This is a genomic window from Lysobacter sp. ISL-50 (assembly GCF_018612875.1).
Classification (GTDB): Bacteria; Pseudomonadota; Gammaproteobacteria; order Xanthomonadales; family Xanthomonadaceae; genus Lysobacter.
In genome coordinates, this window is the sequence record NZ_JAGGRI010000030.1 from 1 (window position 1) to 52550 (window position 52550).

Here is a 52550-nt window from a genome sequence, read left to right on the forward strand (position 1 = left end):
TCTCGCGAGTTACTAGCGGCGCCTAGCAACGACAACAACAAAAGCAAAACCGAAGCCGAAGCCGAAGCCGAGGCACGACACAGCAAAGCGAAGCCGAGGCAAAGCAAAATCTCGGCAACGGCAACGGCAACGGCAACGGCAACGGCAACGGCAACGGCAACGGCAACGGCAACGGCAACGGCAACGGCAGTGCGAGGGCGCGGCGCCCGCAAAACAGGCAAACGCACACGCAGAAGCAGCGGCAAGATCGCCGCTGCTTCTGCAAATTCAAGTGTTATTTCCCGCCGAAGCCAATCGAAATGTGGCGCCTGCCCAGCCAGCAACCCTCAGCCGAACAACGACACGCCCGGCACCAGCCACAACGAAAATCCGGCCAAGGTAGAGCCGATCACCGTAGCCGCCACGACATCGCTCGGGTAATGCAAGCCAAGCACCACCCGCGACGCCGCGATGCTCGCGGTGAACGGAATCAACAGCCACGCCAGCACCGGGTAATGCGCCATCGCCACCAGACTGAAAGCCACCGCGTGCAAGGTGTGCCCCGAGGGAAAACTGAACTCGTCCAGCGGCGCGACCCAGGCGTGGATGCGTTGATCGGAGGCGAACGGACGCGGGCGCCGCGTCCAGCGCTTGAGCAGCTTGTACAACGCCAACGCGATCACCCCGGTCGCCGCCAGATGCGCGGAGGCGCGCAGGCCGTCGTAACCGTCCACGAGGATCAACGCCGCCATCAGCGCATACCAGAACACGCCGTCGCCCAAGCGGCTGACCGCGGCGAAGTAAGCGCGCGAGCTGCTGCGTTCGCCAAGACGATTGGCGCGCAGGCACCAACCCGATTCGCCGGCGATCAGACGTTTGCGCAAAGGCAACCGGTTCATAAGACCTCCTGCTTGGGTTTGGTTTCGTCGTTCAATCGTCGCAACGCGCCGCGGCCAGTCGCATTGCGCTCGGCCAGACCGTGGAGCAGGGCATCGAAATCGGCCGCGACCTGTTGCGGGCGCAGGCCGCTGATCGCTTCGCGGCCTGCGCGGGACATTCCCGCGCGCAAGGCGTCCTGGCTGCCGATGCGCGCCGCCGCGCGGATGAAACCGGCGTCGTCGCCGTCGGCGATCGCCGCGCCGTGCAGGCCGTCGCGCAGGTGCTCGTGCGCGGCGCCGTAGTCGAAGGCCACCGTCGGCACGCCGCTGGCCATCGCTTCCAGGGTCACGTTGCCGAAGGTTTCGCTGTGGCTGGGAAACAGGAACATATCGCCGCTGGCGAAATGCTCGGCCAGCACTTCGCCGCGTTTGAGTCCGCAGAAAATGAAGTCGGGATTGTCGCGCTGCAGTTTTTCCCGCGCCGGGCCGTCGCCGACCCAGACGAAGCGTGCCTGCGGGCGCTGCTGCTGCAAGGCGCGGAACGCGCGCACGGCCAGGTCGAGATTTTTTTCCGGCGCGATCCGGCCGACATAGATCGCGGCGAAACCATCGTCGTCCAGGCCCCATTCGCGGCGCAGCGCGGCGTTGCGGCGGCGCGGGTCGAACAGTTCGGTATCGACCGCGCGCGGCAGCCGCACCACGTCTTCGAAGCCGCGCGCGCGCAGGAACTCGGCCAGCTCGCGAGTCGGCACCAGGGTCGCGTCGGCGCCGTTGTGGAAGCGGCGCATCCACGCCAGCGCGGTGCCGACCAGGAACGGCGCGCCGTAGTCGCGCATGTATTCGTCGAAGCGGGTGTGGAAGCCGGTCGCGGCGGGAATGCCCAGGCGCCGCGCCGCTTTCAAGGCCGAGCCGCCCAGCGGGCCTTCGGTGGCGACGTAGATGGCGTCGGGGGTGTCGCGCGTCCAGGCCTGGATCAGGCGGCCGGCGCAGGGCAGGCCGAAGCGCAGGCCGGGGTAGCGCGGCAGCGGCAGGCCGCGCACCAGCAATTCGTGAGCCTCGCCGTCGCCGCCGCCGTCGGCGTCCTGGCGCGGACGGACCAGATCGACCTGATGACCGCGGGCGCGCAGACCCCGCTCCAGACCTTGCACGGTCAGGGCGACGCCGTTGATTTCCGGCGGGTAGGTCTCGGTGACGATCGCGTAGCGCATTGCGCGGCTCCGGGTTTGAGCAATCCTGGGCGCGCGCCATGTCCTGGCGGTTGCGGCGGGATGACGCGCGGATGACCGCGGCCTGGGTAACCGTTTTCATTCGATCCGGTCACGCAATCGCGGCGAAAACCGCCTGATCGGCGCCGAGTCAATAGCGCCGCGGGCAGCGCATATTCCGGAGTGTTAACAAGCCGATCCCTACAATCGCCCGGTTTATCCAATCCGAAGGTGCGCGCTTGCAGCGACGCGAAGTACTCAAGGCGGGGCTCAGCCTGCCGTTGGCCGGTCTGGCCGGCGGCGGTCTGGGATCGGTCTGGGCGGCGACCGGACCGGGGCAGGCGTTCGCCGCCGACACCGTGCCGGCGCTGGCGCGCGCGCTGGCGGCCAGGCCTTATCGGCCAGCCGACGCGGATCTGCCGCAGGCGCTGGCGCGGATCAAGTACGACACCTGGCGCGATATCCGCTTCGACCCGGCGCAGGCGCTGTGGAAGTCGGAGCGGCTGCCGTTCCAGCTGCAGTTCTTCCACCGCGCGTTCTTGTTCAAGCAGCGCGTGGACATGCACGTGGTGCGCGGCGGCGTCGCCGTGCCGGTGGTGTATACGCCGAAGATGTTCAGCTTCGGCCAGGCGCCCAGGCCGGCGCAGGACGATCTGGGCTTCGCCGGTTTCCGCGTGCATGCGCCGATCAATCGCGCGGATTATTTCGACGAAATCTGCGCGTTCCTGGGCGCGAGCTATTTCCGCGCGGTTGCCAAGAACCTGCTGTACGGCCTGTCCGCGCGCGCGCTGGCGCTGAACACCGGCGCCGGCGACAACGAAGAGTTTCCGGCCTTCACCGGGTTCTGGATCGAACAGCCGGCGTCGAGCGCGAAGCAGATCGTCGTGCACGCGCTGCTGGACAGCCCGAGCGTGGCCGGCGCGCTGCGCTTCGTCATCACGCCCGGCGTCGAAACCGTGTTCGATACGCAACTGCGTCTGTATCCGCGCGTGGCCTTGAGCCGCGTGGGCATCGCGCCGCTGACCAGCATGTATCACTTCGATGCGACCGATCGCGTCGGCATCGACGACTTCCGCCCGGCCGTGCACGATTCCGACGGCCTGGCGATGCACAACGGCGCCGGCGAACAGATCTGGCGGCCGCTGCACAACCCGCCCAGCCTGCAGGAAAGCGCGTTCCAGGATCGCCGCCCGCGCGCGTTCGGACTGATGCAGCGCAAGCGCGCGTTCGCCGATTACGCCGACAGCGAGGCGCATTACGAGCGCCGTCCGAGCGCCTGGGTGGAGCCGGTAGGCGACTGGGGCGAAGGCGCGGTGCACCTGATCGAGATCCCGACCAAGGACGAATACCAGGACAACATCGTCGCTTTCTGGCGCCCGCGCGCGCCGCTCGCGGGCGGGCGCGAGCATCGCTACGACTATCGTCTGCACTGGTGCGCCAAACATGCCTGGACGCCGTCGCTGGCGACGGTCGCGCGCACCCGCATCGGCGCCGGCGGCAACGGCGCGCGGTTGGTGGTGATCGACCTGGAAGGCGGCGGCCTGTCCAAACTGGCCGCCGACGCCGCGCCGCGCGCGGTGGTGTGGGCGTCGGCGGGCCGAATCGCCAACGCCGTCGCGCATGCCAACCCCGGCACCGGCGGATGGCGCGTATCGTTCGAACTGCAACCCGGGGATGCGCGCACGATCGAATTGCGCGCGGTGCTGGAAGACGGCGCCGGTCCCCTTTCCGAAACCTGGCTTTATCGTTGGACTGCATGAACGCAACTGTCACTCCCCCGAAACGACCGGCCTCCGTACCCTACGAGGCGCTGCCCCCGGAATCGCCGATGACGATGCCGGTGCAATCGCTGCGCGTGGGCGAGCGTCCGAAAGGCCGCCTGCCCAGCGCGCCCAACGCCATGGCCTGGCGCCGCCTGTACGTGATCGGCGGCGCCGCGGTGCTGACCCTGGTCGCGGCGTACCACATCCTGCGCGTGCTCTACGTCGGCGGCCTGAGCCTGCTCGAAGCGTTGCTGCTGATGTTGTTCGTGCCCTTGTTCGCCTGGATCGCGCTGGCCTTCGCCAGTTCCTTCGCCGGCTTCATCCTGATCCTGTCGCGGCGGCGCTGGCGCTTCGGCCTCAGGCAGGGCGGCGAATTGCCGGAACTGCACGAGCGCACCGCGCTGCTGATGCCGACCTACAACGAAGATCCCGAGCGCTTGATGGCGGGCTTGCAGGCGATCTACGAATCCGTCGCCGCCACCGGCCAGCTCGACCGTTTCGATTTCTTCATCCTCAGCGACACCACCAAGGAACCGGTGCGCCAGGCCGAAATCCGCGCGTTCAACGCCTTGCGCGAGCGCACCGGCGGCCACGACCGCATCTTCTACCGGCGCCGCAAGAACAACGCCGAACGCAAGGCCGGCAATATTTCCGAATGGGTGCGCCGCTTCGGTTCGGCCTATCCGCACATGCTGATCCTGGACGCCGACAGCCTGATGACCGGCGAGGTCATCGTGAAGCTGTCCGGCGCGATGGAGCGCAACGCCGATGTCGGCCTGATCCAGACCCTGCCGATGATCGTCAACGGCCAGACCTTGTTCGCGCGCATGCAGCAGTTCGCCGGGCGCGTGTACGGCCCGGTGATCGCCTACGGCATCGCCTGGTGGCACGGGGCGGAGAGCAACTACTGGGGCCACAACGCGATCATCCGCACCCAGGCCTTCGCCGATCACGCCGGCCTGCCGGAACTGCGCGGCTACAAGCCCTTCGGCGGCACCGTGCTGAGCCACGATTTCGTCGAGGCCGCGTTCATGCGCCGCGGCGGCTGGGCCCTGCACATGGTGCCGGGACTGGTCGGCAGCTTCGAGGAAGGCCCGCCGTCGCTGACCGACATGCTGGTGCGCGACCGTCGCTGGTGCCAGGGCAATCTGCAGCACGGCGCGGTGGTTTCGGCCAAGGGCCTGCACTGGATCAGCCGCATGCACATGGCCATGGGCATCGGCCATTACTTCACCGCGCCGATGTGGGCGATGCTGATGCTGGTCGGCCTGATCATTCCGCTGGACCGGGTCGATTACTTCAAGTGGCAGAGCATCCGCCTGCCGGGTTTCTCGCCCAGCGCGTACTGGCGCGACCAGGACCCCGACCGCGTGCTGTGGGTGTTCGTGGCGACCATGGCGGTGCTGCTGGCGCCGAAATTCATGGCCTTCCTGGCGATGCTGACCGACCGCGAGACCCGTCGCGGCTGCGGCGGCGCGATCCGCGCCTTCGTCAGCATGATCTTCGAAACCCTGTTGGCGGCGTTGATGGCGCCGATCACCATGTACGTGCAATCGCGCGGCGTGGCCGAAGTGCTGGCCGGCAGGGACTCGGGCTGGGAATCGCAGCGCCGCGACGACGGCAGCCTGCCGCTGTCGGGCCTGATCCGCAGTTACGGTGGCCTGACCTTGTTCGGATTGATGATCGGCGCGATGGCCTACGTGATCTCGCCGCCGCTGGCGGCGTGGATGTCGCCGGTGATCATCGGCCTGGTCATCTCGATCCCCGTGGTCGCCTTCACCTCGGCCAAGGCCCCGGGCCAATGGCTGCGCAGGATCGGCATCTTCCGCATTCCGGAAGAAATCACCCCGCCGCCGGTGCTGGTGCGGGCGAAGCAGTTGCGGATCGAGGCGGCGCAGCGGTCTTCGAGTTGAGGCAGTGGCGTCGCCGTATGGGCGGCGTCGAATTACGAATGCCGGCGAGTCGGGCGGATACGCTTTCGCCAGGACCATGCTCGAATTGTTGCGTGACCGTGTGTTGCGCCGCGCATTGCCGCGCGAGTCTGATCCGGAAAGTTTTGCTTGGCATGCCGAAAATACCGGCCTCATCTGCTTGAGACACGATGTGCTTTCAGTGCTTGGAATTCGCGTCATCGATATTGACGCTTGAACAAAGCGGCTAACGGTAAGTGATTTGCAAGCATCTTTTCTCATGAAGAAATCGGCATCTTCCTGATCGAAGCTGTCGTCGCCACTTGACGATGCGACTCGCGACGCAGAATCATCGGGCAACGGTTGGCCGTTGATGGGTCCAACTCGCACGGGTGTGATACGCGGTGGAATCAGCGAGACAGGGAGCGTCGATGAGCAATGCCGACCGAACGCGCTGGCCGAGCGAAGGCCGTATCGAATGGGCTCGCGATGCTGCGTTGTTGCGGGATCTCGCGATCAGCAACGAGCGGATCAGACGTGAACTTGGGCCGCCGTCGCCGGACGATTTACAGGTGCAGGCAAAGCGCAGGCCGGCAAGAGCGCGTTCGACTTCGAGCTTGGATCACGGATTAAAGGAGAACGACACCATGAGGCTGCGCGATGTTGCCGCCATAGCCGTGATGACGACCGGACTGAGCGGCTGCGAAGCCTCTCCACCGGCGGCCCAACCTCAACCGGCCGCGTCCGCGTCGGAGCGAGTGGAAAAGATCGGATCGCTCGGGTCGCAATACAAGCAGGGCATGGCCTATGGGCCTTTCCGGAAATTGCTGGTGGCCGACGGCTGGAAGCCAGACGCGAATCTGGACGAGTGCCTGCTGTTGACGGTTGGAGACGACTACAAAAAAACTTGCGAAACCCCGGCTACATCCGGCGCCTGCGACACCTGCAAGGAGTTCAGGGAAATCGAAGCCTGCACCGATGATGGCTATTGCTATATGACCTTCTCCGGTCATGGCGCCAAATTGAACATCAAAGCCTACGGAGACATCCTGAGATTGAGCAAGGACGGGTCCGAGCCGATTGTCCAAGAGTGGAAACTGACAGCCGAATAGTTTTCGCGGTGGCCACAAGGAGGTGCGTTAATGACGAATGTATTGGGCGATCTGATCAGCAAGGGAGAGGGCGACTACAACTCCTACAACAAGGGCACGGCGAGAGGGCGGATCGTCGGCGCGGATCAGCCGATCGATCTGGGACAGATGACGATAGCGGAGATCATGCGCAGGCAATCGCTTGCGCCCGGGGATCCGGACAGGTTGTTCGCGGTCGGGAAGTATCAGGTCATCCCCGATACCATGCGCACGACGATCAGAGAGTTGGGCGTGGACCCCGCGGAAAAATACACGCCGGAAAATCAAGAAAAAATGTTCGCGGATCACCTGATCAAGGTCAAGCGCCCGAACATCTACAAGTACATAGCCGGCGAGCAGGGCGCTACGCTGCGCGGGGCGCAAAAGGCGGCCTGCCTGGAATGGGCGAGCGTGGAAGACCCCGACAATCCGGGGCATGCATACGCGCTCTATGAAAGGCATGGCAATGCGATGCACACAACCGCTGCCCAAGTCGCTGTGGCATTGGATGCGATGCGGGAGCAATACAAAGCCAGCATCGAAAAGGGCATGTCGCCTGATGCGGCCTGGCAGCACGTTGCAGTCGGCGAAGCCTCCGCGACGCAATGGAAGGGGATTCCCTATGCGATTTCCGATCCTCGCCCTCTCGGTCTGGGCGATCGCAACAACGATGTTCGTGCGTTGCAAGAACATCTGAATCGGCTGGGCGTCACCGATGCGCAGGGGCGCGTCATTGACGCCGATGCCCAGTACGGTCGAAACACCCATGACGCGGTCGCCGCCTTTCAGCGTCAACACGGGATATTGCCTTCGGGTATCGCCGATGCGGCAACTCTCATTGCCGTACAGGTTAGCGTTAACGTCGCCGGCCCGTTTCATGAGATGCAAACATTCCAACCGCCTGGCGCGCGCAACGATTGGATGCAGACCGACGATCACGGTCTTCCGAACTATCTGCGTGGGGCTGGGGTTCCTCTGCATGAGCGCCACACACGGGAAGCGAGCGCAGACGGCGTACTGAAAATAGGCGAGCGCGGTCCCGAGGTGGCGAAGCTTCAAGAGAGCCTGATCCAGCTGGGCATCAACGACCACGTCAAGATCCCAATCAAGCCGGACGGCGTATTCGGACCCGATACGCAGCGTGCGGTGCAGGCATTTCAGCTGTGGCATGGAACAGAGCAAGTCGATGGCATCGCCGATCGGCAGACCTTGATAGCGATCAATACGCAGGCCGGGCTGGCGTTGATCCAGCGCGCGACGGATCAGCTCCAGGACCTTCCGACGCGGGACTTCGCCGCCAACGTCAATCTCGGTGCGAAGATCGATCCTCAGGCTGGGGCTGATGCTCGTGGACCGGATGGGATATCGAATGCGGCAACGCCTGCGCTTTCCGAGCCGGCTCCGGTGACTGAGCCGGCGCAACGTGAATCCGCTTCGGACGTGTCGCAATTATCGAGCGAAGACCTGGCGATGTTCGCGAAGATCCGAGCGGGCGCAGCGGGGGCCGTGTCCGATGAGACCGTGGCGTGGGCGATGCTGGCCGCCAAGCGCAACGGTATTCCCGACGCGGATCGTGTGGGACCGATCGGGGTCGCCGACGGGATGTTGTGGGTCGGCGGTACCGTTCCGGGCTATCACACCGGCGTGTCGGCTACCCAGCCGCCTCCGGCGATGCAGGACACCTTGCGGGAAACGCAGGCGTTCAACCGACAGCGCGATCAGCAAGCGACACAGCGTTCACCGGACGATCCCAGCCAAGGGCCACGCATGTAACGATTGCTGGGTGTAGTTCAGGTGATCCGCTTGCGCCTTTGGCACAGCGGTTCTTGAGCTGAGTCACGAATCCGAAGACGCAACGACGATGGGCACGGATATCCTTGCGCTATGAGCCATGACCTCCCCACCGCACCCGACCCCGCACTAAGCCATGTCGTCGGCGCCACCGCGCCGCCGCTGTTGGAGGAAACCATCGGCGCGATGCTCGCGCGGGTGGCGGCGACCTGGCCCGAGCGCGAGGCGCTGGTGGTGCCGCCGCAGGGCGTGCGCCTGAGTTGGAGTGCGTTCGATGCGGCGGTCAGCCGGTTGGCCGCGGGGTTGCTCAAGCTCGGGCTGGCGCCGGGCGATCGTATCGGCGTGTGGTCGCTCAACCGCGCGGAGTGGGTGTTGCTGCAGTTCGCCAGCGCGCGTGTCGGCTTGATCCTGGTCAATATCAATCCGGCCTATCGCACCCATGAGCTGGAATACGCCTTGAATCTGGTCGCGTGCCGGGCGCTGGCGATCGTGCCTTCGTTCAAGACCTCGCACTATCTGCAGATGCTGCGCGAACTGGCGCCGGAGTTGGACGCGCATCCGCCCGGTCTGTTGCGGTCGCGGCGGTTGCCGGACCTGCGCCACGTGCTGTCGATGGGGCCGGGCGAGCCGCCCGCGGGCACGCATGCGTTCGATGCGGTCGCGGCTTGCGACGATGCCGATGCGCATGCGCGGCTGCGCGAAGTGGCGGCGCTGTTGTCGCCGGACGACGCGGTCAATATCCAGTTCACCTCCGGCACCACCGGCGCGCCGAAGGGCGCGACGCTGACGCATCGCAACATCGTCAACAACGGTTTCTTCGTCGGCGAGGCAATGCGTTTGAGCGAGCACGACCGGCTGTGCATTCCGGTGCCGTTCTATCACTGCTTCGGCATGGTCCTGGGCAACATGGCCTGCGTCACCCACGGTGCGTGCATGGTGATTCCCGGCGAAGGTTTCGACCCGCTGGTCGCCTTGCGCACCGTCGCCGAAGAGCGCTGCACCGGTCTGCACGGCGTGCCGACGATGTTCATCGGCGAGCTGGAGCATCCGCGATTCGGCGAGTTCGATCTGTCGAGCCTGCGTACCGGGATCATGGCCGGTTCGAACTGCCCGATCGAGGTGATGAAGCAGGTGGTCGAGCGTATGCACATGCAGCAGGTCACCATCGCCTACGGCATGACCGAGACCAGTCCGGTCAGTTTCCAGACCGTGCCCGCCGATCCGCTGGCGCGGCGCGTGGATTCGGTCGGGCGCGTGCATCCGCATGTCGAAGTGCGCATCGTCGACGAACACGGCGCCACCGTGCCGCGCGGCGAAATCGGCGAACTGCTCACGCGCGGCTATTCGGTGATGCAAGGCTATTGGGGCGATCCCAAGCGCAGCGCCGAAGCCATCGACGCCGAGGGCTGGATGCACACCGGCGACCAGGCCGTCATCGACGCGGACGGTTATGCCCACATCGTCGGGCGCCTGAAAGACATGCTGATCCGCGGCGGCGAGAACGTGTATCCGCGTGAGATCGAGGAATTCCTCTACGCCCATCCGGCGATCGCCGACGTGCAGGTGTTCGGCGTGCCCGACGCGAAGTTCGGCGAGGAAGTGTGCGCATGGATACGTCTGGCCGAAGGCGCGAGTTTGGATGCCGAGGCCGTGCGCGCGTTCTGCCAGGGCCGCATCGCCCAGTACAAGATTCCGCGCTATATCGAGTTCGTCGATAGCCTGCCGATGACGATCAGCGGCAAGCCGCAGAAGTTCCTGATGCGCGAGCGGATGGCCGAGCGCCTGGCGGCGGCCGCGGGCGACGGCTGAGCGCCGCCGCGTCCTCGCGGCCTCAAGCCGCCAGCAGCCTCAATACGATGCCCAGCCCCGCCATATCCTGCGGCTCGCCTTCCAGGTCGGCGCGCACCAGCGGCCGCGATTCCAGCCAGCGCTTGGACACGGTCAGGGTCAGCGTGTTGCCGTCGGCATGCGCGTCGAGCTGCGGGATCGGATCGGATTCGTGCGCGCGGTGCAGCAGTACCGCCAGGCGCAGCAGGGCCGAACTGCGCCGCACCGCGGCGAGCAGTCGGTCGGGCAGGGCGTCGAAGGCGTTCTTCGGAATGCCTCGGCGGTGCGTGCGCACCAGCGCGGCCAGGAACTGCTGTTGCTGGCGCGAGAAGCCGGAGATGTCCGAGTTCTCGATCACGTAGGAGCTGTGCACGTGGTACTGGCTGTGGGCGATCACCAGCCCCAGCTCGTGCAGGCGCGCGGCGCGGATCAGCATCAGGCGGTCGTCGGCGTCCAGGTTCCAGGCCTTGGCGACCTGGTCGAACAGACGCAGCATGGTCGCTTCCACGCGCGCGGATTGTTGTTCGTCGATGCCGTAGCGCTTGACCAGCGCCTTGACCGCCGCGTCGCGCGGATCGTCGGCGCCGCCGCGACCGAGCATGTCGTACAGCACGCCCTCGCGCATCGCCGCCTTGCTGATGGCCATGCGCTGCAGGCCCAGCACGTTGAAGGCGGCTTCCAGGATCAGGATGCCGCCGGCGATCACCGGCCGGCGGTCGGCGGACAGGCCGGGCAGGTCGATGGCCTCGATGCGGTCGGCCTGCAGCAGGCGGTCGCGCAGCAGCGGCAGGGCTTCGGCGGTGACCGCGCCCTTGGTCAGCTTCATCGCCGCGCAGATTTCGCCGATGGCCTTGTTGGTGCCCGACGATCCCAGCGCCTCCTGCCAGCCCAGCGCGCGGTAGGTGCCGGCGAATTGCTGGAACTCGGCCGAGACCTCGGTCAGCGCGTCGCGCCATTTCTTCTTGCTGAGCTTGCCGTTCTCGAAGAAGCGGCGGGTGGTGGCGATGCAGCCGACCTGCAGGCTTTCGCGCTCGATCGCCTCGAAGCCGCTGCCGATGATGCATTCGGTGGAACCGCCGCCGATGTCGATGACCATGCGCCGCTCGCCCGGCTTGGACGGCTGGGCGTGGGCGATGCCCAGGTAGATCAGGCGCGCTTCTTCGCGGCCGGACACGACTTCGATGGCATGGCCCAGCGCCGATTCGGCCGGCATCAGGAAGGCTTGCGGCGCGGCCAGGCGGCGCACGGTGTTGGTGGCGATCGCCCGCACGTGCTGCGGCGGTACGTCGCGGATGCGCTGGCCGAAGCGCGACAGGCAGTCCAGCGCGCGCTGGCGCACTTCCGGCGCCAGGCCGCCCTTGCGGTCCAGGCCTTCGGCCATGCGCACGGTCTCACGCAGGCGATCGACCGTGCGCAGCTGGCCCAGCACGTACCGCGCGACCACCATGTGGAAACTGTTCGAGCCCAGATCGACGGCGGCGAGCAGGTCGCCGTCCTGGAGCGGCAGGCGGGTGGTCGGGAAAATATTATTCATGCGCGGAAGTTTGGGTCATCCGCACAATTTGGCCAACAGCGTGGACTGTGCCGAGTGCGGCATCGCGCCTTCGGCCGGGGTCAGGCGCTGATAGTCGCCGTCGGCCCGCAGTTCCCAGGAATTGAGGTTGTCGGCCAGGTAGTTGGCCAGCGCTTCCTCGTAGACGCGCCCGCGCAGATCCGAATCCAGGATCGGAAAGCCGGTTTCCACGCGCCGCAGCAGGTTGCGTTCGAGCCAGTCGGCGCTGGAGCAGAACAGGTCCGGCGCGCCGTCGTTGGCGAACCAGTAGACGCGGTGGTGTTCGAGGAAGCGGCCGACGATCGAGCGCACCCGGATGTTCTCCGACACGCCTTCCACGCCCGGGCGCAGGGTGCAGGCGCCGCGCACGATCAGGTCGATGTGCACGCCGGCCTGCGAGGCCTGGTACAGCGCGCGGATCACCTGCGGCTCGTTGAGGGCGTTCATCTTGGCGACGATGCGCGCCGGCTTGCCGGCCCGCGCGTGCCTGGTTTCGCGGTCGATGCGCTTGAGCACGCCGGCATGCAGGGTGAACGGCGATTGCAGCAGGCACTTGAGCTTGAGCGACGGCGCCAGCCCGGACAGCTGCTGGAAGATCATGTGCACGTCGTTGCCGATATCCGGATCGGCGGTGATCAGGCCGAAGTCGGTGTAGGCGCGCGCGGTGCCGCTGTGGTAATTGCCGGTGCCCAGGTGAGTGTAGCGCTTGAGCTTGCGGCCTTCGCGCCGCACGATCAGCAGCATCTTGGCGTGGGTCTTGTAGCCCACCACGCCGTACACGACCTGCACGCCGGCTTCCTGCAGGCGGTCGGCGAGGCCCAGGTTGGCTTCCTCGTCGAAGCGCGCGCGCAGCTCGACCACCACGGTCACGTCCTTGCCGTTGCGCGCGGCCTGGACCAGTTGTTCGACGATCGGCGAATCCTTGCCGGCGCGATACAGGGTCTGCTTGATCGCGAGCACGTTCGGATCTTCGGCGGCCTGGCGGATCAGTTCCAGCACCGGCGCGAACGAATCGAAGGGGTGGTGCAGCAGCACGTCGCCGTCGGCGACGGTGTCGAACAGCGTCTCCACCCCGGGCAGCACGCGCTGCTGGTAGGGCGGGAATTTCAGCTCCGGGCGCTGCACCAGATCGTAAACCTGGATCACGCGATTGAGATTGACCGGGCCGTTGATGCGGTACACCGCGTTTTCGGGCAGGTCGAAATTCTCCAGCAGGGTGCGCACGATCGGCTTGGGGCACTGCTCGGCGATTTCCAGCCGCACCGCGCGCAGGTAGCCGCGGCCGATCAGCTCGTCGCGCAGCGCCAGGGCGATGTTGTCGACTTCTTCCTCGTCCACCAGCAATTCGGAATTGCGCGTGACGCGGAACTGGTACGCGCCCTTGACCTCCATGCCCGGGAACAGCTCATCGACGAACGCCGACAGCACCGAGGACAGGAACACGAAGTCGTGCTTGCCCCCGGAGACGTTCTCCGGCAACTGGATGATGCGCGGCAGCGAGCGCGGCGCGCGCACGATGGCCAGGTTGCCGGCGCGGCCGAACGCGTCCTTGCCCTTGAGCACGACGACGATGTTGAGCGATTTGTTGAGGATCTTCGGGAACGGATGCGCCGGGTCCAGGCCCAGCGGCGACAGCACCGGCATGATCTCGTCGCGGAAATACGCGCGCAGCCAGCGGGTCTGGCGCGCGTTCCAGGAGTTGCGGCCCAGCACGCGCACGCCCGAATCCTGCAGCGCCGGGCGCAGCACGTCGTTCCAGCATTCGTACTGCGCCTTGACCAGTTCGGCGGCGCGGTCGTGGATGCGCGAGAGCACCGTCTGCGGCGCCAGCCCGTCCGGGCCCGGCGCCAGGCCCAGGTCCTGCGCGTGGCGCAGGGTGCCGGCGCGGATTTCGAAGAATTCGTCCAGGTTGGTGCAGGAGATGCACAGGTACTTGAGCCGCTCCAACAGCGGCACCTGCGGGTCCTGGGCTTGCGCCAGCACGCGGAAATTGAAGTCCAGCTGCGACAGTTCGCGGTTGAAGTACAGCGAGCTGTCGCGCAGCGGATCGGTGTCGAGCGTGGTTTCCGTCATCGCATTCATGGCGCGGCTGCTTCGATCCTGTGCGGTCTGTTCAACGGGTCAATCGGAGGGATGCTGCAAGGTTTGCTGTAAATCCGCGTGATGCGCGGCGTCGGGGCCGGTATCGGCGAAGCCTTCGTTGTAGGCATCGCGGCGGCGGATGCGGTCCACGCCGAAGTGGCAGGCGAAGGTGCTGCCGCGGCCGACTTCGCTGGCGATCTCCAGCCGCGCGCCGTGCAGGTGCAGCACGTGCTTGACGATCGACAGGCCCAGGCCGGTGCCGCCGCTTTCGCGCGAACGGCTGGTGGAGACGCGATAGAAGCGCTCGGTGATGCGCGGCAGGTGCGCGGCCGGAATGCCGTAGCCGCTGTCCACCACTTCCAGCACCGCGCCGCGCGCGATGCCGGCGCTTTCCGGGCGGAAGCGGATGCGGATGGTGCCGCCGGCCGGGGTGTAGCGGATGGCGTTGCCGACCAGATTGGAGAACGCGCTGTGCAGTTCCTTGTTGGAACCGAACAGGTCCACGCCGGCCAGATCGTCCATGGCGATCTCGTGCCGGCCCTGGCTCAGCGCATTGGCTTCGCGCTTGAGCGTGGACAGCATCGAGGACATCGACACGGTTTCTTCCGCCGGCAGGCTGTCCTGCGATTCCAGGCGCGACAGCGTCAGCAGGTCTTCGACCAGTTGGGTCATGCGCTGCGACTGGCGCTGCATCTCGGCCAGCATCGGCGCCCAGTCCGGGTGTTCTTCCGGATCGAGCATGTCCAGGTAGCCGTGGACCACGGTCAGCGGCGTGCGCAGTTCGTGCGAGACGTTGGCGACGAAGTCGCGGCGCATCTGTTCGAGCTGCAGCAGGCGGCTGACGTCGCGCGCGACCAGCAGCCACAGGTTTTCCGAGTAGGGGATCAGGCGCAGGCTCAGGGTGATCGCCGGATTCCACGGCGACGCGGCTTCCAGCGGCTCGGCGTTGCGGCCCGAGGCCAGCCAGTGCGCCAACTGCAGTGGTTGCAGGCGATTGACCACCGGCGCGCCGATGTCGCGCGGGTAGCGCAGGCCCATCAATCCGGTCGCGGCTTCGTTGAACCACTGGATGCGCTGGCTGTTGCGTTCGACCACCACGATCGCGTCGGGCATGGCCGCGGCGGCGGCGCGGTAGGCGCGCAGCATTTCGATCAGGCGGCGCTTGCGCCCGCGCATTTCCGCCTGGCTGCGGTGCAGCAGGCGGTCGAGTTCGTTCCAGATGCCTTCGCCCAGCGGCGGGGTCAGGCGCTGGCGCGCGGTCAGCCGGATCAGCACCCGGCGCAGGCGCCAGTAATGCCACGCGACCACGCCGAGCGCGGCGGCGGTGACGATCGGCCACGGATAGCCGACCAGAACCCCGAGCACGGCCGCGCCGACCAGGATCAGGGCCAGCTGACCGAGGGTGCGGAACCAGGCGGAGCGTGCGCGGGGCGGCATACCCCCAGCTTACGCGGCGAGTGAGGCAGAAAAGCGATAGCCCGCGCCGCGCACGGTCTGGACCATGCCGTCGAGACGATGCGGCTCCAGCGTCTTGCGCAGGCGGCGGATGTGCACGTCCACGGTGCGCTCTTCGACATAGACGCTGCCGCCCCAGACGTGATCGAGCAACTGGGTGCGCGAGTACACGCGTTCGGGGTGGGTCATGAAGAAATGCAGCAGGCGGTATTCGGTCGGGCCGATCTGCACCGGCTGGTCGCCGCCTTCGCCCTGGGCGAACACGCGGTGGGCGGCGCCGTCGATGCGCAGCGGGCCGACGCCGACGCTGCCGTCTTCGTCGTCTTCGCGCGAGCGGCGCAGCACGGCGCGGATGCGCGCCAGCAGTTCGCGCGCCGAGAACGGCTTGACGACGTAGTCGTCGACGCCGGCTTCCAGGCCGCCGACGCGGTCGTTCTCTTCGCCGCGCGCGGTCAGCATGATGATCGGGATCTCGCGGGTCAGCGATTCCTTGCGCCAGCGTCGGGCCAGTTCCAGGCCGCTGGTGCCCGGGAGCATCCAGTCGAGCAGGATCAGGTCGGGGACGCGGTCGGCGATGGCGGCCTGGGCCTCGCGGGCATCGCCGGCGTGCACCGGATCGTATTCGCCCTTGCGCAGGGCGAAGGACACCATGTCGCGGATGGCGGGTTCGTCTTCGACTATCAGGATGCGCTTCTGCACACGGTCACCGGGGGAGGAGGCGGAAAGGGTTCGTCCTTGAAGCCGCGCCAGTACACTACCGTTTTGTGACTACTCCATGACATAGGGTGGGCGGCATTGTCGTTATTGCGATGTGGCGCCACTGTGCAAAGGTGTCCGTACGCCGCCAATGCTGACGGGCTTCCGCAGGGGTTGGGGGCGCTTTCGCCGTCGTTGGCTGCGTTATCGGCTCCGCGGGAGTTTGGCGGTCTGATGACATCGCGATGGCAGGGGTGGGCGCTCGGCGCTGGTGAGCGGGGCGTTGCCGGTTACTCGGGACTGAAATTTTGCCCGTTTTGAAAAAAGGGGCGGTGGTTGCGCGGGTTGAGGGCGGATTGGTGACAGTTGGGGGGCAAAGCAAATCCCCCCGCCCCCCTTTTTCAAAGGGGGAACCCGGTTAGGAGGGGGCGACGGCATGCGTAAATGCCTGCCCCCTTTGAAAAAGGGGGCTCGCGCCTTGCGATGCGTGGAGGTCCGGCCGACCCGGCGGCGCGGGGGATTTGCCCGAGGGCCTACTGCCGCTTGAGGTCTTCGTCCCGCACACCCTGCCGCTTGAGCTCAAGCACGGTCGGGGTGATCGCGGCGATGCGCGCCTCGATCCGGGCGCGGGCGTAGTAGTCCAGGTCGGGCTTGCGCTTGAGCGTATTCAGCTGGACCAGGGCCTGCTCCGGACGGCCGCGCAGGTAGGCGGCTTCGGCATAGGCCTCGCCGGCGCGGATCGAGTCGCCGGCGATCTCGCAGGCGCGGGCGAAGGTCTGCTGCAGCAGCGGATCGTCGCTGTACGGCCCGAACAGCGGCCGCAGGATCGCCTGGGCGCGCTGGCCCGCGGCCGGGGTGGCGCGATCGGTCAGCACCTTGGCGTAGGTCAGGGCGATGGCGCGGTTGTTGGGGGTCTGGCGCAGCAGGGCCTCGAAGCGCGCATCGGCGGCCGCGATCTTGCCGGCCTGGGCCTCGGCTTCGCCCAGGGCCAGGCTTAGCCACAGCTGGTCGGGGTGTTTCTGCAGCAGCTCGCTCAGGCTGGCGATCGCCGCGGCGGTCTGGTTGGAGCGCATCCGCGCCAGCGCCAGCCCGTAGCGCTTGGCGTCGCTGTCGCCGCCGAGTTTTTCGTACTCGCGCACCGCTTCGCGCGGCGAGTTGGCGCTCATCACCCGGACCCGCTCGCGGGCGTAGTCGAACACGCCGGTGCCGCCGGAGTTCAGCGCCTGATCGTTGAACTTCAGGCCGTTGGGCAACAGCGGGTTGTCGGTGCCGGCGGCGTTGGGCGGCAGGGTGAAGGGCGCCTTGGGAATGCGCTCGACCCGCACCGCGTTGGGCGTGGAGGTCACCGCGGTGACGCTGTTCTTGTTCGCCAGCTGCTCGGCGCGTTCCTTGGCCTCGCTGATGCGGGTGGTGGTGACCGGGTGGGTCATCAGGTAGTCCGGCGTTTCGCCGTACCAGTTGGCCGCGTTGCTGCGCGAGACCACCTGCATGCGCTGGAAGAAATCGGCCATGGCCGTGGTGTCGTAATTGCTGCGCGACAGGGTCTGGATGCCGATGCGGTCGGCTTCGGACTCGTTGGAGCGGGTGTAGTTGATCTGGCGCTGCTGCATCAGGCCCAGGCCGGAAGTGATCGCGGCCATGGTGGCGTCGTCGTTGGAATTGCTGCCGGCCGACTGGGCGGCGACGATCGCGCCCAGCATCGCCAGCAGGATCGGCAACTGATCGCGCTGCGCGCGCTCGACCCCGCGCAGCACGTGCTGCTGGGTGACGTGGGCGATTTCGTGCGAGATCACCGCGGCGACTTCGTCTTCCTTCTCCGCGGTGAGCACCAGCCCGGAGTTGACGCCGATGTAGCCGCCCAGGGTGGCGAAGGCGTTGATCTGGCGCTCGCGCAGCATGAAGAAGGTGAAAGGCTGGCGCGGCTTGTCGCTGTTGGCGGCCAGGCGCGTGCCCAGGGTGTCGAGCCAGCTGTCGATCAGCGGGTCTTCGAGCAGGTAATCGTAGTGGCGCAGCTGCGCCAGCATCATCGAGCCGTACTCGCGCTGCTTGGCCGGCGTCAGCAGTTCCGCGGCCGAGGACCCGATGTCCGGCAGTTTGTTTTCCTGCGCGCTCGCGCAGACGCTGGCGAGGGCGAAGGTGACAGCGGCGGTGAGCAGGGCGATGCGGCGCAAGCGGAATTCCTTGGGGCGAGCGAGCGGTGCGGAGCCGGCGGTGTCGCGGCCGGCTGCTTGAATCGAGGATCTGTACTAACGCATGAAACGGCGAAACGGGTGAACTGGACGCAGGCGACGGTGAACACGGGCGTGCGGCGCAGGCGTTGGCAGGATGCAGGCCGGCGCGGTCGATGGCGTGAACATGCCGTTAATCCCGCCCCCAGGTCTGCCCCGGGCCGCCTGCCGGCCCTGTTCCGCGCACCCGACGCCGGCGTATTGCGCGGCAACGGACTGCGTTCCACCCACGCGCTTTAAACTGCCCGGCCGCGCGCCCATATTCGACCGCGAATCCACCCGTAAGTTTCCGGCAGGAGAACCGTTTTGAGCGACACCGCCCCCCAACCGCCGTCGATCGTGATCTATACCACCGCGATCTGCCCGTATTGCGTCGCCGCGAAGAATTTCCTCAAGAGCAAGGGCCAGACCTGGAGCGAGGTGCGCATCGATCTGGACCCGGCCGAGCGCGAGAAAATGGTCGCCACGACCAAGCGCACCAGCGTCCCGCAGATCTTCATCGGCGATACCCATGTCGGCGGCTATGACGACATGATGGCGCTGCATCGCGCGGGCGGATTGGAACCCTTGCTGGCAGGCACGGCATGAGCGGCGCCGAGGACAGCGGCGAAAAAGACCGCGTCGCCGAGTTCACCGCGTTCCGCAAGCGCATGAACGAACGCATCCTGGCCGAGCCGAACCAGGTCGTGCGCCGCTTCTTCGCGCTCGACACGCAGACTTACCAGGCCGGCGCGCTGGACGTGAAGACCAAGGAGTTGCTCGGCCTGGTCGCCTCGATGGTGCTGCGCTGCGACGACTGCATCAGCTACCACGTCGCCCAGTGCAAGGAGGCCGGGGTCAATCGCGACGAAATGTTCGAAGCGTTTTCGGTGGGATTGGTGGTCGGTGGTTCGATCGTGATCCCGCACATGCGCCGCGCGGTGGACTTCCTCGACAAGCTGGAACAGGGCGAGGCGGCCGCGCCGGCCGGACACGATCACGGCTGAACGGCTTTCCGCGGTCGCGGCGCAAGCCGCGACCGCGCACCTCACGGCCGACCTGGGCGGCAGGCAGCGTCTGCCGGGCTGATGGCCGCCCGAACCTGTCCGGATCGCACCCGCGGCTGCGCCGAATCGGGCCGATCGGGCGCCGGTGAGGCTGGTTCAGTACGTCTGCGCATGCAGGGGGGAGCCGCTTCCGGCATAATTAGGGGGCTAACGCTCACATTTTTGCGCGCCGCGCCCTCGGCGCGCGCCGCCCTAACGCTGGAAGAATTCCCTCATGACGCAAACCATTACGGTCATCCGTGGCGACGGTATCGGCCCCGAGATCATGGACGCCACCCTGCACGTGCTCGACGCGATGAATCTCGGCCTGAGCTACGAGTTCGCCGATGCCGGTCTGGTCGCGCTGGAAAAGCACGGCGAGCTGCTGCCGGCGGCGACGATGGATTCGATCCGCAAGACCCGCGTCGCGCTCAAGAGCCCGCTGACCACGCCGGTCGGCGAAGGCTTCAGCTCGATCAACGTCGAACTGCGCAAGCGCTTCGACCTGTACGCCAACGTGCGTCCGGCCAAGTCGTTCCCGAACACCAAGTCGCGCTTCCCGAGCGGCGTGGACCTGATCACCGTGCGCGAGAACACCGAAGGCGCCTACATCGGTGAAGGCCAGTCGCTGTCGGAAGACGGCGAGACCGCGCTGCTGACCCAGAAGATCACCCGCCGCGGTTCCGAGCGCATCGTGCGCTACGCCTTCGATCTGGCCCGCAAGACCGGCCGCAAGAAGGTCACCGTGGTGCACAAGGCCAACATCCTGAAGTCGACCTCGGGCCTGTTCCTGAAGACCGCGCGCGAAGTGGCGCAGCAGTATCCGGACATCCAGTGCAACGAGATGATCGTGGACAACACCTGCATGCAACTGGTGATGCGTCCGGAGCAGTTCGACATCATCGTCACCACCAACCTGTTCGGCGACATCATCTCAGACCTGTGCGCCGGCCTCGTCGGCGGCCTGGGCCTGGCGCCGGGCGCGAACATCGGCACCGATGCGGCGATCTTCGAGGCCGTGCACGGCTCGGCGCCGGACATCGCCGGCAAGGGCATCGCCAACCCCTGCGCCTTGCTGCTGGGCGCGGCGCAGATGCTCGACCACCTCGGCCAGCCGGAGAAGGCGACCAAGCTGCGCGAAGCGATCATCGCCACGCTGGAAGCCAAGGATTCGCTGACCCCGGACCTGGGCGGCGAGGGCAACACGCTGTCGTTTGCCAAGGCGATCGCGAGCCGCGCCGCGGCGTAAGCGGCGCCCGGCAGGGCTCGATGAGCCCGATTCGATTCACGACGGGGCGCCTTCGGGCGCCCTGTTTCGTTTGTGGGGCTTCGATCGCGCGCGGTCGCGAGGCCTCTGTAGGAGGGAGCTTTAGCCCCGATGCCTTCCGGTCCGAACACCGATAACTGCAAGAGAAGCGTCGGGGCTAAAGCTCCCTCCCACAAAAAAACTCGCGGCTTCCCTCGCACAGCATTCCCCCCGGCACGCTCGGGATGACGGGCCCAGCGGGAAGGCCGGCTCGTTCAGTTTTCAATGGTTTGGCGCTGTCGCGAGGTCCCTGTGGGAGGGAGCTTCAGCCCCGATGCTTTCCGGTCCGGATGCCGATAGCTGCAAGAAAAGCGTCGGGGCTAAAGCTCCCTCCCACAAAAAACTCGCGGCTTCGCTCGCACAGCATTCCACCCCGGCACTCTCGGGATGACGGGCCCAGCGGGAAGGCCGGCTCGTTCAGTTTTCAATGGCTTGGCGCTGTCGCGAGGTCCCTGTGGGAGGGAGCTTTAGCCCCGATGCTTTCCGGTCCGACGCCGATACCTGTAAGAAAAGCGTCGGGGCTGAAGCCCCTCCCACAAGAAACCCGCAGCTTCCGCCCACACAGCATTCCACCCCCGGCACTCGACACGCGCCATGCTGCACTGCAAAATCGCACGGTTTTCGAATCCATTCGGATGAAGCGATGAATCAACCGTCCCAGTCCGGCGCGCCCCTGTCCCCGAGCGGGCTCGCGCTGACGCCGCTGCTGCTGTTCCTGGCGCTGTTCTTCGGCGCCGGGCTGTATTTCACCGCGCAGGGCGACGCGATGGGGTTCTACCAACTGCATGCGCCGGTGGCGATCCTGCCGGCGCTGGCATTGGCGGCGTTCATCGCCTGGCGGCGCGGGATCAAGCCGCTGGAGACGTTGCTCAACGGCATGGGCGATCACAACGTCGTGCTGATGTGCCTGATCTTTCTGCTGGCCGGCGGTTTCGTCGAAGTGTCCAAGGCGATCGGCGCGGTCGATGCGATCGTCGCCCTCGGCGTCGGCAACGTGCATCCGGCCTTGTTGCTGCCGGCGTTGTTCCTGGTCGCCGGTTTCATCTCGATGTCGCTGGGCACGTCCATGGGCACCATCGCCGCGGTCGCTCCGATCGCGCTGGGCGTGTCGGACGCGTCGGGCCTTGATCGCGCGCTGGTGCTCGGCGCGGTGATCGGCGGCGCGACTTTCGGCGACAACCTGTCGGTGATCTCCGACACCGCCATCGTCGCCAGCCGCACCCAGGGCTGCACGATGCGGGAGAAATTCCGCGAGAACCTCAAGCTGGCGCTGCCGGCGGCGCTGGGCACGCTGATCTTGCTGGGTTTCCTCGGCGAAACCGCGCCGGTGCAGACGCCCGACCCGGTGTCGCCGTGGCTGATCCTGCCTTATCTGATCGTGCTGGGCCTGGCCATCGCCGGCATCGACGTGATCATCGTGCTCAGCATCGGCCTGATCATCGCCGGACTGTTCGGCGTGTTCTTCGCGGAGGACTTCGGTTTCGCCGCCTACACCACGCATATCTGGGACGGTTTCGAGAGCATGGTCGAGATCACCTTGCTGTCGCTGCTGGTCGGCGGCCTGGGCGCGCTGATGAAAGCCGCCGGCGGACTGGCGTGGCTGGCGCGGGTGATCGGCAAGTTCGCGCGTGGTCATCGCAGTCGGCGCGCGGGCGAAATCAGCATCGCCGCGTTGTCGGCGACCACCGATGTGTTCACCGCGAACAACACCGTGGCGATCCTGATCAGCGGCGGCCTGGCGCGCGATGTGGCGCAACAGCACGACGTGCCGCCGGCGCGCGCAGCCAGCGTGCTCGACATCTTCGCCTGCGTGACGCAGGGCGTGCTGCCGTACGGCGCGCAGATTCTGTTGGCGGCGTCGCTGAGCAAGGTCTCGCCGCTGGAGTTGATCGGCAACGTGCACTACAGCTGGTTGCTCGGCGGGGTGACGATCGTGACGATGCTTTGGCCTTCGCGCAAGCGCAAGCAGGCCGAGGCGGTTGCTGCGGTGAATTGAACCTTCGCGGCGCGCAAGGTCGGATGCTCCCCGCACGGTAGCGCAAGAACAAAAAAGCCCGGTATCGCCGGGCTTTTTCTATCAGGGGAAACGCGCTACTTCCGCCCCGACTTAGGCCCATCGATCAACAACGCCTGTCCCGGCTTCAGCACCGTCTTCGCATTCAATCCATTGAGCTTGAGCAGATCCGCCGCGCGCATGCCGTAGCGCTTGGCGATGGTCCACGCGTTCTCGCCGCGGCCGACGGTGTGGCGTCGCGGCGCCGCGGCAACACTCTTGCCGGCTTTGGTTTTCTTGCCGTCGCTGTCGGCGGTATCGGACGCTTCGGCCGAACCGGAAGTGAAAGCCGCTTCGTTCGCCGCCGATGCAGTGGAGAACACCTTCGCCCCGGCATTCGCATCGCTGCCCGCATCGGCGCTGGGAAGCAATTCGCCGCCCGCGAGCGCGAGCGCGGACGCGCTCGATCCGGGCGTGCCGATCGCGCTGGCGGCCACCGCCAGCAGCGGCGCGCGCTGGCCGCCGGGGCGAACGATGCGGCCGTTGTCGAACATCGGATTCAGGCGCAGCAACTGCGCCGAGTCCTGATCGGTGCGCGCGGCCCATTCGCCGATGCTGTCGATCTCCGCCGGCACCGTCACCGCGGCCAGCCGCGGCACCGGCCGGTCCAGCGCGCTGAGCCATTCGGCGCGGTCGTCGGCCTGCTCCATCAGGCACGACAGGGCGTGCAGCTTGCGCACGTAGGCGGTGGTGATGTCAGACAGGCCGGTGAGGTCGTCGTGGCGGGTGGCGGCGATGCTCTGGCCGCCGCGCTTGACCGCGTTGAGCACGCGGTATTCGCCGGCGTTGTAAGCCATCACCGTCAGCCGCCAGTCGCCGCCGAACATGCCGTGCAGGGTTTTCAGGTAACGCACCGCGGCCTGGGTGGACTCCACCGGCGACAGGCGGCCGTCGTAGCCCTCGCGCATCGGCACGCGGTGGTTGCGCGCGGTCATCGCGATCATCTGCCACAGTCCGGCCGGGCCGCTGGCGCTGCGCGCGCCGGGGCGGTAGCCGCTTTCGACGAACGGGATCAGCGCGTATTCGGTCGGCAGGCTGGCTTCGCGCAGCGCATCGACCACGTAGCCGAACAGCGGCAGCAGGTCGTCGTCCTTGGCCGCCAGGCGCTTGGGCGCGGTGGCGAAGTGCTGGCGCCAGCGGCTGCTGACCCCGGGTTCGCAGGTCTTGTCGGCCAGGCCGTCGCGGAAGCGCTGGTAGATGTCGCGGCCGTTGCGGGTCGGGCCGGTGTCGTTGGCCGGGTCGGCGGCCGGCGGCGGCGCCAGCTGGGCGGCGTCGGCCGCCAACGCCGGCGCCGCGGACAGGGCCGCGCTCAGGCACAGGCAGGCGGCCAGGGCCGCGTGCAACGGCCGGCGCGAAGCCGCCCGGGCCAGGGCGCGCGCCGGTCTCACGCGCGGAACCCGTCCTTCCAGCGCCGCAGTTCGGCGAAGGTCTCGACCTCGTCGGCCGGCTCGCGACCCAGGCGGTGGGCGATCGCGCGGATCACCCCCGGCTGGCGCGTGCGCAGGAACGGGTTGGTCTGGCGTTCTTCCGCGATCGAGCTGGGCAGGGTGGGGCGTCCGGCGTTGCGCATGGCCTGGGCCTGTTCGGTACGGCGTTGCAGCGCCGGGTTGTCGGGTTCGACCACGCGCGCGAAGGCGGCGTTGGACAGGGTGTATTCGTGGCCGCAGCAGACCCGGGTGTCGTCCGGCAGGGCCGCCAGACGGGTCAGCGAGGCCAGCATCTGGGCGGGCGTACCTTCGAACAGGCGGCCACAGCCCAGGCTGAACAAGGTGTCGCCGCTGAACACGATGCGGTCGGTCGCGCGGCCGCCGCGCTCCAGGTAATAGGCGATATGGCTGCGGGTGTGGCCGGGCACGGCCAGCACGTCCAGGGTCCAGCCATCGACGTGGATCTTGACCCTGTCGCCGACCTGGGCGGTGGCGCTGGCGATGCGGCCGTCGTCGGGGGCGAACACCGGGATGTTCGGCCAGCGCTCGCGCAGCGCCGGGGTGGCGCCGATGTGGTCGTCGTGGTGGTGGGTCAGCAGGATTCCGACCGGGCGCAGGCCGTGCGCGGCCGCGGCCAGGACCGGGGCGGCGTCGCCCGGATCGACGATCACCGCGGCTTCGTCGTCGCCGGACAAGGCCCAGATGTAGTTGTCGCTGAGGGCGGGCAGGGCGAGCAACCGCATTGTGAGGACTCCTGGCTGTCGCCCCGCGGGCAGGGCCGCTTGGCAGTAGGCTGGTTGCTCTGGCGCGCGCTGGAATCGATCCGGTCGCGACAGGACTATGCTCTAGCTCTGCCGATTCCCGATTCCCGATTCCCGATTCCCGAATCCCGAATCCCGATTCCCGATTCCCGATTCCCGAATCCCGGCCCCACACACCGAGACGCGACCATGCCCGCCCTGTCCCACGGCCGTCAACCCGATCACGATTCCAGCCCGGCCCTGCGCTGGTTCGGCGAGGTGCCCGGGCATGGCCTGCTGGACGTGGAAGCCGCGGCGATGGCGCCGGTGCTGGCGGCCAGCCCGAGCCTGCCCTGGGCCTGGTTCGGGGTCGCCGCGGCCTCGCCGCCGCCGGGCCGGGGCGTGGCCCTGCGCCGCAGCCGCGACGGCTTCGACGGCCCGCTGCGCTGCCGCCTGCCGCTGCCGCTGGCCAGCGAAGGCTTCGGCGCGGTGCTGCTGCAGCACGTCTTCGACGACGGCGCCGATCCGCAGCCGCTGCTCAGCGAGTGCGCGCGCATCCTCGCTCCGGGCGGGCGCCTGTGGCTGGCCACGCTCAATCCCTGGAGCCCGTACCGCCTGCGCTGGGCGCGCAGCGGCCTGATCGCCCGCGACGCCGGCCACTGGCAGGCGATGCTGCGCGCCTCGGGCTTCGCCTCCGATCCGGTCAGCCTGCAATGGCTGGGCCCGCGCTGGCGGGTCGCTCATGGCGAAGCTGGGATCGGCGCGGCCGACGTGGTCCGCGCCGGCGTCGCCCTGAGCCTGACCAAGCGCGTGCACGCCGCGATTCCGCCCTCGCGCCTGCAGCAACTGCGTTGGCAGACCGGATTGATCCCGCGCGACGCCGCCGCGCATCGCGGCGCCAGCGCCGCGCGCCGCGACGATAAGCAGCGATAATGCCCGGCCGTTTTACTGAGTAGTCGTTGCGTGAGCCCAACCAACCAAGGCGCGGACAAAACCGTAGACATCCACACCGACGGCGCCTGCCTCGGCAATCCAGGCCCCGGCGGCTGGGCGGCGCTGCTGCGCTACAAGAGCCATGAGCGCGAGCTATCGGGCGGCGAGCCGGACACCACCAACAACCGCATGGAGCTGATGGGCGCGATCATGGGCCTGGAAGCGCTCAGCGAGTCGTGCCAGGTGGTGCTGACCACCGACTCGCAGTACGTGCGCAAGGGCATCACCGAATGGATCGGCAACTGGGCGCGGCGCGGCTGGAAAACCGCCGGCGGCGACCCGGTCAAGAACCGCGACCTGTGGGAACGCCTGCACGCGGCCAGCCAGCGTCATCAGATCGAATGGAAATGGGTCAAGGGCCACTCCGGCAATCCGGAGAACGAGCGCGTGGATACCTTGGCTCGGGTGCAGGCGGAGCGGCTCAGGCCATACAGGCCGTAGTTCCGCAATCGAGCGACGACACAGAGCAACGAGGAGGAAACTCGGCCTCGTCGCTCCTTCCTAATGCCTCGCTTTGTACGCCACTCGTTCCTGGCTTCTGAGACAATCCCTGCATGCGTCAAATCATCCTAGACACCGAAACCACCGGCCTGAGCTGGGAGCGCGGCAACCGGGTGGTCGAAATCGGCTGCGTCGAGTTCATCGAGCGCCGCCCGACCGGCCGCCACTTCCACAAATACGTCAAGCCCGATTGCGACTTCGAAGCCGGCGCGCAGGAAGTCACTGGCCTGTCGCTGGAGCGGCTGGCCAACGAGCCGCGCATGGAAGAGGTGGTCGAGGAGTTCCTGGAGTTCATCCGGGGCGCCGAGCTGATCATCCACAACGCGGCCTTCGACGTCGGCTTCCTCAACAACGAGCTGTCGATCTGCGGCGCGCAGTACGGCAAGCTGGCCGATCACGTTCCCAACATCGAAGACTCGCTGCAGTTGGCGCGCCAGCGCTATCCGGGGCAGCGCAATTCGCTGGACGCCTTGTGCAAACGCCTGGGCGTGGACAATTCGCATCGCCAGTTGCACGGCGCGCTGCTCGACGCCCAGTTGCTGGGCGAGGTCTATATCGGCCTGACCTCGGGCCAGGAAGAAATCGGCTTCGGCGATCCGTCCGCCGCCGCGCAGCACAAGAAGCTCGACGTCCAGGTCGATCTGAGCGCGCCGCGTCCGCGCGTGATCGTGCTGGCCGATGAAATGGCCGCGCACCAGGCGCGGCTGGAGAAGCTGCGCAAGAAGGCCGGCAAGTGCGTGTGGGATCTGTCCGAGCCGCTGGAAACCGCGCAGGCCGTCGAGGCCTGAGTCCGCGCGCCGGCGCTCGCGCCGGCCGATGCGGTGGCGTGGTCGCGGCGTGCGCCGCTCCGGGCCAGCGTAGCGAGAGGCTCAGCGCCTCAGTGGCTGCGCACCAGCACCACGGTGACGTTGTCCGAGCCGCCGCCGTCCAGCGCCGCGGCGACCAGCGAGTCCACGCATTCCTGCGCGCTGCAGTCGTTGTGCGCCAGCACGCGGGCGATGCTGCGATCGTCCACTTCCTCGGTCAGCCCGTCGCTGCACAGCAGCAACTGCATGCCCGGACGCAGTTCGCCGGTCATGGTCTCGACGTTGAGGTTGCGCGGGTCGGTCACGCCCAGCGCCTGGGTGACGACGTTGCGGTGCGGATGGCTGCGCGCCTGTTCGTGGGTGATCGCGCCGTTGGCGATCAGCTCCTGCACGTAGCTGTGGTCCTGCGACAACTGGGCCAGATGGCCGTCGCGCCACAGGTACACGCGGCTGTCGCCGACCCAGGCCACTTCGAAGCGATTGCCGTTGATGCGCGCGGCGACCACGGTGGTGCCCATCGGCAGCGCGTCGTTGCGGCGGCGCGAGGTGCGGATGATCTCCTCGTCGGCGATCCGGATCGCCTGCGCCAGCGCGGTGCCGTTGCGGACCTCGCGGACGATCGCCTCGCGCGCCAGCGCGCTGGCGACCTCGCCGTATTCGTGACCGCCCATGCCGTCGGCGACCAGCCACAGGCCGAGTTCGCTGTCACCGTAATAGGTGTCTTCGTTGAGTTCGCGGCGCAGGCCGACGTGCGTGAGGTGTCCGAATTCGATCATCTGCCGGTCATGCCATTCGCGTCGTCGGGTGTGCCATTGCTGAAAACGGAATCATCGCGACCGAGCGGCCGTGTGGCAAGAAAGCGTGATCCCTGCACGGCTTCATGCATGAGCGCCGATGAAGACCGCGTGTGCGCCAGATTGCTTGCGCGCCGGTCGCGGTCCATCGATATCGATAAAGTCCTCGCCCTTGTGCGGATCGGTGCCGCCGTGGATCGAGACTCGCCCAACGCGCCCAAACCGTCGATGAAGGGCCGTGCGCGAGGCTTGTCCGGATTGCTCAGTCGAAAACGAAGCGCGGCCGCATGGCGCGATGCGCTCCGCTCCCGGCCGGCGTCCGGCCCGGGCGCGATCGGGCGCGATCGGGCGCGCCGCGGCAAAACGCGAAAAACACAACGGGCCCACGAGGGGCCCGTTGTGCGTATCTGGCGGAGAGGGGGGCCGCCATCACCATTCCGCATCGGTCCATATCGGTCCGCTTTTCGGTTGTAAGTCGTTGTTGTTAAAGAAAAGACGTTCCGCATAAGTCCGTTTCGTTCCGCTATGATCCGCCGCCCAAACATGGGTACAGGCATGGGTAGGAGAGAGCATGGCGAAAGGAGTACATCGGTCGAGGTCTGCGACGCGTACATCACTAAGGTGTCTGAGGAATGGAAGAACGACGCTCAGGCCGCCCAATGGCGGCAATCGTTGAAGGATTACGGACCTAAAGCCGACTTGCCGCTGGAGCATGTGACCGACGCGGTTGTGTTGGCGTGCCTGCGCAAGATTTGGATGGAGAAGACGGAAACGGCTACGCGGTTGCGCGGGCGCATTGAGCGTATATGGGGGCACGCTCACTATGAAAAGCTGGTCACCGGGGAAAACCCAGCGCGGATGAAAGGCCACTTGGAACACGCTCTCCCCAAAGCGTCCAAGATTAAGAAGGTCAAACACCACGCGGCGATGCCCTACGCAGAAGTACCGGCGCTAATGGCGAAGCTGCGTAAACGCACCGGCCGCTCGGCCAAGGCGTTGCGCTTTACGATTCTGACGGCGGTGCGGACTGAGGAAACCACCGGCTCGGACTGGCGGGAGTTCGATCTAGACAAGGCGAAATGGGTTATCCCGCCGGAGCGGATGAAAGGCGGCAAGGAGCATGTAGTGCCGTTGGGCGAGGAGGCGTTGGAAATCCTCAAGTCCTTGCCCAAGAACAAACCACCATTCCAGATGTCCGAAAACACGGTGCTCTATCTGCTGCAAAAGCCGAACAAGCTCAGCTTCCCGCAGTACACGGTGCATGGATTCCGTTCTTCCTTTCGCGATTGGGCGGCCGAGGAGACCGAGACCGAGAATTTCATTGTTGAAATGGCGTTGGCGCACGTCATCAAGGACAAGACCGAGAAGGCGTATCGGCGCGGGCAACTGATCGCAAAGCGCACGGTGTTAATGACGGCCTGGAAATTACTTAAGTGCCGAGCACAAACCCAAGCCGGAATAACCTCAAAGGCCGCCCATCGGGCGGCCTTCTCTTATGAGGCGACAGGGCGCGTGCGCCACTTTACGGAGCGGCGACCGGTCGGCGACTGCCGATGCCGGGTGTAACAGTCCCCGGTATTACGCCCCGCTAATAGGTTGCAATAAAAGGTGCAACATCGTTGGCGACCTCAACGGAGCAGACGGCTTTAACGGGGGTGACCACGCCCGGGGGCACCTATCTATCCCCCTTGTAATGGGTGTAACTTTGTAACAAACGTCAGCTGAGTATTACGGGTTCGACCTGTTGCAGGAGATATAGGGGATGGACGAGTGAGCAAGAGTACGGACGCCTTGACGGCGTTCCTGAGCAATTGGGAGCAGTTGAAGGAGCGGCGACCGGCGGAAGGGGACTTTGGCACCTATGGCTATCCGCTTTCCTACGCGTCTATGGATGAACTTTTCGGCAGGTGGAAGCAGACGCTTGCCACGTTGGATGACAGGGGATACTGGACCACCTCACCAGAAGTTGGAATTGCGGACGCGCCACTTGCCGCTCAGTTAAACAACCTCTCGTCCCTTGTTTCATCGGCGGCGTCGAACGGTGTGAGCTGGCTGCTAAGTGCGCAGTTCCTTGACGTTTCCCACAACGTTCAGTCTCAGCTATCGGCGCTGACACGTCGTCAAGCGAGCCTCAATAAAGAAGTTGCAAAGCTGCTGGCCGATAGAAGCGCTGAAAGCATGGAGAGTGTCGTTGCGGCTGCGACTGCGGCAAAGAGAATTCTGGACCTTAGTGTTCAGGTTGAGGGCAACGCAAAGCAGATCGCTGAAGCGACGACCACGATTGAATCAGCGAATGCGTTGGCAGAGTCGACAAATACACGCCTTGCCACATTGGCGAAGGAAGCGGATGACAATACGATCATTGTCAACGAAAGCAAGAGTTCAATAGATAAGTCTAATGTCGAGGTTGCGGAACTCAAAAAGCAGGCCGTTAAGCGAGAAGGTGAACTTGCGAAGCGCGTAGAGGAAATTGACAAGTTCTTGGCGGATACGGATGAGTCGGCCAAGAAGGCTTATAAGTCGGTCGAAGATGCATTGCGCAAGGTTCGTGACCAGGGATTGGCAAAGTCCTTTCCCCCTGCTGCTGACAGTGGGCGAGGGGTGAGAACTAGGGCTTGAGTGCGTCGAAATGCGTCGTGGCCGAGGGGTGGGTTCAGCGGCGCGGCGAACTGGCGGGCCAGGGGTGGAACGGGCTTCGGCATTTGAGTCGAAAGGCGCACAACTAGCGGGAAGGTGTGGCGGGGTCTCGACCGCGCGCCAGCGACCTCAATGCCGACGCAACCCGACCTACGCGTTCATCTCGTCTACCTGATTTGCGACTCGACTCATGGCCCGCCGGCCGACCACAGCGTCGCTACAGCTGAGACAGCGGCGCCTCAGCATTGCTCGGGTCGCCTGCTCCCCCAGACCTGCCGACCATGATCGTCGTGGATACCCGTAAAATGCTAAGCGAACCAGACAGTGCGCCCTACCGATGAAATGCATACATTTCTTGCGTTGCTGAGAATCAGGCCCCGTACTATTGCCAACAGAGATCAGAGCCACACCGATGCTAGTCAATTCCGAATCTCCGTGACTGTTCAGTCCATGGAATGCGTTAACTGTTATGCCATCTAGAGGTTTGTCATGCGCAAATGGATGTTGCTTTTAGCTCTGGCCCTGGGTTTTTCGAATACTGTCCAGGCCGCTGGGAACTGCACCCCCGCAACAGACGACTGCCTGCCAATAAAATTCACAGCATGGTGTTTCGCCGCAGGCGCAAACTGCCAGGGGGGTAAGCCCGCAAAAAGCTGTCCCGAGCAGTCGGGGAGCGGGGAAGGATATCGAACCGGAGATGAGGCCATAGGGTGGGCGCTCAATACATATAAAATGTGCGAAGGATTTACCGGTGGTACTGCCGCCCGGTCAGGGGCGGAGAGCTTTAGTGATCAGGGTATTTGGCCGGAGCCAACCGGCCGCCAACAAAATTGGGCCCTGACGTTGAGCAGCGGAAGTGGAAACCCAATCACGTACCTCGTTGGAAACGGTGGAAGTCGCTATTTTTTTGTCCTCCCGGTTTCAATCTGGACTATGGTTTCGACGGAAAAGTAAGCATATGTCTCCGCAGAAAGCCCGCTGTTAATCCAAAGAACTTGGGCTGTTGTTCAACTGATGATTTGGGGCGAATGCAAGGAAACCCGATCAATGTCGGGGCCGGAAACAAAGTTCAGATCGAAGAGGATTACTTAGGGTCGGGCACCTTCCCCCTAGAGTTCAAACGAACCTACAACAGCCTTTACATTCCTAACGTCTCAAGTTTCGGCAATCGCTGGAGCGGAACCTATGATCGGCAGATCTTTTTCCGACCAGGGTTGAGTGCTGCAACGGCAGTCCGATCAGACGGCCGGGTATTCAAATTCACGCAGAACGGCAGCGCCTTTATAGGCGATCCCGATGTTCCCGACCGACTTCAACAGACGCTGGACGCCGCCGGCAATTTAGTTGGCTGGGAGTACGACAGAGCGGACAATACGCGCGAGCAGTACGACGCCGGAGGGAAGCTCATCGCCGAGACTGATATCAACGGGCAGTCGCACTACCTTATTTATAGCGATACGGCTACCCATTATTCGATTGCCCCCTATCCGGGAATGCTGATTGCCGTAAGGGACTCGCGAGGACGAGAAATCAGGTTCAGCTACGACGGAAAAGTTCGTCTAGCATCCATGACCGACCCAAGCGGTAAAACAATCGAATACGGCTACGATGTGAATGGCAACCTAGTCACCCGGAAGGCTCAGGACGGAAGCGTTCGCGAGTACAAGTACAACGAGCCCGACAACCGCGGCACTCAAAGTCTCCCGTACGCGCTTACCAGCATTATCGGAGAAGACGGGGCGCGTTTCGCAACATTCAAATACGACAACGATGGCCGCGCGAGTTCCACCGAGCACATGGCGAACGCCGACAAGGTGTCTGTGTCTTATGGAGCAAACAACACTGCGATTGTTACCGACGCCCTAGGCGCAAGCCGCACGTTCACGTTCACAAAAACCTACGATGTGTTTCGTCTGACTTCGGTTCAAGAGCCGTGCCCGGCCTGTGTCGGCGGCACCGGCTCGAGAATACTAACGCTGGATGTCAACGGCTACAAAGATAAGTCCATTGATCTGGCGGGAGTAATCACCGATTTCGACTACGACGCAAATGGCCTAGAGATTAAACGGGTCGATGCAGTGAACGACGCGAGCGCAAAACGAACGATCGAAACTACGTGGCATACGACGGCACGTGTTCCTACGCAGAAGCTGGTCAAGAATGCTGCCGGCGCGGTGGTCAGCAAGAGCACCTGGAGCTATAACTCGCGCGGCCAAGTATTGGTCTATTCGGAAGTAGACCCCGACACGAGCGCTATCCGCTTTACAACCACGACCTACTGCGAACAAGCCGATATCGACGCAGGCGAGTGCCCGCTACTAGGTCTCGTCACTTCCGTCGATGGCCCGCGTTCCGACGTAGTAGACAAGACTATTTATAGTTACTACCAGAGCGATGCGGTCGGCTGCACAGCGAGCCCGGCGAACTGCGCTTATCGCAAAGGTGATCTATGGAAGATTACTAACGCGTTGTCCCAGGTCATAACCGAGAACACACGGTACGACGGCGCCGGGCGCATCGCTTCCGCCAAAGACATTAACGGGGTGATGACCGATTTCGAATACGGTGATCGAGGTTGGTTGTCCGCGCGCAAAGTACGTGGCGCTGACGACAGTTCCGAGGCCGATGACGCGGTCACTCGTTACGATTATTTCCCAACGGGCTTTGTCAAGAAGATTACCCAGGCGGACGGTTCATTTATTGTGTACGGTTACGATGCAGCACACCGGCTCACGAGCATTAACGACAGTCTGGGCAACAGCATCACGTACACGCTTAACGGTATTGGCCGCCGCATCAAGGAAGAGACAAAAGATGCGGGCGGCGCACTTCGTCGTTTGCTGTCGCGTGGGTATAACATCGCGGGACAGTTAGAGTCAGTCACGTCGGCCTACGGCCGCACGACCATTTACGCACCCGATCAAAACGGCCGGGACGATGTCACCGTTGATGCGCTTGGTCGAAAAACTGATACCGATTACGATCCGCTCTCGCGAATTAGCAAGATCGTTCAAGACGTTGGCGGGGTTGGCGCGAAATCTGAGTTTAAATTTGATGCGCTCGACCGGGCGATCTCGGTCACTGACCCGAAGAGTTTGGTTACAACGTACACCTACAATGGACTCGGCGATCGCGTGAAGATTAAGAGCCCGGACACCGGAGAAAGCTTCTTCACGTTCGACTCGGCAGGAAATCGCAAAACCGAAACAGATGCGCGTGGCATCACACGAACCTATCTATATGATGCACTGAATCGGCCAGTAGCTATATCGTTTCCGACCGCCAGCTTAAATATCGCTTACGAGTACGATACGGGTCAACAAGGTTGCGACCTGGATGAGCGCTTCAGTCGGGGCCGTCTCACGAAGATAACTGACAGCAGCGGAGTAACCGGCTATTGCTACGACCAGTTCGGCCGCGTTACTCAAAAGCGTCAATTGATCAATGGGAATAATTTTGCCGTTCGATACGGCTATACCCTTTCCGGGCGCCTCAAGTCGATCACCTACCCGGACGGCTCTGTTGTGGACTATGTGCGAGACGGTCAATCGCGCATTACGCAGATCAGCGTGCGGCGTGGGGGTAGCGCTCAGTCCGAAATCGTAGTCAACCAAGCCGCCTATTATCCGTTTGGGCAAAGTGCGGGGTGGATCTACGGCAACAGTCGCCAGATGACCCGCGTTGTGGATCTCGACTACCGAGTTGCCCAGGTAAAAGACGCTGCGGCTGGCGGTCTATCGGCTAGCCTTGATTTTGACTGGGTCGGCAACGTGACCAAGTTAAATCAGAACGACTCCGTGACTCCAACTGTTACCTTCGATTATGACGGGCTTAACCGACTGACGGCACTGAGGGATGGGCCGAGTCAGGCGCCCATCGAGGCTTATGGCTATGACGCCACAGGTAATCGTCTCAACATGACGACTGCCGCAGGCACGCAAAATTACACTTATCCCGCTACGAGTCATTTGCTGACACAAATCGGAAGTACCAGCGCTCGCGCCTACGACGCCAACGGCAACACGACCCAGATCGACGTTAATAGTTTCGTCTACAACGACTTGGGACGCCGTAGTGAAGTTAAGCAAGTCGGAGTGTCTAAGGCGCGCTACACATACAATGCAAAGGGCGAGCAGGTTGCGCGCACCGCTGGAGCGACTACGCGCTACAAAGTATTTGGCGAGAACGGCTTGTGGCTCGGCATGTACGACGAGACTGGTAAAGCGATGCAACAAGTCATTTGGCTCGATGATCTGCCTGTGGGGCTTTTGGCTGAAGGAAGAGAAGGTGGGCTACAGCTTAGTTACATCGAGCCCGATCATCTCGGGACTCCACGCGTCGTTGTTGATTCCGCTCGAAATGTTCCTGTCTGGACCTGGGATTTGAAGAGCGAAGCGTTCGGCAGCACTGCGCCGAATCAAGATCCCGATCAAGACGGAACTACGCTCGTCCTAGATATGCGGTTCCCGGGACAGCAGTATGACTCCATAAGTGACCTAAATTACAACTATTTCCGCGACTATGATCCAAGCGTCGGAAGATACGTGCAAAGCGATCCAATCGGGCTGATTGGGGGCGTTTCTACTTATGCTTATGTTCTAAGCAATCCCTCGATCTGGACCGATCCCAAGGGGTTGTTTGTTGTAACAAATGGAAATGGCAGTTCATGCGAGGGCGCCATCGGTATCACGACCTGTGATGGCAACGGAAATCTCGAAGTTAGAAACTGCAATGGAACCTGTACAAGTGCCTGCACCGCGATGCATGAAAATAATCATGCACGATTTTTGGGGACAAGATTCCCTGGCGGCTGCAAAGACAAGCCTAAAGGCGCATCGCCATGGCCAGAAGAATTGGCTTATGACCAGTACGTACTGTTAAGTGCGGAAACAGAATGCAAAGCGTGGGCCGAAACAATGAGTTGCCTGAAATTGTTGGAAAGCGCGTTGGCGACCGGTTGCGATACAAAATGCAGAAGCGATATCGAGTCCATGAAGAACGGCTACAAATATTGGAGAAAATACTACAAATGCGCAGCCTACTCATATTAATGCTTGCCGCACTTTCATCTACCTCCTGCGCCAAGGAGGTGGGCGAATGCAAACAGAGCCATGGTGAAGATAAAATAATTCCGGCTCAAGTGGTAAAGCGACTGCAATCTGACCTTAAAGACCAAAAGTTAATAGACCGGAAGGAGTGTCAAGACGAGGTGGTTTGGCTAGCGATTCCTGCAAGTCAACCGGTTGATAAACCGCGTCCAGTAGGAATCGGGCGACTTGTTGTCTTCAATAAGAAAACGAAAGAGGTTCTTGTCGTGCAAGGCCAGTGAGAGCTTGGAGTCTAGACGCACTTCCCAAGTCACGCCTATTGCAGTAAGGCCCGCGTTGCGGGCCTTACTGCGTAAGGTGAAGGCTAAATACGATACGCATCTAACCAAATGCCGTTTCTGGTTGAATTTTCGTGAGACAACTGCAATGGCAAAAGTGATTGATGAATTTACTGATGTCTCGCTTGAGGTCGGCCATATCTACTACGTCGTGGCCTATTCGGATCGCGACCTGAGATATCCCCTGGTCGAGACGGTGCGCTACATCGAGAGGAAACACCTAGACAGCGGTGAACTGGTCGCCTTCTTTGAGAATCTGACCGTTACAGAGGATCGAGTGTTTTTTATCGTTGACGGCGGCCTTCAAAATTTATTGCACGATGAAGAAACGTTGATCGCGGAACTTCGCCGTAGCTTTGTCGGCGCGGAGGGAGTTGCCTCCTTCACGGGTGCTCGCAAGTGCACAAGTAACTAACCCAACTCGTACCGGAGAAATCGCACGACTTCCTCGCCCAGCCAATCATTAAGGCGCCGGAAGCGGGCTTGCAGCGGCATCAGCTCATTGCGGGCGAACACACGAGCGCCCTTTTCCGCGTCGCCGAATCCGCCAGTATTGTTCGGCGGCATGCCCAGCAACTGCGGCGGCACGCGGTGCGCGGCCAGAATGTCATCCCGCGTCGCGCCCTTGATGCCCCCAGGAACTCATCCTTCGCCGCAACTTCGCTGGTGCCGGCTCTGCGCCTTCCTTATTTGGCTGCGGCGGTACAACGCCGTTCGCACCGATCCCCGGCGGCGCCGAACGCTGGCTGCTTCCTGGCGGGAGGCATGATTGCGGTCGCACAACGGCGCATGCCGGCAAATGAACGGCTGCTGCGGCGGCAAGAGGTAGAACACCGAGTGGGCCTGAAGAAGTCGGCCATTTACCAGCGCATCGCAAAAGGGGCCTTTCCGGTCCCAGTTCCCGACGAAGACGGCACGAATGTGCGTTGGCTGGAGTCGGAAATTCGGGCCTACATTGCGGCTAGAAAACGCGCTCGAGATGCTGGGTAAAGTAATGGGTACGGAAGTCTAGAAAAGAAAAAAGCCCCTGAAAAACAGGGGCTTTTTCTTTGGTCTGGCGGAGAGGGGGGGATTCGAACCCCCGGTACGCTATAAACGTACGCCTGATTTCGAGTCAGGTACATTCAACCACTCTGCCACCTCTCCGGGTGCAGTGAGCCGCGAATGATACGGGGTGGCGCGGCCGACCACAAGCGGCCGCCGCCGGGTTTCCGCCGCGTCCGCCCGCCGATCCGCCCGGCCGCGGCCAAGCCCGCGCGCGCGGCTCGGGGCTACACTAATCGCCCCCTTCGCAAACCACGGTCGCGCCCCATGTCCGAAATCCTGGTCCCGGTGTCCTTCGGCGAACTGCTGGACAAGATCTCGATCCTGCAGATCAAGTCCGAGCGCATGAGCGACGAAGCCAAGCTGGCCAACGTGCGCAACGAGCTGACCGCGCTGGAGCGGACCTGGATGGCGCACCCGGCCGCCGGCAGCGACATCGTCCGCCTGCGCGCCGAGCTCAAGGCCGTCAACGAGCGCCTGTGGGTGATCGAGGACGACATCCGCATCAAGGAAAAGGCGCAGGAGTTCGACGCCGAGTTCATCCGCCTGGCGCGTTCGGTCTATGTCGAGAACGACGTGCGCGCCCGGGTCAAGAAAGAGATCAACCTGGCGCTGGGCTCGACCTACGTGGAAGAGAAGTCCTACCAGGACTACGGCACCGGCGCGTTCTGACCAACCCCGCCGACGTAGCCTCCAGCCGTATGGCCGATTCCAAACCGCGCCCCGCCGGCGCTGGCTGTACGACGATCTGCTCGCCTGGCTGTGCCCGGGCGGGCTGTTGCTGACGGCGCTGGCCCTGCGATGACCCCGACACCTTTCCATCAACAGCGCCGTCAACCGCTGTTGAGCGAAGACTATTACCTGTTCTGCAACGACCATGTCCGTACCCACACGATGGCGGACATCGAGCACGCGCTGCGCCACGGCGGGTTGTCGGACGAGATGCGCTGGCTCGAATACCGCCGCAAGGCGGACGGGCTGTACGAAATGATGGTGCGCGACTACACCGCGGGCGAGCCGATCGAGGAGTTGCGCGAGCGGCTCGGCGCCGTCGTCGCGGCTTTCCAGAGCGCGGCTCATTTCAACCGCATTTTCGAAAACGAACCGGCGATTCCGCTGTTCGACTTCAGCTACAAGGACGACTACGTGCGCATGGTGGATCTGGTGTCGCTGCCGATTCTTTTGCATCGCGAAGACCTGATCCCCGCGGTGCATTCCTTGTTTAAGGGCGGCGGCCCGGACGAAAACGATGCCTTGATCGAGGACCTGCTGGGCAAGTACCTGCCCGATCGGCCGTATCTGGATGACAGCTATCAGCCGGTGCCCTACGGCATCTTGCTGGATGCGACCGCGCAAACGCCGATGGAGGAAAAGCAGGAAGACCTCGGACGGTTTCTGGAAGCGTGGTATCCGGCCATGCAGGGCGTGGGCTGGTACGACAGCCACAAGCACCAGTCGCCGCGCGGCGCCGGCGGCTATTTCGGCTACTGGGCGTTCGGCGCGGCGGCGGTGGCGTATCTGTACGAAGTGGACGACGCGCCGTTCCGCGAGCATCCGCACTACCCGAAGGATCTGGCCGATTTCGCGCGCTCGATGCCGCGCGCGACAGTCTGAGGACGTTGGCCCGCGTTACATCGTGTCAGTCTGGCGTCAGCCCGTTGCGCGCAAGCGTTCGCGCACGTCCATCAGCGCGAAGCCGAGCAGATTGAGCCCGCGCCAGTGCTCCGGCCGTGTCGCATCCGGATCGTCCGCGGCCAAGCCGATGCCCCAGATCGGATCGACCGGGCTGGCCTCGACCAAGACCCGCTCGCCGGTCGCGAGCAGGAACGCGCCCAGCGCCGGGTTCTGCCCGAACTTGGCCTGATTGCCGGCGACCACGATCGCGTACCGGTGCTGGACCCAGCGCGCTTCGTCGAATCCGGCGATCTTGCGGCCCAGCGCCTTGACCTGGGCCGGGTCGTCGCTGGCGGCGATCTGCGCGTGCATCGCTTCGTCGCCGAACAGGCGCGCTTTGCCGGCCATCATCCAATGTTCGGCGGTGGCGTAGCGGCGGCCTTCGATTTCGAACGGCGCCGGGTACCACTGGCTGAAGCAGCTTTTACCGACCTGGCCGGGGGCGACGCGATGACCCCAGAAGCACAGATAGTCGAACGCGGCGCCGTCATCGAGCGCGGCGGTGAGTTGGCCCTGAGAGCGGGGCGACATCGGTGCGGTTCCTTGCAAGTCGGTTCTCAAACGGCCGGATGATCGGCCACGTAGCGCTCGAACGCGGCGATGCCGTCGTCGACCGCGATCAGGTCCATGACCCCGTCGTGTTCGATCTTGGTGCCCCAGGCGATCTCGCTCGCGGACTTGCCCAGGTACTTGCGCGCGGCGTCGTCGTAGCGGTCGGCGCAGTAGCGCAGATCGCTGTAAGGGCCGCTGCGCACCGGGTTGCTGGCCGCGTGCAGGCCCAGCACCTTGGTGCCCATGGCGTTGGCGATGTGCATCGGGCCCGAATCGGGCGTCATCAGCAACTGGCCGCGCTCCAGCAGCGCCGGCAGTTGCTTAAGCGTGTCCTTGCCGACCAGATCCAGGGCCGGGTGCTTCATCGCGGCGAGGATCGCATCGGTGGTGTCGCGTTCGAGCTGGCTGCGCCCGCCGCACATCACCACGCGCCAGCCGCGCTGGGCGGCGTGGTCGGCGACCGCGGCGTAGCGCTCGGGCCGCCAGTTGCGCAGGGTGTGGCTGGAACACGGCGAAATCAGCAAGGTCGGCACAGTGTCGAGCGGCCATTGCGCGCGCGCCCATTCGCGCGCCTCCTCCGGTACCGGCAGGTCCCAGATCACTTCGGTCTGGCGCAGGCCCAGCGGCTCGCAGAAGCTGCCGATCGCATCGAGCACGTGGATGCCCGGGCGGTCGGGAATGCGTTCGTTGACGAACAGGCCGTGCAGATCCTTCGAGCGCGAGCGGTCGTAGCCGACCCGGCGCTCGGCCGGAATGAACGCCGACAGCAAGTTGGCGCGCGCCGCCACCTGCATTTGCAGCAGCACGTCGAAGCGCCCGCCCGGCAGCGGCCGCTCGTGCAGGGCGCGGCGCAGGGCGCGCATGCCGGCCAGGCCGCTTTTCTTGTCGTATTCGAGGAAATCCACGCCTTCCAGGCCTTCCAGCAGGCGCCGCTCACCCTTGCCGATCACCCAGGTGATCGAGGCCTGCGGCCGCGCCGCGCGCAAGGTGCGCACCAGCGGCACGACGTGGGTGACATCGCCCAGCGCCGACAGGCGCAGCAGGCAGATCGCGGGGGAGGCGCTGAGGGACGATTGGGCCACGTGACTTGTTAGACTCCGGCGGATGACGGGTTATGACGCCGCCGAGGGACTGACGCCGTACCGCGACGATAGCGGTTACGGTGCGATTTTGTTCGACCGCGAGCGGGTGCAGCAAGCCGTGCCGGAGTGGTTCTCGCCCGCGCACTGGGGCGAGCAGGCGCGTCCGGTGGACAGCGGCGGCCGCGGCGGCGCCTGGTTCGTCGATGCGCCGTTCGGCCAGGCGGTGCTGCGGCGCTATCTGCGCGGCGGGCTGGTGGCGCGCTTCAACCGCGACCGCTACTGGTGGCGCGGCGCCAATCTCACCCGCAGCTTCGCCGAGTTCCGCCTGACCCGCCAGGTCGCGCGCAAGGGCCTGCCGGTGCCGATGCCGATCGCCGCCTGGTACCGCCGCGACGGCCTGCATTACTACGCCGCGATCCTGATCGAGCGCCTCAACGACGTGCGCTCGCTGGCCGACCGCGCCGCGGTCGCCGGCGACGGCGCGCCGTGGGAGGAGACCGGCCGGCTGATCGCGCGCTGCCACCGCGCCGGACTGGACCACGCCGACCTCAACGCCACCAATCTGTTGTTCGACACCGCCGGCCGCGGCTGGGTGATCGATCTGGACCGCGGCGCGATCCGCATTCCGGCCACCGCCTGGCGCGAGCGCAATCTGGCCCGGCTCAAGCGCTCGCTGCTGAAATTGCGCGGCTCGCGCGGCCCGGCCGAGGTCGAGCGCGACTTCGCTCGCCTGCGCGCGGCCTATGACCGCGCCTGGGAACGTGGTTACTAGAAAGACTTACAGCGTTCGAAAGGGGACGGGATGACTTGGCGGCTGCGTCTGCACGGTGTCGGCAATGCGTCGGCGGTGGAACTGGGTTCGGCGATGGCGACCCTGGAGCGCGACGGCGAGCCCTGGCTGACTGTCGATTGCGGCGGCGAAGGCCTGACCGCCTTCCTCGCCCATTACGGCCACATGCCTGAGGCCTTGTTCCTCACCCACACCCACATGGACCACATCGCCGGCTTCGAGCGGCTGTTCGTGGCGCATTACTTCGACGAGGCCCGGCGCGGCAAGCCGAAGCTGTACATCCCCGCGCCGATCGTGCCGCTGCTGCAGCAGCGCGTGGCCGATTACCCCAACGTGCTGGCCGAGGGCGGGGTGAATTTCTGGGACGCGTTCCAGCTGATCCCGGTCAGCGGCCATTTCTGGCATCGCGGCCTGCGCATGGAAGTGTTCGCGACCCGCCATCACTGGCCCGACACCGCGTTCGGCCTGCGCCTGCGCGGCAGCGCGGTGTGGACCGGCGACACCCGGCCGATTCCCGAGGCGCTGGCCAAATACGCCGACCAGGACGAGCTGATCGCCCACGACTGCGCCCTGCACGGCAATCCCTCGCACAGCGGCATCGAGGACCTGGAGCGCGAATACCCGCGCGAACTGCTGAACCGGTGCCTGCTTTACCACTACGGCAGCCGCGAGGAAGGCGACGTGCTGGCCGCGCGGGGGTATCGTGTCGGCAGGCCCGGCGAGGTCGTGGATCTCGCCGAACCCACCGCCCAGCAGGTGCGCATCGCTTGAGAATCCGCGCTTGAGGGCATCCGATTGAGAGCCGTCGATTGAGAGTCTTCGCGTGAACGCCGTCCCCGGTCTGCCGCCTTCGTCCTTGCCGCTGGATCGGCACGGCAGGCCGCTGCGCGACCTGCGTTTGTCGGTGATCGAGGCCTGCAACTTCCGCTGCCCCTACTGCATGCCGGCCGAACGCGTGGCAGACGACTACGGCCTGGACGCGGCGGCGCGGCTGAGCTTCGACGAAATCGAGACCCTGGTACGCGGTTTCGTCCGCATCGGCGTGACCAAGCTGCGCCTGACCGGCGGCGAGCCCCTGCTGCGCAAGCGCCTGCCCGAGCTGATCGAACGGCTGGCGCGGATCGACGGCCTGGACGATCTGGCCCTGACCACCAACGGCTCGCTGCTCGCGCGCCAGGCCCGCGCCCTGCGCGAGGCCGGCCTGCGGCGCCTGACCGTGAGCCTGGACGCGCTGGACCCCGACCTGTTCCGGCGCCTGTCCGGCGGCCGCGGCGAAGTCGCCGACGTGCTGGCCGGCATCGCGGCGGCGCAGGATGCCGGTTTCGATTCGCTGAAGATCAACTGCGTGATCCAGCGCGGTGTCAATGAAGACCAGATTCTGCCGCTGGCCGAGCATTTTCGCGGCAGCGGCCACGTGCTGCGTTTCATCGAGTACATGGACGTGGGCAACTGCAACGGCTGGAGCGAGCAGGGCGTGGTGACCTCGCAGGAGCTGCGCGACCGCCTGCACGCGCGTTGGCCCATGCGCGCGCTCGACGCCAACTACCGCGGCGAAGTCGCCTCGCGCTACGCCTATCTCGACGGCTGCGGCGAAATCGGCTTCGTGTCCTCGATCAGCGCGCCGTTCTGCGGCGACTGCCACCGCTCGCGCGTATCCGCCGACGGCCGTCTCTACACCTGTTTGTTCGCCGCCGCAGGCACCGACCTGCGGCCCGCGCTCGCCCACGGCGAAGCCGCCTTCGCCGAGCATCTGGCCGAACTGTGGTCGCGCCGCAACGACCGCTACAGCGAACTGCGCGCGATGGACGCGCCGCGCTCGAAGCGGCATGTGGAGATGTTCTTGATCGGTGGCTGAGCGATGTGCGCGCGATGAATCCCCGATAGCCCCTCTCCCGTTCACGGGAGAGGGGTTGGGGTGAGGGCCGGGAGCCCCGATGCACCGCCACGGCAAACTGGACGCAGCGCACGCCGCTGCCTTGCGCAAGGCGCGCGGCGAGACTGAATGCACCGCGCGGCCCGGCGATCTGCTTATCATGCGACCGTTGCTGCTGCACGCCTCGTCCAAGGCGGTCGAGCCCTCGGGGCGGCGGCGCGTTCTGCATTTTCTGTTCGGCCCGCACGATCCCGGGTTCTCACTGCGTTGGAGTACCGCGATTTGAAATCCAAGGCTTCCCTGACCCATGTCGATCGCGACGGCCGTCCGGCCATGGTCGATGTGTCGGACAAGACCGTCAGCGCGCGCGAAGCGGTCGCGCAATGCCGCGTGCGTTTTCCCGCCTCGGTCGCCGCGCAACTGCGCGCCAGCGGGCTGAAGAGCAAGAAGGGCGCGGTGATCGACACCGCGATCATCGCCGGCACCATGGCGGTCAAGCGCACCCACGAGCTGATTCCGTTCTGCCATCCGCTGCCGATCGACGGCTGCCGTTTCCTGATCGATTGGGACGGCGACAACGCGTTGATGATCGAATGCGCGGTCAAGACCACCCATCGCACCGGCGTGGAAATGGAGGCGTTGACCGGCGCGACGATCGCGGCGCTGACGGTGTACGACATGTGCAAGGCCTTGTCGCATGCGATCGTGCTTGGGCCGGCGAAGCTGCTCGGCAAGCGCGGCGGCAAACGCGATTTCGGCAAGAGCGATCTCGGCCGCGCAGCGGGGAAGGGCGCATGAGCCGGTTGACCGTGCTGTATTTCGCCAGCCTGCGCGACGCCGCGGGAATCGCCAGCGAGTCGGTCGAGGCCGATGCGCGCGACCTGCGCGGGCTGTACGAATCGCTGCGCGCCCGTCACGGCTTCGCGCTGCCGGTCGAGCGCCTGCGCGTGGCCGTGGACGGCGCGTTCGCGCGCTGGGACGAGGCGCCGCGCGCGGGCAGCGAAGTCGCTTTCATCCCGCCGGTTTCGGGAGGCTGAGCGATGCAACGATTCTCCTTGTCCGAAGTGCCGTTCGAGATCGCGCCGCTGCGCGAGCGATTGCTCAGCGCGCATGCCGGCGCCTACGCCAGCTTCGAGGGCTGGGTGCGCGATCACCACAGCGGCCGCGCGGTCGCCGGACTGCGTTACGAGAGTTATGCCGCCCTGGCACAGAGCGAGGGCGACACGATCATGGCTGAGGCGATCGAGCGCTTCGCCATCGTCGATGCGTGCTGTGTGCATCGCGTCGGCGATCTGGCGATCGGCGAACTCGCGGTGTGGGTCGGCGTCAGCGCCGCGCATCGCGACGCGGCCTTCGCCGCCTGCCGTTTCATCATCGACGAGACCAAGGGGCGGGTGCCGATCTGGAAGCATGAGCGCTATGCCGACGGCGATGCGGATTGGCTGCATCCAACAGCACCCGCGTAAAACAGGGCCAAATATTCCCATCGAGGCGACAAACCTCGCGCCCCTGGGGCAGGTTCAAAATCTCTGCTTTCGCTCGTCATTCCCGCGAACGCGGGAATCCAGCGACTTCAAACGTTCTTGCACGAAAGGCACTGGATGTTCGGCTCCGCCGAAGTAAAGCGGAGCCCGCGTTCGCGGGAATGACGAGCTTGTTTTTCAGTGGCTTTGAACACGCGCTTAGACACAATCCCCGCCAGCACCACACCCCGCGACACATGAACCCCTTCCGCATTTGAGGTAGCTTCGGTTTCCCGTATCGAACCACCGGAGCCGTCATGTCCCGCGTGCTGTGTCTGTCCTTGCTGCTGTGCGCTGCCTTGCCCGCGGTGTCGGGCGAGCTTTTGGTCGGCAACAAAGCCGCCGACACGGTCTGGCGCCTGTCGCTGGACGACGGCCGCAAGCTCGGCGAATTTCCGACCAATCAGGCCCCGCATGAGATCGCGGTCAATCACGCCGGCAGCGTCGCCCTGGTCGCCAATTACGGCGTCGGCGACAAGCCCGGCAACAGTTTGAGCGTGCTCGATCTGCGCGGCGGCGCGGCGCCGCGGATCATCGATCTGGGCCGGCACGGCCGTCCGCATGGCTTGCGCTTCCTGCCCGGCGACCGCGAAGCGCTGGCCACCACCGAGGCTTCGCGGCATCTGATCCGCATCGACGTCGCCAGCGGCAAGATCGTCGCCGAGATTCCGCTGGGCGAGGGCAAGGGCCACATGGTCGCGATCGCCGCCGACGGCAAGACCGCGTATGTGACCAAGATCGATCGCGGCACCGTCAGCCGCATCGATCTGACCGACAACACCAAGACGGACGAAGTCGCCGCCGGCAAAGGCACGGAAGGCGTGGCGGTGCGCCCGGGCAGCGGCGAGGTCTGGGTCAGCAATCGCGAGGCCGGCACGGTGACCGTGCACGATCCGCGCACGCTGGCGATCCGCGCGACCTTGCCCAGTCCGGGGTTCCCGATCCGCGTCGCCTTCACCTCCGACGGCCGCCAGGCCCTGGTGAGCAATGCGCGCGCGGCGACCTTGTCGGTGTTCGACGCGAGGCGCAAGAAAGTTCTGGCGACGGTGGATTTGGCCCGCGCCGGCGCCGAGTATCGCGACACCATGCTCGGCCGCGCGGCGCTGCCGATCGGGGTGGTCGCCGATCCGAAGCGGCCGCGGGTGTATGTGGCGATCAGCGGCGGCGATGAGATCGCGGTGATCGATCGCAAGACCTGGAAGCTGGTGGCGCAGTGGAAGACCGGGCGCGAGCCGGATGCGCTGGCGTTGTCGTTTGGTGGCGATTGAGTGTTGGCGGGCTTGATTGCGTCGTGGCTTGAGAGTGCGAGTCGGGGCTGAAAGCCCCTCCCACAAAAGACCTCGGGGTTTCCGTGTGTAGGGGCGCTCCTTCGTCACCGGTCGGCGTCGTGGTTTGAGAGTGCGAGTCGGGGCTGAAGCCCCTTCCACAAAAGACTTCGTGGTTTCCGCCTGCGGGCGTGCGCCACCCCATCGCCGGTCATCGCGAAGTCTTTTGTGGGAGGGGCTTCAGCCCCGACTCGCATTAACCACCGACAGTGCAGGCCACACCGCCTACGCGCCAACCGCGCCGACCTCGTTCGAGACCTTCGCGGACGAACTGGCGCAGGCGTATCGGGCGATGTGAAGCGCGGCGTCGCGCGCAACCGGGGCCTGAAAAGGCGGCGGCCCCGCAAGCGTAACTCCGGCGCCCGAATCAGTCGATACCGTTGCTGCCTTCCGGCCCTGGCGGGATTTTCAACTTATCGTCGCGGAGGCGCCAACGGGGCCACCATAGATTCGCATGCGCGCCGTGGCGCCATGCAGCGTCCGAATCGGGTGCGGGCGCGGTGGGCGGCCCGGAACGTCACCGGAGGGGCGGCATTCTGCCTGAAAGCCGGCCCGCGGCGCAAACGCGGGTTGGCGGCGCGAGCGCAAGGCCCGCCGCGCCGCCGGATGGGCGCGGGCGCGGTCGCCCGGTGGCGCGATCGCGGGCCTGTTTGCGCGAAGTTCGCCGCGCCGCGCCGGCTCGCTTCGTCCCGCCCGCGCTCGACGTCGAGCCGGCCCGCGCCCGGCGGCCCCCGTATGACAGCGACGCCTTAAGATCGGCGCATGCGCATCGCCGTCCTTTCCGATATCCACGGCAACCTCGCCGCCCTCGACGCCGTGCTGGCCGACATCCGGCGCCGCGGCGCCGACCAGATCGTCGATCTGGGCGATCTGCTGTCCGGCCCGTTGCAGGTCAGCGAAACCGCCGACCGCCTGATCGCCCTGGCGCTGCCGACCATCGCCGGCAATCACGAGCGGCAGGTGCTCAACGATGCGTTCGAGCGCATGGGCGAATCCGACCGCCACGCGGTAGCGCAGATTCGCCCGGATCAGCGCGACTGGTTGCGCGCGCTGCCGCCGACCCTGCGCTTGAACGACGAGGTGCTGATGGTGCACGGCACGCCGCGCAGCGATCTGGAATGTTTCCTGGAAACCATCGACGCCGACGGCATGCGCGCGGCCACTCGGAATGAGGTCGGCGAACGCGCCGGCGCCGCCGATGCGCGGGTGATCCTGTGCGGCCACACCCACGTGCCGCGCAGCCTGCGCCTGGACGGCGGCCGTCTGATCGTCAATCCCGGCAGCGTCGGCTTGCAAGCCTACAGCGACGAACGCCCGCATCCGCACAAAGTCGAGAACGGTTCGCCGCAGGCGCGCTACGCGATCGTCGAGCGCGACGGCAACGGCGAATGGAGCGCGCAGCCGTTCGCGGTGGACTACGACTGGAACGCCGCCGCCGCATTGGCCCTGCGCAACGGCCGGCCGGACTGGGCGCGGGCCTTGGCGACCGGATACGTCTGAGCGGCTTGGCGACAGCGAACGCCGCGATCGTCTGAGCCGCCGATGCGTCGGCGGTTCAAACACTTCGCCATCGGCGGCGCGACGATTCTCCGTCGCGCCGCGTCCGCTTACTTCTGCACCAGGAACTTGTCCATCGTGTAGTTGAGCGTGTGGCATTGCTCGAACACGAGCCGGCTGCGATTGGCGGTGGCGTAGGACTCGTGCCGGCCCATCAACTGGCACGATTGCCACTTCACGTAGGGCATGTCTCCGTTGAGCGGGCGATACGTCACCGGCACCGACACCGGGCCGATATGGCTCTGGAACGAACGCGCCGCATCGGTGCAGGCGATGAAGCTGATGTTGCCGTTGGCCGCGTCCCAGCCGCAGTCCATCAGCTTGCTCTTGGCATGGCGCAGTTCGAAGCGCACGCCGATCACGATCAGCGTCTTGACCGTGTTGTTGTGCGGGCCCGGCGGCAGATCGAAGAACACCGACGGCGTATCCACGTCTTCGTTGCACTGAATCCACGAGCCGCCGTAGACGTTGACATAGCCGCCGCGGGCGAAGCGCAGCAAGGTGCCGCTGCGGTATTCGAACTTGCAGTCGCGGAACCAGAAATTCAGGAACTGATCCTGCTGGCTCACCGTCGGGGTCATCCCCGAATGCAGGAAGGCGTCGCCCAGCACCACGTCGTTGGCCAGATGGCAGCGGTTGAACGACCACTCCGAATTGAGATTGGAATCGCCCGGGCCGTCCAGCCCGATCACCCGGTTCCACGGGCCTCTCCATTCGACGTCGTCGAAGGCGAAATCCTGGTTGGTGCCTTGCGCGAGCGAGGACCAGCAGTAGATCCAGTTCAATCCCGGACGGCTGGCGCGGAAGGTGATCTCGCGCACCCGCAACTGGCGCAGGCGGCCGTTGGCGGTCAGCAGATTGTCCGCGAAGCGATCGCCGCCGCCGGCCACCGCGTCGAAGACGATTTCCGAACTGCGCTTGCCCTGGCCTTCGATCACGTAGCCGTTGATCTTCTTCTTGATGTCGCCCTTGGGCAGCAGCGCGTCGGCCTTGGTGACGCGATAGATGCCGGCGGGGAAGTACAGGTGATGGGTCAGCCAGCCGTTGCCGTTGGCCGAGGCCAGCACCGCGTCGCGCGCGGCGACGATGGCCGCGGTGTCGTCGGCGCTGCCGTTGCCGATCGCGCCGTAGTCCTTGACGTTGATCCGGCCCGGTTCGGCGGCGGCGATCGCGGCCGGCGCGAATGCGGCATCGCGGCGCGGCGGCGGCGCGCCGCCGATCGAGCGGTCCTGGAACGCCGAGCCGCCGATCGAAGCGGCGGTGGTCGCCGCGGCCGCCGCGCCGGCGCCGGCGATCATGCCGGCCGCGCCGATCAGCTTGCGTCGCGAACGCGAGGAAGGCGCCGAATCGCCGCCAGTAGCCGCGTCGGATAACTTCTTGCTCATCTGAGTCCTTGAGTTGGATTGCCGTGGAGTGATCGCGCCCTGCCGCCGCAGCGCGGCGACGGACGCGGCCGCCGCGCGGCGGCGGATCTCTCCCCAGGCCGCCGCGAGGCGCGCGCAATCTAGAGGCGCGACTTCGCGCACGAATGCGAACACCGACGCAGTTCGCGCAGTTGCGTTGCAACGCGGCTGTAATGAATCGTGCGATTGCGCGGTGGGTCGCGAATGCACAATTGGCGCGCGGGTAATGCCACGCGCTGGAGAAAGACAAATGTTTTCTCTGTAGATATGGGCGGTAGTTTCTTGCGGCGCGCGGATGCTTGCCTGCGGCGGGGTGGACGACGTATCTGGATGGTCCGAGAGGCGCTCTCGACCGGTGGCCATGTCCGGCGTTGCGCACACGGCCGATGGAGGCGCCGCTTTTGCGGGCTCGATGGCAATTTCCTGCAAGGCAATGTGATCGACGAACGCCAGCCCCTTGCGCATGGCTGTGGTTTTCTGCAGGGTCGCTATCGATCGAACTCAACCCCAATGGCTATGTACAGCTTCCTTGACGACTACAGCGAAGGCGCCCACCCGGACATCCTGCGCGCCCTGACCGATTCCAACTGGGTGCAGCAGGCGCCCTACGGCACCGACAGCCACAGCGAAGACGCGGCGAACAAAATCAAGGCGCATCTGGGCGAGGGCTTCGCCGGCGCGATCCACTTCGTCGCCAGCGGCACCATGGCCAACATCGTGTCGATCGCGAGCTGCCTGCGCCCGCACGAAGCCGTCATCGCCGTCGCCTCGGGGCATATCGTCCTGCGCGAGGCCGGCGCCATCGAGGCGACCGGGCACAAGCTCATCGTCGTTCCCGCGATCGACGGAAAACTCACGACCGCCACGGTCGAGGCCGCGCTGGCGGGCAACGCCCACTTCCCGCACATGGCCAAGCCGCGGTTGATCTACCTGTCCAACGCGACGGAAACCGGCACGATCTACACGCTGGCCGAACTGCGCGATCTGTCGGCGTTGGCCAAACGCCGCGGCCTGATCCTGTTCCTCGATGGCGCCCGCCTGGGCGCCGCGCTGGCCTCGCCCAAGAACGACGCCAGCCTCGCCGACATCGCGTCCCTGGTCGATCTGTTCTGGATCGGCGGCACGAAGCTGGGCGCGCTGCTGGGCGAGGCGATCGTCGTGTGCAACCCGGCCCTGAGCGAAGACTTCGCCTTCCACGTCAAACAGCGCGGCGCGATGCTGGCCAAGGGCCGCTTGCTGGGAATTCAATTCCAGCAGTTGTTCGGCGCCAATCACTTGTTCTCATCCCTCGCGCAACACGCGAACGCCATGGCGGCGAAGTTGGCCGCCGGAATCGTGTCGGCCGGACACAGCCTGGCCGCGGACACCGAGACCAATCAGGTATTCCCGATCCTGCCGAACGCCGTCATAGCGGCGCTTCAATCCCACTTCGCCTTCTACGTATGGGCGAAGGCCGACGACGAACACTCGGTCATCCGTCTGGTCACTTCATGGGCGACCGAAGAGCATCAAGTCGATTCGTTTCTGTCGCATCTCGCGGCTGCATGACGAATGCGGGCCCGCGACGACACCGCAAGCAAATGCGCGGTCATGAGCTGGGCGACGGGTAAGGCGATGCCGGGAATAAATAAGCCCCTGAAATCAGGGGCTTATTTATTGATCTGGCGGAGAGAGGGGGATTCGAACCCCCGAAGCGCGGTTTAGACGCTTACACACTTTCCAGGCGTGCTCCTTCAACCACTCGGACACCTCTCCGGATCTGTCCGGACCGCGTGCGCGGGCCGTGCAGGGCCGTGGATTCTAGCCGCCGCCGGCTCCGGGAACAAGCCGCTTCGTGGCGGCGCGGGCGCGCGAGCGTGGCCGGGGCGCGATCGGGCCGGAACCGCGCGGATATCGAGCCGCGATCCCATCGAGACCGAGCCCGGCTGCGAGCGTACCGGCGCGAGGGTGGGGGCATGGCACAATGCCGGGGTTCGTTCGCGAGCGTCCGGCGACCCGCGTCGCCGGCCTCGACCGGCCCCAGGGCGCCTTGCGCCGGCCGGCCCGAACGTTCGCAGCGCGCGAGCGCTGGCCCTCGTCCCGTCCTAACGCCCCAAGGATCCGATGTCCTATCTCGTCCTCGCCCGCAAATGGCGCCCCAAGCGTTTCGCCGAACTGGTCGGGCAGGAACACGTGGTCCGCGCGCTGACCAATGCGCTCAGTACCGGGCGCGTGCACCACGCCTTCCTGTTCACCGGTACGCGCGGCGTCGGCAAGACCACGATCGCGCGCATCTTCGCCAAATCGCTGAACTGCGAGCGCGGCACCTCGGCCGACCCTTGCGGCGAGTGCAACGCCTGCCTGGACATCGACGCCGGCCGCTACATCGACCTGCTCGAAATCGACGCCGCCAGCAACACCGGTGTGGACGATGTGCGCGAGGTGATCGACAACGCCCAGTACATGCCCAGCCGCGGTCGGGTGAAGGTCTATCTGATCGACGAAGTGCACATGCTGTCCAAGTCGGCGTTCAACGCGCTGCTCAAGACCTTGGAAGAGCCGCCGGGGCACGTGAAATTCCTGCTCGCGACCACCGACCCGCAGAAATTGCCGGTGACGGTGCTGTCGCGCTGCCTGCAGTTCAACCTCAAGCGTCTGGACGAGCAGCAGATCGCCGGGCAGATGACCCGCATCCTCGCCGCCGAGCAGATTCCGGTCGAGGAATCGGCGATCCGCCAGCTCGCCAAGGCCGCCGACGGCAGCCTGCGCGACGGCTTGTCGCTGCTCGATCAGGCCATCGCTTACGGCGGCGCCGGCGCCGATGCGCCGCTGGAAGGCGCGTCGGTCGCCGCGATGCTCGGCTCGGTCGATCGCACCCGGGTCGGGGCGGTGCTGACCGCCCTGGCCGACGGCGACGGCCAGCGCCTGCTCGATGAAGTCGCGACCCTGGCCGAGTTTTCGCCGGACTGGGGCAGCGTGCTGGAAACCCTGGGCGATGCCTTGCACCGCATCCAGGTGCGGCAACTGGTGCCGGAGGCGGCGATCGAGGCCGACGGCGTCGATGTCGATGCCCTGGCGGCGCAGTTGCGGCCGGAGCTGGTCCAGCTCTGGTATCAGATGAGCGTCAACGGCCGCCGCGATCTGCCGCTGGCGCCGAGCCCGCGCGCCGGTTTCGAGATGAGCGTGCTGCGCATGCTCGCGTTCCGTCCCAGCGGGGCGGGCGATGCGCCGGCCGCGCCTTCGGGTTCGGGCGCGGCGGCCGGTTCGAGCGGCTCCGGTTCGGGTTCGGGCAGCCGCGGCGAGTCCGCGCGCAGCGCCAGCGCCGCCGCCCAAGCGGCCGCGGCGATGCGCGAGATGGGCGGCGCCGCGTCGCGCCAGGCATCGAGTGAGCCCGCGCCATCGCGCGAAGCCGTCGCACCGCCGTCGCCGCGCGAAACGGCGGTCGCCAAGCCGGCCGCGCCGGCACGAGCGAATCCCTTCGAAGACGACCCGCGCGATGCGCCGCCGTGGCAGACGCCGGCACCGGCCGCGAAGCCCGCCGCCGCGGTGCGCGCGAACCCGTTCGAAGACGACCCGCGCGATGC

At 65.4% G+C, this 52550-nt stretch carries 45 protein-coding genes, 2 tRNA genes, 1 other RNA gene and 2 pseudogenes; 32 read left to right on the plus strand and 18 right to left on the minus strand.

From position 1 onward, the window contains the following. The 3 genes from J7J50_RS17405 to J7J50_RS17415 all read right to left on the minus strand — a co-directional run. On the minus strand, positions 1-245 hold a 245-nt coding region (locus J7J50_RS17405; RefSeq protein WP_215097524.1), incomplete at its 3' end, for a hypothetical protein. An 81-nt stretch (positions 246-326) separates the two neighbouring features. Beyond that, positions 327-878 (minus strand): phosphatase PAP2 family protein, encoded by a 552-nt coding sequence (locus J7J50_RS17410; protein ID WP_215059091.1) that lies wholly within the window; start codon positions 876-878, stop codon positions 327-329. Continuing rightward, positions 875-2065: a glycosyltransferase family 1 protein gene (locus J7J50_RS17415; RefSeq protein ID WP_215059088.1), complete on the minus strand. Its 1191-nt coding sequence runs from the start codon at positions 2063-2065 to the stop codon at positions 875-877. Before J7J50_RS17415 ends, J7J50_RS17410 begins: the two co-directional genes overlap by 4 nt. A gap of 236 nt (positions 2066-2301) precedes the next feature. Here J7J50_RS17415 and J7J50_RS17420 point away from each other — a divergent pair, with 236 nt between their 5' ends. From J7J50_RS17420 to J7J50_RS17445, 6 genes are all read left to right on the plus strand, one after another. Then, positions 2302-3822, plus strand: a complete 1521-nt coding sequence (locus J7J50_RS17420) for a glucan biosynthesis protein G (protein ID WP_215059086.1) — start codon at positions 2302-2304, stop codon at positions 3820-3822. After that, the gene (gene mdoH, locus J7J50_RS17425) at positions 3819-5738 is read left to right on the plus strand and encodes a glucans biosynthesis glucosyltransferase MdoH (protein ID WP_215059084.1); all 1920 of its coding nucleotides are present in this window, start codon (positions 3819-3821) and stop codon (positions 5736-5738) included. The genes J7J50_RS17420 and mdoH overlap by 4 nt, the downstream gene beginning before the upstream one ends. Before the next feature lie 76 nt (positions 5739-5814). Continuing rightward, positions 5815-5973 carry a hypothetical protein gene (locus J7J50_RS17430; protein ID WP_215059082.1) on the plus strand — a complete coding sequence of 53 codons (159 nt, stop codon included), beginning with the start codon at positions 5815-5817 and terminating at the stop codon, positions 5971-5973. A gap of 193 nt (positions 5974-6166) precedes the next feature. Further along, entirely contained in the window at positions 6167-6847 is a 681-nt protein-coding gene (locus J7J50_RS17435; RefSeq protein ID WP_215059080.1) for a hypothetical protein, read from the plus strand. A gap of 30 nt (positions 6848-6877) precedes the next feature. Next, complete coding sequence (locus tag J7J50_RS17440) at positions 6878-8638, plus strand: peptidoglycan-binding domain-containing protein (RefSeq protein ID WP_215059078.1); 1761 nt, start codon at positions 6878-6880, stop codon at positions 8636-8638. 111 nt (positions 8639-8749) lie between these two features. Continuing rightward, complete coding sequence (locus J7J50_RS17445) at positions 8750-10465, plus strand: AMP-binding protein (protein WP_215059076.1); 1716 nt, start codon at positions 8750-8752, stop codon at positions 10463-10465. A gap of 22 nt (positions 10466-10487) precedes the next feature. Here J7J50_RS17445 and ppx read toward each other — a convergent pair whose 3' ends face one another. The 5 genes and pseudogenes from ppx to J7J50_RS17470 form a co-directional block, all read right to left on the minus strand. Beyond that, positions 10488-12017 (minus strand): exopolyphosphatase, encoded by a 1530-nt coding sequence (ppx, locus tag J7J50_RS17450; protein WP_215059074.1) that lies wholly within the window; start codon positions 12015-12017, stop codon positions 10488-10490. A 15-nt stretch (positions 12018-12032) separates the two neighbouring features. Beyond that, the gene (gene ppk1 / locus J7J50_RS17455; RefSeq protein WP_215059073.1) at positions 12033-14117 is read right to left on the minus strand and encodes a polyphosphate kinase 1; all 2085 of its coding nucleotides are present in this window, start codon (positions 14115-14117) and stop codon (positions 12033-12035) included. A 126-nt stretch (positions 14118-14243) separates the two neighbouring features. Continuing rightward, positions 14244-15554 (minus strand): annotated as a pseudogene (phoR, locus tag J7J50_RS17460) (phosphate regulon sensor histidine kinase PhoR); the annotation flags it as partial. A 9-nt stretch (positions 15555-15563) separates the two neighbouring features. Beyond that, positions 15564-16271, minus strand: coding sequence for a phosphate regulon transcriptional regulator PhoB (phoB, locus tag J7J50_RS17465; RefSeq protein ID WP_057942314.1), 708 nt, complete (start codon positions 16269-16271; stop codon positions 15564-15566). Positions 16272-16801: 530 nt separating this feature from the next. Next, on the minus strand, positions 16802-18430 hold the full coding sequence (locus J7J50_RS17470; RefSeq protein ID WP_343222538.1) for a M48 family metalloprotease: 1629 nt from the start codon (positions 18428-18430) through the stop codon (positions 16802-16804). A 372-nt stretch (positions 18431-18802) separates the two neighbouring features. Here J7J50_RS17470 and grxC point away from each other — a divergent pair, with 372 nt between their 5' ends. The 4 genes from grxC to J7J50_RS17490 all read left to right on the plus strand — a co-directional run bounded on the left by grxC (position 18803) and on the right by J7J50_RS17490 (position 22823). Continuing rightward, positions 18803-19084, plus strand: coding sequence for a glutaredoxin 3 (gene grxC, locus J7J50_RS17475; RefSeq protein ID WP_215059069.1), 282 nt, complete (start codon positions 18803-18805; stop codon positions 19082-19084). After that, positions 19081-19482: a carboxymuconolactone decarboxylase family protein gene (locus J7J50_RS17480; protein WP_057942316.1), complete on the plus strand. Its 402-nt coding sequence runs from the start codon at positions 19081-19083 to the stop codon at positions 19480-19482. The genes grxC and J7J50_RS17480 overlap by 4 nt, the downstream gene beginning before the upstream one ends. Before the next feature lie 274 nt (positions 19483-19756). Beyond that, on the plus strand, positions 19757-20770 hold the full coding sequence (locus J7J50_RS17485) for an isocitrate dehydrogenase (RefSeq protein WP_215059067.1): 1014 nt from the start codon (positions 19757-19759) through the stop codon (positions 20768-20770). Positions 20771-21470: 700 nt separating this feature from the next. Next, positions 21471-22823, plus strand: coding sequence for a Na+/H+ antiporter NhaC family protein (locus J7J50_RS17490; protein WP_215059066.1), 1353 nt, complete (start codon positions 21471-21473; stop codon positions 22821-22823). A 95-nt stretch (positions 22824-22918) separates the two neighbouring features. Here the strand turns inward: J7J50_RS17490 and J7J50_RS17495 are convergent, their stop codons facing one another. Both J7J50_RS17495 and gloB read right to left on the minus strand, forming a co-directional pair. Next, positions 22919-24268 (minus strand): transglycosylase SLT domain-containing protein, encoded by a 1350-nt coding sequence (locus J7J50_RS17495; RefSeq protein WP_343222535.1) that lies wholly within the window; start codon positions 24266-24268, stop codon positions 22919-22921. Beyond that, positions 24265-25050: a hydroxyacylglutathione hydrolase gene (gloB, locus tag J7J50_RS17500; protein ID WP_215059065.1), complete on the minus strand. Its 786-nt coding sequence runs from the start codon at positions 25048-25050 to the stop codon at positions 24265-24267. The genes J7J50_RS17495 and gloB overlap by 4 nt, the downstream gene beginning before the upstream one ends. A 207-nt stretch (positions 25051-25257) precedes the next feature. On the opposite strand from gloB, the gene J7J50_RS17505 reads away from it, so the two are divergent. The 3 genes from J7J50_RS17505 to dnaQ all read left to right on the plus strand — a co-directional run bounded on the left by J7J50_RS17505 (position 25258) and on the right by dnaQ (position 27329). Continuing rightward, a complete protein-coding gene (locus J7J50_RS17505) occupies positions 25258-25980 on the plus strand; it encodes a methyltransferase domain-containing protein (RefSeq protein ID WP_251044640.1) in 723 nt (240 codons plus the stop codon). Between the two features lie 30 nt (positions 25981-26010). Then, on the plus strand, positions 26011-26481 hold the full coding sequence (gene rnhA / locus J7J50_RS17510; RefSeq protein WP_215059063.1) for a ribonuclease HI: 471 nt from the start codon (positions 26011-26013) through the stop codon (positions 26479-26481). A 113-nt stretch (positions 26482-26594) separates the two neighbouring features. After that, on the plus strand, positions 26595-27329 hold the full coding sequence (dnaQ, locus tag J7J50_RS17515; RefSeq protein ID WP_215059061.1) for a DNA polymerase III subunit epsilon: 735 nt from the start codon (positions 26595-26597) through the stop codon (positions 27327-27329). 89 nt (positions 27330-27418) lie between these two features. Here the strand turns inward: dnaQ and J7J50_RS17520 are convergent, their stop codons facing one another. After that, positions 27419-28123: a PP2C family serine/threonine-protein phosphatase gene (locus J7J50_RS17520; RefSeq protein ID WP_215059059.1), complete on the minus strand. Its 705-nt coding sequence runs from the start codon at positions 28121-28123 to the stop codon at positions 27419-27421. A 561-nt stretch (positions 28124-28684) separates the two neighbouring features. Between J7J50_RS17520 and J7J50_RS17525 the strand changes: the two genes are divergently transcribed. The 5 genes from J7J50_RS17525 to J7J50_RS17545 all read left to right on the plus strand — a co-directional run bounded on the left by J7J50_RS17525 (position 28685) and on the right by J7J50_RS17545 (position 36579). Continuing rightward, positions 28685-29707 (plus strand): site-specific integrase, encoded by a 1023-nt coding sequence (locus tag J7J50_RS17525; protein ID WP_215059057.1) that lies wholly within the window; start codon positions 28685-28687, stop codon positions 29705-29707. Positions 29708-29911: 204 nt separating this feature from the next. Further along, positions 29912-30760 carry a hypothetical protein gene (locus J7J50_RS17530; protein ID WP_215059054.1) on the plus strand — a complete coding sequence of 283 codons (849 nt, stop codon included), beginning with the start codon at positions 29912-29914 and terminating at the stop codon, positions 30758-30760. A 1046-nt stretch (positions 30761-31806) separates the two neighbouring features. After that, positions 31807-35829, plus strand: a complete 4023-nt coding sequence (locus J7J50_RS17535; protein WP_215059052.1) for an RHS repeat-associated core domain-containing protein — start codon at positions 31807-31809, stop codon at positions 35827-35829. Next, positions 35808-36107, plus strand: a complete 300-nt coding sequence (locus tag J7J50_RS17540; protein WP_215059050.1) for a hypothetical protein — start codon at positions 35808-35810, stop codon at positions 36105-36107. Before J7J50_RS17535 ends, J7J50_RS17540 begins: the two co-directional genes overlap by 22 nt. Positions 36108-36252: 145 nt before the next feature. Then, positions 36253-36579, plus strand: coding sequence for a hypothetical protein (locus J7J50_RS17545; RefSeq protein ID WP_215059047.1), 327 nt, complete (start codon positions 36253-36255; stop codon positions 36577-36579). Here J7J50_RS17545 and J7J50_RS24865 read toward each other — a convergent pair. Then, positions 36576-36829, minus strand: a pseudogene (locus J7J50_RS24865) (capsid portal protein); the annotation flags it as partial. The gene J7J50_RS17545 and the pseudogene J7J50_RS24865 overlap by 4 nt on opposite strands. A gap of 124 nt (positions 36830-36953) precedes the next feature. On the opposite strand from J7J50_RS24865, the gene J7J50_RS24870 reads away from it, so the two are divergent. Further along, entirely contained in the window at positions 36954-37154 is a 201-nt protein-coding gene (locus tag J7J50_RS24870) for an AlpA family phage regulatory protein (protein ID WP_251044644.1), read from the plus strand. Between the two features lie 65 nt (positions 37155-37219). Here J7J50_RS24870 and J7J50_RS17555 read toward each other — a convergent pair. Beyond that, positions 37220-37310: transfer RNA gene (locus J7J50_RS17555), tRNA-Ser, on the minus strand. 165 nt (positions 37311-37475) lie between these two features. On the opposite strand from J7J50_RS17555, the gene J7J50_RS17560 reads away from it, so the two are divergent. Both J7J50_RS17560 and J7J50_RS17565 read left to right on the plus strand, forming a co-directional pair. Further along, on the plus strand, positions 37476-37880 hold the full coding sequence (locus tag J7J50_RS17560) for a DUF6165 family protein (RefSeq protein ID WP_057942326.1): 405 nt from the start codon (positions 37476-37478) through the stop codon (positions 37878-37880). Between the two features lie 129 nt (positions 37881-38009). Then, on the plus strand, positions 38010-38822 hold the full coding sequence (locus tag J7J50_RS17565) for a PoNe immunity protein domain-containing protein (protein WP_215059043.1): 813 nt from the start codon (positions 38010-38012) through the stop codon (positions 38820-38822). Between the two features lie 36 nt (positions 38823-38858). On the opposite strand, the gene J7J50_RS17570 is transcribed toward J7J50_RS17565, so the two are convergent. Both J7J50_RS17570 and J7J50_RS17575 read right to left on the minus strand, forming a co-directional pair. Next, on the minus strand, positions 38859-39413 hold the full coding sequence (locus J7J50_RS17570) for an NADAR family protein (RefSeq protein WP_215059041.1): 555 nt from the start codon (positions 39411-39413) through the stop codon (positions 38859-38861). A 26-nt stretch (positions 39414-39439) separates the two neighbouring features. Next, on the minus strand, positions 39440-40516 hold the full coding sequence (locus J7J50_RS17575) for a glycosyltransferase family 9 protein (RefSeq protein ID WP_343222537.1): 1077 nt from the start codon (positions 40514-40516) through the stop codon (positions 39440-39442). Positions 40517-40538: 22 nt separating this feature from the next. On the opposite strand from J7J50_RS17575, the gene J7J50_RS17580 reads away from it, so the two are divergent. The 8 genes from J7J50_RS17580 (at position 40539) to J7J50_RS17610 (ending at position 45970) form a co-directional block, all read left to right on the plus strand. Next, entirely contained in the window at positions 40539-41288 is a 750-nt protein-coding gene (locus tag J7J50_RS17580) for a 3-deoxy-D-manno-octulosonic acid kinase (RefSeq protein ID WP_215059039.1), read from the plus strand. A gap of 30 nt (positions 41289-41318) precedes the next feature. Then, the gene (locus J7J50_RS17585; RefSeq protein ID WP_215059037.1) at positions 41319-42077 is read left to right on the plus strand and encodes an MBL fold metallo-hydrolase; all 759 of its coding nucleotides are present in this window, start codon (positions 41319-41321) and stop codon (positions 42075-42077) included. 52 nt (positions 42078-42129) lie between these two features. Beyond that, complete coding sequence (gene moaA, locus J7J50_RS17590) at positions 42130-43161, plus strand: GTP 3',8-cyclase MoaA (protein ID WP_215059035.1); 1032 nt, start codon at positions 42130-42132, stop codon at positions 43159-43161. A gap of 79 nt (positions 43162-43240) precedes the next feature. Continuing rightward, on the plus strand, positions 43241-43465 hold the full coding sequence (locus tag J7J50_RS24875) for a hypothetical protein (RefSeq protein WP_251044641.1): 225 nt from the start codon (positions 43241-43243) through the stop codon (positions 43463-43465). Continuing rightward, the gene (gene moaC / locus J7J50_RS17595; protein ID WP_285222317.1) at positions 43462-43977 is read left to right on the plus strand and encodes a cyclic pyranopterin monophosphate synthase MoaC; all 516 of its coding nucleotides are present in this window, start codon (positions 43462-43464) and stop codon (positions 43975-43977) included. Before J7J50_RS24875 ends, moaC begins: the two co-directional genes overlap by 4 nt. Next, a complete protein-coding gene (locus tag J7J50_RS17600; RefSeq protein WP_215059031.1) occupies positions 43974-44216 on the plus strand; it encodes a MoaD/ThiS family protein in 243 nt (80 codons plus the stop codon). The genes moaC and J7J50_RS17600 overlap by 4 nt, the downstream gene beginning before the upstream one ends. A gap of 3 nt (positions 44217-44219) precedes the next feature. Beyond that, positions 44220-44645 carry a molybdenum cofactor biosynthesis protein MoaE gene (locus tag J7J50_RS17605; RefSeq protein WP_215059029.1) on the plus strand — a complete coding sequence of 142 codons (426 nt, stop codon included), beginning with the start codon at positions 44220-44222 and terminating at the stop codon, positions 44643-44645. 314 nt (positions 44646-44959) lie between these two features. Next, positions 44960-45970 carry a YncE family protein gene (locus tag J7J50_RS17610; protein WP_215059027.1) on the plus strand — a complete coding sequence of 337 codons (1011 nt, stop codon included), beginning with the start codon at positions 44960-44962 and terminating at the stop codon, positions 45968-45970. A gap of 396 nt (positions 45971-46366) precedes the next feature. Here the strand turns inward: J7J50_RS17610 and ffs are convergent. After that, positions 46367-46463, minus strand: an RNA gene (gene ffs / locus J7J50_RS17615) — signal recognition particle sRNA small type. 326 nt (positions 46464-46789) lie between these two features. On the opposite strand from ffs, the gene J7J50_RS17620 reads away from it, so the two are divergent. Then, on the plus strand, positions 46790-47527 hold the full coding sequence (locus J7J50_RS17620) for a metallophosphoesterase family protein (RefSeq protein WP_215059025.1): 738 nt from the start codon (positions 46790-46792) through the stop codon (positions 47525-47527). 107 nt (positions 47528-47634) lie between these two features. Here J7J50_RS17620 and J7J50_RS17625 read toward each other — a convergent pair whose 3' ends face one another. Continuing rightward, the gene (locus tag J7J50_RS17625; RefSeq protein ID WP_215059023.1) at positions 47635-48969 is read right to left on the minus strand and encodes a glycosyl hydrolase family 28-related protein; all 1335 of its coding nucleotides are present in this window, start codon (positions 48967-48969) and stop codon (positions 47635-47637) included. A 528-nt stretch (positions 48970-49497) separates the two neighbouring features. Here J7J50_RS17625 and J7J50_RS17630 point away from each other — a divergent pair. Beyond that, complete coding sequence (locus tag J7J50_RS17630) at positions 49498-50535, plus strand: aminotransferase class I/II-fold pyridoxal phosphate-dependent enzyme (RefSeq protein ID WP_215059021.1); 1038 nt, start codon at positions 49498-49500, stop codon at positions 50533-50535. Positions 50536-50649: 114 nt separating this feature from the next. Here the strand turns inward: J7J50_RS17630 and J7J50_RS17635 are convergent. After that, a tRNA-Ser gene (locus J7J50_RS17635) sits at positions 50650-50742 on the minus strand. A gap of 348 nt (positions 50743-51090) precedes the next feature. Here J7J50_RS17635 and dnaX point away from each other — a divergent pair. Continuing rightward, on the plus strand, positions 51091-52550 hold a 1460-nt coding region (gene dnaX, locus J7J50_RS17640; RefSeq protein ID WP_215097526.1), incomplete at its 3' end, for a DNA polymerase III subunit gamma/tau.

What these genes read in the sequence shown, in the direction of transcription:
- J7J50_RS17410 (WP_215059091.1), bottom strand. Translation starts at nt 878, where the DNA reads ATGAACCGGTTGCCTTTGCGCAAACGTCTGATCGCCGGCGAATCGGGT.
- J7J50_RS17415 (WP_215059088.1), bottom strand. Translation starts at nt 2,065, where the DNA reads ATGCGCTACGCGATCGTCACCGAGACCTACCCGCCGGAAATCAACGGC.
- mdoH (WP_215059084.1), top strand. Translation starts at nt 3,819, where the DNA reads ATGAACGCAACTGTCACTCCCCCGAAACGACCGGCCTCCGTACCCTAC.
- J7J50_RS17430 (WP_215059082.1), top strand. Translation starts at nt 5,815, where the DNA reads ATGCTCGAATTGTTGCGTGACCGTGTGTTGCGCCGCGCATTGCCGCGC.
- J7J50_RS17435 (WP_215059080.1), top strand. Translation starts at nt 6,167, where the DNA reads ATGAGCAATGCCGACCGAACGCGCTGGCCGAGCGAAGGCCGTATCGAA.
- J7J50_RS17440 (WP_215059078.1), top strand. Translation starts at nt 6,878, where the DNA reads ATGACGAATGTATTGGGCGATCTGATCAGCAAGGGAGAGGGCGACTAC.
- J7J50_RS17445 (WP_215059076.1), top strand. Translation starts at nt 8,750, where the DNA reads ATGAGCCATGACCTCCCCACCGCACCCGACCCCGCACTAAGCCATGTC.
- ppx (WP_215059074.1), bottom strand. Translation starts at nt 12,017, where the DNA reads ATGAATAATATTTTCCCGACCACCCGCCTGCCGCTCCAGGACGGCGAC.
- ppk1 (WP_215059073.1), bottom strand. Translation starts at nt 14,117, where the DNA reads ATGAATGCGATGACGGAAACCACGCTCGACACCGATCCGCTGCGCGAC.
- J7J50_RS17480 (WP_057942316.1), top strand. Translation starts at nt 19,081, where the DNA reads ATGAGCGGCGCCGAGGACAGCGGCGAAAAAGACCGCGTCGCCGAGTTC.
- J7J50_RS17485 (WP_215059067.1), top strand. Translation starts at nt 19,757, where the DNA reads ATGACGCAAACCATTACGGTCATCCGTGGCGACGGTATCGGCCCCGAG.
- J7J50_RS17490 (WP_215059066.1), top strand. Translation starts at nt 21,471, where the DNA reads ATGAATCAACCGTCCCAGTCCGGCGCGCCCCTGTCCCCGAGCGGGCTC.
- gloB (WP_215059065.1), bottom strand. Translation starts at nt 25,050, where the DNA reads ATGCGGTTGCTCGCCCTGCCCGCCCTCAGCGACAACTACATCTGGGCC.
- J7J50_RS17505 (WP_251044640.1), top strand. Translation starts at nt 25,258, where the DNA reads ATGCCCGCCCTGTCCCACGGCCGTCAACCCGATCACGATTCCAGCCCG.
- dnaQ (WP_215059061.1), top strand. Translation starts at nt 26,595, where the DNA reads ATGCGTCAAATCATCCTAGACACCGAAACCACCGGCCTGAGCTGGGAG.
- J7J50_RS17520 (WP_215059059.1), bottom strand. Translation starts at nt 28,123, where the DNA reads ATGATCGAATTCGGACACCTCACGCACGTCGGCCTGCGCCGCGAACTC.
- J7J50_RS17525 (WP_215059057.1), top strand. Translation starts at nt 28,685, where the DNA reads ATGGGTACAGGCATGGGTAGGAGAGAGCATGGCGAAAGGAGTACATCG.
- J7J50_RS17535 (WP_215059052.1), top strand. Translation starts at nt 31,807, where the DNA reads ATGCAAGGAAACCCGATCAATGTCGGGGCCGGAAACAAAGTTCAGATC.
- J7J50_RS17540 (WP_215059050.1), top strand. Translation starts at nt 35,808, where the DNA reads ATGCGCAGCCTACTCATATTAATGCTTGCCGCACTTTCATCTACCTCC.
- J7J50_RS17545 (WP_215059047.1), top strand. Translation starts at nt 36,253, where the DNA reads ATGGCAAAAGTGATTGATGAATTTACTGATGTCTCGCTTGAGGTCGGC.
- J7J50_RS24870 (WP_251044644.1), top strand. Translation starts at nt 36,954, where the DNA reads ATGCCGGCAAATGAACGGCTGCTGCGGCGGCAAGAGGTAGAACACCGA.
- J7J50_RS17560 (WP_057942326.1), top strand. Translation starts at nt 37,476, where the DNA reads ATGTCCGAAATCCTGGTCCCGGTGTCCTTCGGCGAACTGCTGGACAAG.
- J7J50_RS17565 (WP_215059043.1), top strand. Translation starts at nt 38,010, where the DNA reads ATGACCCCGACACCTTTCCATCAACAGCGCCGTCAACCGCTGTTGAGC.
- J7J50_RS17570 (WP_215059041.1), bottom strand. Translation starts at nt 39,413, where the DNA reads ATGTCGCCCCGCTCTCAGGGCCAACTCACCGCCGCGCTCGATGACGGC.
- J7J50_RS17580 (WP_215059039.1), top strand. Translation starts at nt 40,539, where the DNA reads ATGACGGGTTATGACGCCGCCGAGGGACTGACGCCGTACCGCGACGAT.
- J7J50_RS17585 (WP_215059037.1), top strand. Translation starts at nt 41,319, where the DNA reads ATGACTTGGCGGCTGCGTCTGCACGGTGTCGGCAATGCGTCGGCGGTG.
- J7J50_RS24875 (WP_251044641.1), top strand. Translation starts at nt 43,241, where the DNA reads ATGCACCGCCACGGCAAACTGGACGCAGCGCACGCCGCTGCCTTGCGC.
- J7J50_RS17600 (WP_215059031.1), top strand. Translation starts at nt 43,974, where the DNA reads ATGAGCCGGTTGACCGTGCTGTATTTCGCCAGCCTGCGCGACGCCGCG.
- J7J50_RS17605 (WP_215059029.1), top strand. Translation starts at nt 44,220, where the DNA reads ATGCAACGATTCTCCTTGTCCGAAGTGCCGTTCGAGATCGCGCCGCTG.
- J7J50_RS17610 (WP_215059027.1), top strand. Translation starts at nt 44,960, where the DNA reads ATGTCCCGCGTGCTGTGTCTGTCCTTGCTGCTGTGCGCTGCCTTGCCC.
- J7J50_RS17620 (WP_215059025.1), top strand. Translation starts at nt 46,790, where the DNA reads ATGCGCATCGCCGTCCTTTCCGATATCCACGGCAACCTCGCCGCCCTC.
- J7J50_RS17625 (WP_215059023.1), bottom strand. Translation starts at nt 48,969, where the DNA reads ATGAGCAAGAAGTTATCCGACGCGGCTACTGGCGGCGATTCGGCGCCT.
- J7J50_RS17630 (WP_215059021.1), top strand. Translation starts at nt 49,498, where the DNA reads ATGGCTATGTACAGCTTCCTTGACGACTACAGCGAAGGCGCCCACCCG.